This is a genomic window from Chungangia koreensis (assembly GCF_042651785.1).
In the GTDB taxonomy this organism is placed as follows: domain Bacteria; phylum Bacillota; class Bacilli; order Bacillales_A; family Planococcaceae; genus Chungangia; species Chungangia koreensis.
On sequence record NZ_JBHSEC010000019.1, the window covers coordinates 588,459 to 646,129 of the forward strand.

Sequence of the window (57,671 nt, forward strand, 5' to 3'; positions counted from 1 at the left end):
TCGCCGTTGCAACGGATGAAGCACTTTTCGTACCGGTCATCAAACATGCCGACGAAAAGACTGTTAAAGGAATTGCAAGGGATATCAATGACTTAGCTCTCAAAGTACGTTCCGGAAAACTGAAATCAGAAGATATGTCCGGTGGTACGTTTACCGTAAATAACACAGGTTCATTCGGTTCAGTCCAATCGATGGGGATCATTAATCACCCACAAGCTGCAATTCTTCAGATCGAGGCGATTGTGAAACGCCCAGTGATCATTGATGGAATGATTGCAGTCAGAGACATGGTGAACATATGTCTATCTTTAGACCACCGTGTATTGGATGGTTTAGTGGCCGGTCGTTTCTTAGCACGTGTGAAAGAGATATTGGAAAAGACAACGAAAGATAATACATCAGTATATTAATCATTTCGAGACTGGTTTTACACACCAGTCTTTTTCTTTATTTGTGTTCCTCCTGATTTATAGTCTCATAATATTATTATGTTAACTAAAATAGAAAGCGCTTTATTGAATGTACCATCTCGTATAAAATATATGAAGATACCAATTTTTTCAGAGGGGGGTTGGAATAGTGACGATTGAACGATTAAGAGGGACTTCATTTACTCAGAAAACTTATGAGGCATGGAAAGTAGAAGCTGAAAAAGCTTTGAAAGGTAAGCCGTTCGAAACTTTAGTTACTGAAACGCTGGAGGGAATAAAACTCCAACCTTTATATACAAAGGAAATGGTTGAAAATCGTGACAAGATTTCAGCCGCAGTAAGAAAACAAAAAAATACTGGCAGTTGGACAATTGCCCAGGACGTTTTTACTGATACGGCCGAGCAGTATCTGCTCAGTTTAAAAGACTCCCTTTCCAAAGGGAACGAAACTATCGTATATAAGAGTTATGGATTCGAATGGTCTGAGAACCAATTACATGAATTGGCACAACTTATGACCGAATATCCCATTCATTTTTACATATACGATCAACATGATCCGATCATCCAAGTGTTCGATATGATTGGTCAAAAGGATTCAGTGAAAGGATTTATATCAGACCCTAAATACCTTACTGCATTCACCAACTTGAAACTAATTGTTGATACGACGGAAATTCACTACATGGGAGCAAATACAGTCCAAGAGTTAGCAGTTGCTTTGTATATGGTGACAAAATCGGATAAATATTTAAATCGTATAGCTGTTCGCTTTCAAGTGGATACGAATTTCTTCATGGAAATGGCTAAGTTACGAGCATTCCGAGTGCTTTGGAAAGCATTGATCGAAGCGTATGACACGGAATCGGTTCCGGTTGGTTTAATTGCCGAAACATCCTTACGATCGTTCTCTAAATTAGATCCGGATGTGAACCTGTTAAGAACAGGAAACATGGCTTTTTCAGCTGCACTTGGTGGGGCTGAACTGATTACGGTGCACCCTCATACCATCTTGACTGGTACAACGGAAAAATCCGTCCGCTTAGCACGCAATGTCCAACTGATTATTAGAGAAGAGGCGCATATCGGTAAAGTTGTGGATCCCGCAGGAGGATCTTATTATATTGAATCGTTAACTGCTCAATTGGCAGAATTAGCTTGGACTCAATTCTTAAACATACAGGAAAATGGATTGGACCAGTTATACGCAGAAGTGGAATCGGTCAGAAAGAAGAAAGAAGATCTTTTGGCTGTCCGAAAGGTCTCGCTAATCGGAACGAACAAATACGCTGACCCTTCAAACGAAGTCAATACAACAATTGCCATACCGGTTAAACGATTGGCAGAAACTTATGAACACTTAAGGGCAGATGGGCAACCTCCAAAAACTGCACTTCTCCTATTTGGTCCTTTAAAAGATGTTAAACCTCGTGCGGATTTTGTCAGTGGATTCTTGAATGTAGGAGGGATTTCACCAGTATGGAGCCCTTCTTTCAATGATCCTGTAGAATCGTTGAAATGGCTGCGGGATGAGAAAATTGAATATGCAGTGGTCTGTGCAAAAGACGATGAGTGCCCGAATATAGTGGGATCACTTCTTAAATTGAAGCCTGAGTCGATCATCGATATTGCCGGTCGGTTCGATCAAAAAGTAATGGATGCTTGGAAAAAAGAAGGCCTGAACGGGTGCATATATAACGGACAACATATAGTTGAAAAATTGGCGTCCATTCTTTCATTACGAAAGGAGGCAGAGAACCGATGAGTAAGCCAAACTTTAAAGATGTTGATATTAATATGGTGATTCAATCCTCAACAAAGACGAAAGTTGACGGGGTAGGATTTAAAACATACGAGGGAATAGAAATAAAACCTCAATATGATTATGACCAGGACTTTGATCATTCCAATGATTTACCGGGAGTTGCACCGTTTACTCGTGGTCCATATCCGACGATGTATGTGACGAGACCTTGGACCGTCCGTCAATATGCAGGGTTCTCTACCGCAGAAGAAAGTAATGCTTTTTACAGAAGGAATTTAGCAATGGGTCAAAAAGGACTGTCGGTGGCTTTTGACTTGGCGACACATCGTGGATATGATTCCGATCATCCACGTGTTACAGGCGATGTTGGAAAGGCTGGAGTTGCGATCGATTCTGTAGAAGACATGAAAATACTATTCGATGGAATTCCGCTTGATCAAATGTCGGTTTCGATGACGATGAATGGGGCAGTCTTGCCAATAATGGCATTTTATATAGTTGCTGCGGAGGAACAGGGCGTTACGCCTGGACAACTTGCCGGTACGATTCAGAATGACATTTTAAAGGAATATATGGTGCGGAATACGTACATTTATCCACCAGAAATGTCGATGAAAATCATTGCTGATATATTTGACTACACAGCAAAGAATATGCCAAAATTCAATTCCATTTCTATTTCCGGCTATCATATGCAGGAAGCCGGAGCTACAGCAGATATAGAATTGGCGTATACATTAGCAGACGGTCTTGAGTATGTGCGGACGGGAATAAAAGCGGGGATTGATATAGACTCTTTTGCTCCTCGGCTATCGTTCTTCTGGGCGATCGGTATGAACTATTTCATGGAAGTAGCAAAAATGCGGGCTGCTCGCCGGATTTGGGCGCAGCTGATCAAAGGCTTCAATCCGAAAAATCCGAAATCGTTATCTTTACGGACCCATTCACAAACGTCCGGTTGGAGCTTGACCGAACAGGATCCGTACAATAACATCACTCGTACATTGATAGAAGCGAATGCAGCTGCAATGGGTCACACACAGTCTCTCCATACGAACGCACTCGATGAAGCGATTGCATTGCCTACAGATTTCTCAGCTCGCATTGCACGAAATACACAGCTATTCCTACAAGAAGAGACGATGATGACCAATGTTATAGATCCATGGGGAGGTTCCTACTACGTAGAGTCGTTAACCGAAGAGCTCATGGGTAAGGCTTGGGAACTCATTGAGGAAATTGAGGAATTAGGTGGAATGGCAAAGGCGATTGAAACAGGTTTACCGAAAATGAAAATAGAAGAAGCGGCAGCAACAAGACAGGCTAAAATTGATTCCGGCAGGGAAGTCATTATCGGTGTGAACCGTTACCGCCCGGAACAGGAAGAGCCGATCGAAATCTTATCAATTGATAATACAACCGTCCGTCTAAAACAAATTGAACGTATTCAGAAGATGAAGGCTGAGCGTAATGAAGAAGAAGTTAAACAATTGCTGGCTCGCTTGACCATAGCTGCGGAAACGGGAAGTGAAAACCTTCTTTCTTGTGCAGTGGATGCAGCAAGAGCCCGTGCAACATTAGGTGAAATATCAGACGCGATCGAAAAAGTATCAGGCAGGCATAAGGCGGTGATTCGTTCGGTGAGCGGAATCTATAGTTCAAATTATTCCAACGAAGAAGAAATCGCATCAGTGAAACAAATGTCAGAAGAGTTTTTGGAAAACGAAGGTCGCAGACCACGAATCCTGATTGCAAAGATGGGGCAGGATGGACATGACCGTGGGGCTAAGGTCGTGGCAACTGCCTATGCTGATTTAGGATTTGATGTTGATATTGGTCCGTTATTCCAAACCCCTGCAGAAACAGCACTTCAAGCAGTCGAAAATGATGTTCATGCTGTCGGAGTCAGCTCGCTTGCTGCTGGTCACCGGACATTAGTTCCTGAATTACGACAGGAACTAAATCGCCTTGGCCGGGAAGATATCCTGATTTTTGTTGGTGGCGTTATTCCTGCACAGGATTATGAATTCCTGAAAGAAAACGGCGCTGTTGCCATTTTCGGGCCGGGTACGGTCATACCGGTTGCAGCGGAGATTATTTTGGAAGAAATCTATAAGCGTCTTGGTTATGAGGAAGTGGCGGATTGATGCACCAGCCTAAACGTTTCAAAAAGATTAGTGGAATTGAAATACCGATCCATGAATATGCAGAAGAAATACGAAGCGGGTCCAGATTGCATTTATCGAAAGCTATCACACTTATTGAAAGTATGAACCGTGATCGGCAGGAAGTAGGTCAGGAATTACTTCAACTGCTATTACCTGTTACAGGACGTAGTATTCGAATCGGCATTACAGGGGTGCCTGGAGCTGGTAAAAGTACATTCATCGAAACTTTCGGAATGATGCTATGTGAAAAAGGGCATCGGGTCGCGGTTCTTGCCGTCGATCCGAGTTCTTCCATTTCCGGTGGCAGTATTTTGGGCGATAAAACAAGGATGCAGGACTTGTCCAGACATCCTAATGCCTTTATCCGGCCATCCCCTTCAGCTGGTACACTTGGCGGAGTTCATCGTAAAACGAGGGAAACGATGCTGTTATGCGAAGCAGCTGGATATGACGTAATCCTCATCGAAACTGTCGGTGTAGGTCAAAGCGAAACCATCGTACGTGGCATGGTGGACTATTTTCTTCTACTTGTCCTGACAGGTGCAGGTGACGAATTGCAAAGTATGAAGAAGGGCATTATGGAATTGACGGATGCCATTGTGGTGAATAAGGCTGATGGGGACAATGAAAAACTGGCAAAGAAAACAGTCCGAGAATATAAACAAATCCTTCACTTCCTACAACCGGCTACGCCAAAATGGACAACTTCAGCCTTTGCGGTATCCTCTTTGAAAAATATTGGATTGGACCATGTTTGGAAAGACATAAGTGAATTCCAGAATCAGATGAAAGAATCAGGTTATTTCGACGAAAGGCGTAAATTGCAGACGAAAGATTGGTTCAGGGCTATGATCACTGATCGATTGATCGATGAATTTTTTTCTCAAAAGAGGAAAAACGCTTATGATCTGGAAAGTCAGTTAGTACAAGGGGAACTAACTGTTTCCCAGGCAGTGGACAAACTGTTCAAATCTTGAAACAAGGTCTTTGCAGCTATCTTTTATTCCTGCTATTATAGGGGTAGAAATGAGAAGGAGATGCAGTATACCATGAATTTTAATATGGATTATGACTTACTATATCAAGAAACAGTCAATCGTTCCCGCAGCGAAATCGAAGCGAGCGGATATGAACAATTAAAGACTCCTGAAGAAGTGGAAGAAGCATTTGCAAGTAAAGGTACAACACTCGTAATGATCAATTCGGTTTGTGGTTGTGCCGGCGGTATTGCTCGTCCAGCTGCAGCGCATGCTGTACATTATGACAAACGCCCAGATCGTTTGGTAACTGTTTTTGCCGGACAAGATAAGGAAGCGACGGCACAAGCAAGAGCATTATTTGGCGAAGATCATCTTCCTTCATCCCCATCGTTCGTTCTTTTAAAGGATGGCCAAGTAGTAGCTGAACTTGGCAGACACGAAATTGAGGGACATGATCCAATGTCAGTTGTAACAAACCTCCAAGCACAATTCGAGGAATTTTGTGAAGAAGTATAATGATAGAGACAAAAGGGTGCGTTCAATCGTATCCTTTTTTTCATGAAAGGGGTTCCATCTTCCGTGAAGCTTAGACGCTATTCAATCGGATATCGTACATTAAAAACGGCAATCGGCGCGGCTGCAGCCATCTGGATTGCTCAATCCATCGGGTTGAATTCGTACGCCTCAGCTGCAATTCTGACCGTTCTTTGTATTCAACCAACAAAGAGAAAATCTGTGAGAGCAATTCTTTCCAGGATTGTCGCCACATTGATTGGTTTAGTATTTGCTGTTGTCTTTTTTGAAGGGATTTCATACAATCCAGGTATTTTTGCCATTATGATTCTCTTATTTCTCCCAACATTGGTTTCACTTCGATTCCAAGACGGCTTTGTCTCTAGTGTCGTTATTCTGCTTCATATTTATTCGCAGAAAAATTTCACGTTTGAATTATTAATAAATGAGTTATTGTTGATGTTAATCGGTTTTGGTACGGCTTTCATCGTTAACTTTTACATGCCTGACATTAGTCGGAAACTAAAAAGATACCAAGTCGAATTGGAGACCCTTTACTCGAAAATATTCAAGGAAATCGCCAACTATTTACGGAATGGGGATTTGGAGTGGGGTGGGAAGGAATTAACAGAAGCGGCTGCCATATTAGGAAAAGGGAAAGCACTTGCTTATCAAGACGTTGAGAACCATTTAACAAGACATGAAAACGAATATTATTCGTATTTTGATATGAGGGAAGAGCAATTTGAAATTATCGAACGTGTACTTCCAAAGATTACAGCCATTCCAATGGTACTTTCACATTCCCATATAATCGCTGATTTCATGGACGAACTTGCAGAAAATGTACATCCAGGTAATACGGCTAAAAGGTATATTTCCAAGTTGGAAGGTGTAAAGGAAGAGTTTGCAGATCTCCCTTTGCCTCATTCCCATGAAATGTTCAAAGCTATGGCTTCGCTCTTTCAATTCATCGAAGAAATGGAACATTATTTGGAGATAAAATCGAAGTTTAAAGGGATGAAATAATGGAATAACAAAAAATCAGCCGGTTATTACCGGCTGATGCTGTTTATATTAGAAGAACATGCTGAGGCCCATCATTACAGAAGATAAGACCATTGCACCAATCATCGCATAGACGACGAACTTTCTGAATTTAGGATTACTCATTTTCCGACTCTCCTTTAATCTATGTATTCATTATTATAACAAGTAGAGATTTATAGGACAAATAGGTAAAATGGATATAGACGAAGCAAAGGGGATGTTGCATTTGGAAAAAGTCGACCATATCGGAATCGCGGTAAAAGACTTGGACAAGTCGATACCTTATTATACGGACATATTAGGTCTTCCATTACTGAAAATTGAAGAGGTAGAATCGGAAAAAGTTCGGGTTGCGTTTATCGATGCAGGAAATATAAAAATTGAACTTCTGACGTCTATGGATGAAACGAGTGCCATACATGGATTCCTCTTAAAACGGGGAGAGGGAATCCACCATATCGCCTTTGGTGTCAAAGGAATAGAGGAAAGGCTGGCGGAGCTGAAAGAAAAAGGAGTTCAACTCATAAATGAACAACCGAAAATCGGTGCTGGAGGGGCGGAAGTAGCATTTCTTCACCCGAAGTCATCTTATGGCGTACTGATGGAACTATGCGATAAAAGCAAAACTGAGGGGTGAATGTAGTGGATATTTACGATAAAATCAATGAACTTTACGATAAGAAGAGACAGATTGAATTAGGTGGCGGGGACGATAAAATCGCCAAACAACATGAAAAAGGTAAACTGACTGCGAGGGAACGTATTGAGTTGTTATTAGATGAAGGAACTTTTGTTGAACTCAATCCGTTTGTCCAGCACCGAACACGTGACTTTGGAATGGATCAACAGGCCGGACCCGGCGATGGTGTAGTGACTGGATACGGAAAGGTAAACGGCCGACCTGTCTATTTATTCTCACAAGACTTTACGGTCTTTGGCGGTGCTCTTGGAGAGATGCATGCGATGAAAATTGCAAATGTCATGGATTTGGCTGCGAAAAATGGGGCACCGTTCATCGGGTTGAATGATTCGGGTGGCGCCAGAATCCAAGAAGGCGTAGTATCGCTTGACGGCTATGGACATATCTTCTATCGGAATGCAATTTACTCCGGCGTAATCCCACAAATATCAGTCATTATGGGACCTTCAGCGGGGGGCGCAGTTTATTCGCCTGCCATTACGGATTTCGTATTCATGGTGGATAATACGAGTCAAATGTTCATCACAGGTCCGAAAGTGATTGAAACGGTAACAGGAGAGAAAATCTCTTCCGAAGATCTTGGTGGTTCTAAAGTACATAATACAATTAGCGGAAATGCTCATTTCCGAGGTGCGACAGAGAAAGAAGTGCTGGAGGAAGTACGTAAGCTTCTAAGCTATCTACCGCAAAATAATGAGGAAAAACCACCGCTTGCTGAAGTGGGGCAAAGTGATGATTTGCGGCCAGACCTAACGGATATCGTACCTTCCGATGCAGTCCGGCCTTATGATGTACGTAAAGTGGTGGAGCAAGTAGTAGATAGCGGGTCATTCATGGAAGTGCATTCAGAGTTTGCCCGGAATATCGTCATAGGTCTTGCGAGGATCAAAGGTGAAGTGGTCGGTCTTGTTTGCAATCAGCCCAAGGTGATGGCAGGAGGTTTGGACATCGATTCTTCTGACAAAGCTGCAAGATTCATTCGTTTCTGTGATTCCTTCAATATCCCGCTGATTACCTTCGAGGATGTCACAGGTTTCTTCCCGGGCATTAAGCAAGAACACGGTGGAATTATTCGCCACGGTGCGAAAATACTTTATGCTTATTCCGAAGCTACAGTTCCGAAAATGACAGTGATCCTTCGAAAAGCATATGGCGGGGCATATGTGGCACTTAACTCTAAATCGATTGGTGCCGATATTGTATTTGCATGGCCAAATGCTGAAATAGCTGTAATGGGCCCTCAAGGAGCCGCAAATATCATCTTTGCAAGAGAGATTTCGAATAGCAGTGATCCGGAGGCAGTCCGAGCGGCTAAAATAGATGAATATCGTAACAAATTTGCGAATCCGTATGTTGCTGCGGCTCATGGTATGGTCGATGATGTCATTGATCCAAGAGAGACTCGCATTAAGCTCATTCAGGCATTGGAAATGATGCGCAATAAGAAAGAAACAAGACCTTCAAAAAAGCACGGCAATATACCACTATAAAGGAGTTTTTCAACATGGCAAACGAACGCTTAATCAATGAATTTATGGAGTTAGTAAAAATCGATTCCGAAACAAAGAATGAGCAAGAGATTGCTCCTATTTTAAAACAGAAGATGGAAGAGCTTGGTTTTGATGTGGTTGAAGATGACTCCGCGGTAAGAAGCGGCCACGGGGCAGGCAATTTGATCGCTACGTTGAAAGGTAGTCTGGATGTTGAGCCTGTTTATTTCACATGCCATATGGATACAGTCGTTCCCGGATTGGGCATTAAACCTGAACTGCGCGAGGATGGGTACATTTATTCTGATGGTACAACAATCTTAGGGGCGGACGATAAAGCAGGAATCGCTGCATTGTTTGAAATGGTCCGTGTTCTGAAGGAAGAAAACATTGCACATGGGGATATCCAATTCGTTATTACTGCAGGTGAAGAAAGTGGACTGGCAGGAGCGAAAGAAATAGATCAAAGCTTGTTAAAGGCTAAATTCGGTTATGCAGTGGATAGTGATGGGAAAGTCGGCGGAATCGTTACAGCCGCTCCGTACCAAGCGAAATTGACAACCATTATACGTGGAAAGACGGCTCATGCCGGGGTAGCACCCGAAAAAGGCATTTCAGCTATTACACTTGCTGCAAAATCCATTTCAAGGATGAAATTAGGCCGAATCGATTCTGAAACGACAGCGAATATCGGACGCTTCGAAGGCGGACGCGCAACGAACATCGTATGTGATGAAGTTTATATCCTTTCTGAGGCACGCTCCATTCATCCTGATAAATTGAATGAGCAAACAAAGCATATGGTTGAAACTTTTGCACAGACCGCGAAGGAACTGGGCGGAAGCGCTGAGACGGATGTCAAAATCATGTATCCAGGGTTTAGTTTCGATGGGGAAGACAAAGTCGTCAAGATTGCCCAAGCCGCTGCAGAAAAGATTGGACGCGAACCAAAGCTTATGACAAGTGGCGGCGGCAGTGATGCGAACATTATTAACGGGTTAGGCATTCCTACCGTCACTCTATCAGTCGGTTATGAAGAAATCCATACAACGAATGAGCGTATGCCAGTGGAAGAGTTAGAGAAGCTAGCTGAGTGGCTCGTGGAAATCGTGAAGGAATCAGCGAAATAAGATCCGGGGGAAAACAGAATGTCAAATGTTAAAGCAGTCATTGTCCGTTCTGGCAATGAAGAATACGCATTACCAGTAGAAAACGTGATATCAATCGAGAAACTTGAATCTATTAATCCGATTCCTCATTTACCGGACTATATGCTTGGATTGATGAAAATCCGAGGTGAATTGGTACCTGTCTTGGATTTAGAACAAATCTTGTACAACAGAAAAGCCCCACAAAACGATGTTGTGCGGGTTGTCGTTGTCCAAACGGATTCCTTGAATATTGGACTATTGGTTTTAGATGCAAAAGAAATACTTGATTTACCTGAAGATACATTGAAGCAAATTGGCCTTTCCAATTATTCACGGACAAAATTCGTATCATCCGTCGCTAACTTGGAAAACCGGATGATTACCTTAATTGACCCAACCGTATTAGTCACAACATTAGAAGGTGTTAAAGAAATAAAAGAATATATGGATTCAGTAGAATCTTGATTGAATGAGGGCAGTCTATCACAGGCTGTCCTTTTTGGGGGAGGTAATATATATGAGAACCATCACGTTATCTAATGGACAAACTGTTGAAGTTGAATGCTTAAGTTGCGCACTTACAGGTGGGTTAATCGAACCTGAGGGAGGAGTCATTGTTGAAACAGAGTACTTCCATGCACATCAGGATGTTGCTTATCCCATTAAGGGGCTGGTCATTTTAGCATCCAAGAGGCATTTTACTTGTCTGGATGAGATGACAGAATCAGAACGGATCGATTATATGGACATTCTTACGAAAATCCGGAAAGCACAACGTGAAGCATTGGGGATTGACTATGTGTACTATTTCTATAACGAGGACACTACCCATCATTTTCACACTTGGATGGTGCCGCGATATAAGTGGATGAGCGAATTTGGACGTTCCGTTGAGTCGGTAAGACCTGTATTACTTCATGCGAGGAATAATATGAATCATGAACGAAATAAAAATGAAGTCCGTAGTGCAATAAAGGTATTAGCAGAAGCCTTAAGGAACTAAGACGTGAAGAGTAATAATAACAAAAAGCAATTGATCGAATGAATCGGCCAATTGCTTTTCTTATTTATTATATCGTTGTTCCACAAATCACGTTTCGGGGACCTCTGTTTCATGTACCACTAACCTTATTCCACTTCTGAAAAGGAAATAGAAACACAGGTTTGGTATAATGTTAATAACTAATTGTGCGGAGCGATGTCCATGGAAGAACAACAGAAAAATAAGGCGCGTGTCATATTTCACTTGGATATGAACAGCTTTTTTGCTTCGGTGGAACAGGCATACAACCCATCACTCAAAGGTAAACCGATAGCCGTGGCTGGTAATCCGAAGGAACGGAAAGGAATTTTAGTCACATGCTCATATGAAGCACGGGCAAAGGGAGTTTATACAACGATGCCTGTGTGGGAGGCTAAAAGGAAGTGCCCGGATATCATTTTACTTCCACCAAATTTTGAACGTTACCGGATAGCTTCTCGGGCGATGTTCGATATTTTGAGGACATATACCCCTTTAGTCGAGCCAGTGTCGATTGATGAGGGATATGTAGATGTCACGGAACTGCATGAGGAAAAAACCGCAGTGGAACTGGCAGTTGAAATACAGCAACGTGTTTTAACGGAATTGGATCTACCTTGCTCGATAGGAATTGCACCGAATAAATTCTTAGCTAAAACTGCTTCAGATATGAAAAAACCAATGGGCATTACGATTTTACGAAAACGAGATATACAAGAGAAGCTTTGGCCGAGAGAAATCATTGAAATGCATGGAATTGGGGAAAGTACTGCCGCTAAACTGAATAATTTAGGCATTACCACGATAGGCGATTTAGCAAAACAAACAGAATCGTTCATGAAAACAAATGTAGGGAAGTATGGGATTCGATTATGGCAGCGGGCCAATGGGATAGATACGCGAGCAGTAGATCCACAATCCGTTTATGATACGAAGAGCGTCGGAAATTCCATGACTTTGCCTGCGGATGAGACTGAGATGACCGAATTAGTGAGAAGCTTAAACAAGCTATCTGCGAAAGTTTCGGAGCGGCTTCATACGAAGCAACTTGCAGGTCCGACAGTGTCCATCCAAATTAGAGATTCAGATAGGAATAATTACTCACGGAGCAGAACATTGAGAAATGATGTTACAACTAAGGAAGAAATCTTTGAAGTAGCAGCAGAGCTTTTCCGAAAACATTGGAATGGAAACCCGGTACGTTTATTAGGTGTAACAGTCAGTAATGTTGTTGATCGTTCTGAGACCGTGGAACAGTTATCGATCTTTAATTTTGAAGAGCATATAAAAGATGAACCCATAATGGATTTAATGGGAAATCTAACTAAAAAATTCGGAAAAGAAGTAATCACTAGAGGTGTAAAGTTGAAAGGGAAACCGTCTAAAGGTTCCGAATCGAGCTTCAGTAAAGACTTCCTTGATGATACACGCGAATAGAGAAAGTAGGGACAGTATGCAGCTGCAATTTTTAGGGACAGGGGCGGGAATGCCTTCTAAACAACGGAATACAAGTTCACTTGCACTAAAGCTATTAGAGGAACGACGGAAGATTTGGCTATTCGACTGTGGAGAAGCGACTCAGCATCAAATACTTCATACAACATTAAAGCCTCGAAAAATCGAGAAAATCTTCATCACTCACTTACATGGTGACCATATTTTTGGACTTCCCGGTTTATTGGGTTCACGTTCGTTCTTAGGTGGAGATGAAAAATTGACCATCTACGGGCCGAAAGGCTTGAAGGAATGGATTCAGCTTACGCTCAAAATTAGCCAAACACATCTTAACTATGTAATGGAAATAATAGAAATTGAAGAGGGAATAATTTTTGAGGATGATTCCTTTATCGTGACTGCGAAAGAACTTGAGCATGTTATTCCTTGTTATGGATACCGGGTGGAGCAAAAACCGTTGCCAGGAAAGCTTTTAGTAGAGAAAACGAGTGAAATAGGTGTTCCGAAAGGTCCACTGTTGAAACGACTAAAAGATGGACAAGATGTCACACTTGAAGATGGTCGGCTTATCAGAAGTGCAGACGTGACAACACCGCCAATTTCAGGGTTTACAGTATCTATATTAGGAGATACACGGTATTGCCATAAATCGATTGAACTGAGTCGTGATGCACATATCGTTGTCCACGAAGCAACGTTTGATGCCGGAACCGAGGAATTGGCCAAACCATACGGTCATTCAACGATCTTGGAAGCAGCTACGGTTGCCAAGGAAGCAGGTGCTAAAGCCTTGATTGCGAACCATATTAGTGCCAGATTTCTCCCTGAGGCGGCAAAAGCTTTAGAAACACAAGGCAAGTCAATTTTCCCTGATATTTGGATTGCCTCCGATTTTGCAGAGTTTGAAATTAAAAACGGAACGGTATTAGAACGGACTTCTTGACCGATGCTGATGGCATCGGTCTTTTGTTTTCTGAAAAATGAAGACTATTAAAATGTTTCCACTATCTTCCTAGCTATTTTCAGCCGGTCTTTTTTCCTGTAAATTTAAAGTCTATTTATATTTCCGAGAGGGGCAAGTATATGAAATATTTCGTTGTCATCATCGGCTCCTTGATTGTAGCCATCGCATTCAATCTTTTCTTAATTCCTTTTGGGATCTTAAGCAGTGGAATAAGCGGCATTGCCATCTTAATTGGAATACTTACCCCTTTCAGTATTGGAGCCTTGAACTTTCTGTTAAATCTGCCGTTACTGATTCTGGGGTATTTTACTCTTGGAAAACGGATAACCTATGCCACTCTTCTATGTGTTGTCTCGCTCAGTATTTTCCTGTATGTATTACCTGAACGGGCTGTCGCGGATGATATTCTGTTATCAACCATCTTTGGTGGATTCATCGGTGGGGTTGGTATTGCTCTCATCTTGAAATTTTCCGGAACATCCGGCGGATTGGATATTGTAGCCATGATACTTTCAAGAAAGAGTAATGCACCGGTCGGTCTATTGTTGACGGCTATGAATGGAGTAATCGTACTCGTCTCTGGAACTGTTTTCGGTTGGAATATTGCGCTTTACACACTCCTATCCATTTATATCACTGGAAAAGTCATCGACTCCATCTATACGGATCAGATAAAAGTGACGTTGCAAATTATCACGACTAAAGGAGATGCGATCCGTCAAGATCTCTTAGATAATATTTACCGTGGATTTACGATGAGTGATGGGTTTGGTGGTTATTCCAAAGAAGGGAAACAAATGATCTGGATGGTTGTCACTCGATATGAAACACTTGAAATAAAGAAAATCGTTCGTTCACATGATGAACATGCTTTTATTAACATTTTCAACACAATTGAAGTCGATGGACAATTTGCAAAAAATATGAAATGAACTAAAGTGCTGCTCCTTTGCAGTGCTTTTTTTATTGTTTTACAGGGAGATTCTATCGAGATTAAAGTTATTTATTAAAAAATAGTAGTAGACCTCCAACAGTAAGTCGGAGGTCTATTTTAGGCACTTAGAAACGCCAGCCCCGTTCATATGGTACAGGGGCTTTTAGTTCTGCATTCAGTTCTTTTGCCGCGCGGTATGGCCAGTATGGGTCACGGAGAAGTTCACGGGCTAAGAATATCAATTCTGCTCGATTATTCTTTAAAATTTCCTCCGCTTGCATCGGATGGGTAATCAGTCCGACAGCCCCAGTAGGAATCGGTGTTTCATGTTTGATTGTTTCTGAAAATGGCACTTGGTAACCGGGATAAGCATCGATATTTGCCATGACCACCGCTCCAGAGCTGACATCAATCAGATCCACACCTTGCTCCTTCATCCATTTAGTCATCTTCACATAGGACTCAGGGGTCATGCCGCCTTCTGTATAATCGTATGCTGAGATTCTAACGAATAATGGAGCTTCCCAAACTGAACGGATTTCGTCAATAATTTCCCTTAAGATACGGTAACGGTTTTCATCCGTTCCTCCGTATTCGTCCGTTCTCTTGTTTGTAAGAGGGGAAAGGAATTCATTAATTAAATATCCATGTGCTCCGTGCAATTCGATTACGTCAAATCCTGCGGTCTTTACGCGCACTGCCGCTTTTTTGAACGCTTCTATGGTTTTCGCAATATCATCTTTTGTCATCTCGACTGGTGTTTTATAGTTTTCACTAAATGCAATAGGTGAGGGAGCATAAATATTTTCTTTTACTGTCGACTTACGGCCAGCATGAGCGAGTTGGATTCCCGCTTTGGAACCATGCTGTTTAATCAATTTGACAAGCTCGGTCAATCCTTCAACATGAACATCGTCCCATACTCCAAGGTCTTGAGGAGAAATTCTCCCCTCAGGTTGGACAGCTGTCGCTTCAAGGATAATAAGTCCCACTTGTCCTACTGCCCGGGAAGGATAGTGGACCCTATGCCAATCCTGAACAATTCCATCTTCGTTATGGCACTCATACATGCACATAGGAGACATGACTATTCGATTCTTCAACTCAACGCCACGTATTACAAATGGTTCGAATAACTTTGCTTTCATCACAATACCTCCTGACAATAAACTTACATATTTACACTATCGTAAGATTAGAGAGAAGGAAAGTAATTGAGATTTCATGTTGTATAATAATATTATGTAAACTTAAAGAAGGAAAACTTCAAATAGTGTCAAATATACTGGTTATAAGGAGGGGAAGTTATGAGGTATTTAATTATCTTAACGCGGGGAGAAAACTGGAAGGATGGCATTCGTTTACCTGATCAGCCCTGGATGCCGGAACACGCGGTCTATGTTCAGAATAAGTTTGATTCTGGGGATGTATTGGTAGCAGGCCCATTTGACGATCATACTGGAGGTGCAATCTTAATCGATGTTGAAAAAAAGGAAGATCTCCTCAAGTTTGCACAAAATGATCCAGCTGTTGTAAATGGAATTTTTAAATTTGAACTTAAGCCATGGGCAGGTCTAATGAACAAATATGAAAACCGCAGTCCGAATTTCGGTCAAGAGTATATCGACTATAAACATTCAGTGCAAAAAGAATTGAATATTTTATAAGAAGTTAGCTTGGAAGGCTGCGAGCTTTTTTCTGACTTGCCGCCTTCCTATGAAGTGATATTTTGGAGGAACGAATGGAGAAAAACATTAATTATAAGTTCTGGACTGTTTGTCTTATTCAAGACGGGGAGCATGTCTTATTATTGAATAGACAGCATGACCACTTTAAAGGCTTCATACCGCCAGGCGGTAAGGTGGACTTTCTTGAAAGCTTTACGGAAGCCGCTATTCGTGAGGTAAAAGAAGAAACAGGATTGGACGTACGGAATCTGATTTATAAAGGGATTTACGAGTATGTAAATCCGGTCAAACGGGATCGATACATAATATTCAATTACATTTGTAAAGATTTTAGTGGGGAGCTAATAGAGGATTCCCTTGAAGGTAAGCCGGTGTGGGTTCATTTGAATGAAGTCGAATCGCTTCCGATGCAAGAATCGATCCGAAGACGCTTTCCTTTGTTTTTTGAAGATGGGACATTTGAAATATTCGTTGAGTGGGATGAGCAGAATAATCGGGAAGGGAATGTCACCATCAAGAAAATATGAAAGGAGCAGAAAGTCTGCTCCTTTTTCAATACATTTCCCCAAGCTCACGAGATCTTGCTTCCGCCTGTTGGATGCATGTTGCTATTAGATCTGGAAATCCTTGATCGCTAAGAGCACGAAGACCCGCTTCGGTCGTACCTCCTGGACTGGTAACTTTGCGTCTCAAATCTGCCGGTTCATTATCAGGGTTTTTCATCATTTCCGCCGCTCCAACCAGAGTTTGAACAATTAGGTTGCGAGCGACCTCTTTTGAAAGACCTTTTTCAATAGCCGCTTGTTCTAAAGCTTCGGCAAAATAATAAATATAGGCTGGCCCGCTTCCTGATAAGGCTGTCACAATGTGCAGTGAATCTTCCTCAACTTCTTTCACAGTTCCAATTGCGGCGAGTAAATCAGTAATGCGATCACGCTGCCTCGCTGTAACCAACTCATTGAATGCTACTGCACTGGCTGATAATCCGATGGCTGCTGACGTATTCGGCATGGCCCTCGCTATTGGCCTTTTACCTAATCCTTCTTCGATGGAACGGATTGGAACGCCTGCAGCAACTGAGAGAATTACCGCTTCAGAGTGAAGCCTTGATGCAATTGAGTCCATTGCGGCTCGGATATCTTTCGGTTTCATTGCCAAAATCACAAGTTCTGCTTTTTCCACAATCCGATTTTTCATCGTAACAGGCACAATTCCATAGATGTCGTGGAGGGACTCTAATTTTGCCTGATCCGACTTATTCATCACATATATGTCTTCAGGGCGGGCTACACCTTCTTTTATCCATCCATGAATCAATGCTTCTGCCATCGAACCGGCTCCTGCAAAAAGAATCTTTTGCATGTCATCTCCTCCTTTTTAATAAAAATAAAAAAGCGCAATCATCCTTCGTTGAAGGACGAAAACGCTTGTTTCCGCGGTACCACCTGCATTTGCCATAAGGCACATCTCAAGCCCATTAACGTTGGGATCCGTCCATGTTTTTCATGGAAGCTCGGAAGCAGGTTCTAAGCGGGAGCGGAAGGCGGGGCTTTCAGCCAGCGGCCACACTCTCTAAACTCCTTCACCGCAAATACTATTCTTCGTCATAGCCATTTCCTATTAGTTATATGCGATTATATTCAGTTTACGCACCACATGTCAATGAAAGAAGGGTAAATATTATAAATTTTCTGTTCCATCGCTGTCTTTTAAGAAAAAACGAATGATTCCAAGCATCATTCCAATGATTGAAAGAACAAGACCCAAATTAGCCAGGGTTTCTTTTTCCGCATAAATGATTATTGTTAGACCTGCTATTACGATCAAGATGGAAAATAGCAATACATCTGTTAACTTCCTATTTCTTAACGAATTTACCGACAGTAAAACAAAACCGATCAAGATGATGAACCCAACAATGAACAATCCCATTACTCTTACCCCTTTCTTTTTTTAATGCACTCTTTCACTGTTCCACTTTATTATATAGTACGATACAATTAATGAATATTCATTCACTTTTTTTGGAGGAGATCAGCTTTGACTATACATAAAATCGTTATACCAACCCCTTTCGCGGTGGGCGACGTGAACGCATTTTTGGTGAAAGGGGATACTTTGTCACTTTTTGATGTAGGACCGAATACGGCTGAAGGATTTGAGGCATTGAAAAAAGGGCTGAAAGAGGCGGGATATGACTTCAAGGACGTAGAACAAATAATCCTCACCCATCATCACCCCGATCATGCCGGTTGCTTAGCCCCATTCGAAAATGCCCGGATCATCGGTCATCCCTATAATGATTTATGGTTGAAACGTGACGCTTCTTTCTTTGAATACCACGACCGCTTTTATATGGACTGCCTTAAGGAGGAAGGGGTACCTGAATCCTATTTATCATGGGTTGAAAAAATGAAGAGGCCGCTCGATTTGATGGGGGACCGTCCGCTTGACGACGTATTGAATGAAGGAGACGAACTTCCGGGGCATCCAGGCTGGAACGTGTTGGAGACATTAGGACATGCTCAAAGTCATCTTTCCTTTTATCATGAAACGACAGGTTCTATGATTGGCGGTGACTTGGTTTTAGAGAAGATATCATCCAATCCGCTTATAGAGCCACCATTGTATTCTACGATGGGACGACCGAAGTCACTACTTCAATATAATGATTCTCTACGAAGACTTTTAGAGATCCCGGTATCTATCATCTATGCCGGCCATATGGGAGAAGTACGAAATGTCCATGAGTTGATTGACACTCGCTTGGAAAAACAGAGAAAGCGTGCGATGAAAGTTCGGGAAATGCTGAATGCTGGACCGAAAACAATTTTTCAATTGAATGCGGAGTTATTCCCGACAAAGTATGAGAAAGAATTAGGCTTGACCCTTTCAGAAACAATCGGGCAAGTAGATTATTTAGTGTTGGAGGGGTTAGCGACCGAAAGCCGGGATAAACTAGGAGTTTTGCTCTATGAACGCACGTAAAATCTTCATTACAGGAGGCACGAGTGGGGTAGGGCTGATCGTAGCAAAGAAGCTTCTACAAAAAGGACATGAAGTCACGGTGACTGGTCGAAATCCGGCAGTTCTGGCAGAGTTAGAAAGTTTGGGTGCACGCACCATTCAAGCTGACCTGTCAAATGTAGTTGATCTGGAATCAGCTATTTCCTTCGCTGGATTACCTGAAATAGTCATCTTTTCTGCAGGAATTGGTACATTTGCCTACGCGGATGAATTGACTGATGAGCAAATGGAAGCCATGTTCCATGTAAATGTAATGGCTCCCATGCAAATGACCAAAAGGTTATTACCCGGGATGAAGGGCCGCGGTTCCGGCCATTTTATATTTTTAGCCTCACAAGCGGGCAAAGTGGCCACACCAAAAGCTTCTGCATACGCGGCGACAAAGCATGCAATTATCGGATATACAAATGCACTGCGTATGGAAATTGAAGCAACTGGAATTCATGTAACTGCAATCAATCCAGGACCAATCGACACACCGTTTCTTGACATTGCTGATACAACCGGCAGTTACCGTAATTCAATGAGGAAATTCTTACTTCCAGCTGAAAAAGTGGCGGATGCTGTCATTCATTCCATTAATTATCCTAAAAGAGAAGTGAATCTGCCCTCTTATATGTCTCTCTCAAGTAAATTGTATGCTTTAGCTCCTACTTTTTCTGAAAGACTTGGAAAGCGTTTTTTTACGAAAAAGTGATATGTAAACAGGTAGTCTAAAAAAAGTTTTTTAACCTATCTTGGAAAACATGCTAAAACTGTTTTATCAGTATATGGAGATAAGCGTAGGCAATCACCGATCAGCTTGAAACGTTCCAAGCATTCTCCCATAATAGGCCAAGAAACTTCGGAAAAGCATTCTGGATTGAATAGCAAGACTTGCTATAAAACAATTACATGCAATTACAAACAAAAAAGTCAGTGAATGCATAATTCCAATCCTTAAAAGTCCAATTTCTTTCATTAAAAAGAAGTTGGTCTTTTTCATGTCTTGTAACGCTTTATTCCCCCATCCGTCAAATAGAGTGAGGAGGAGAATACATGGTCAAAAGGTTTTGGTTACTCCCTTTAATGGTATTACTGCTGGCAGCATGCGGTACATCAACTTCAACAAATGGAGGGGCAAGTGGAGTGTCCGATCAATTATCAATCTCAACAGAGGGCAAAACAAAAGGAGAAGGGTTTATCATAAAAACGGAAGATCACAAAGTTTTAGTCAATGACACGTTTTTTACGATAGACGATAAAACCCATTTAGTAAGTATAGGTGATGGGGGAGAGAAACAACTTGAATTTGAGGATTTAGAAATAGGCATGAAAGTGGATGTTTACAACTCAGGAATCATACTTACATCCTTTCCGGCTCAAGGGTATGCGGATATTTTCGTAGTGAAGAAGGACGAAGAATCTTTGAACTATGCAAAGGCATTCGAAGCTTTTCTTACGTCAGAAAATCGTAAAAACATCGTCTTGATGGGGGAAATCGAATTCGATGAGGACTTCATCGAGTTTAACTTTACTGATATGGATACAAATGATTCCTTTCATGCGAGTATTAATGTTTCAGAACAAACATACTCATTAAACGTATTGGAGCAATAACAGATCGTCAACAGAATCACATATTCTTATGACACTGATAACTTATGTAAAAAAAATAACCCTTACACAGGATTACTCGAGTTCATTGAGTACGTGCTGAGTAAGGGTTTTTAAGTCGATTACCGTATCTTCCGTAATAGCATCCTTGAGCATGACATCCTTGAAGTAGTTCACACTGACAGGGAGGGGAAGCGATAAGAGCTTCCGAAGTGCTGTTTGATACATCACGATGAATTCTGGTTCCGTATTACCGCGTTTCAGCTCCGTAAAGGACTCGTAAAACTGATCAAGCTTATCAGCGAGCTCCAACAGTAAACCTTCCGTCGTGTTATCCTTTCCTTCCTTCATGCGGTGGAAAAACACATCTTGGAACTCTTCTGGTATTTGCTCCATTATGAACCTTTCCATCATTTTCTCTTCTACGTGCGATAGCATTTGCTTCAATTCAGGGGAAGCATGTTTGACCGGTGTTTTAATATCGCCGATAAAAACTTCCGCGAAATCGTGGTTGATCGTCTTTTCATATAATGATTTCCAATCAATTGTAGCCCCATTATTTTCTTCTAATGTGGCAAAGAACATCGCATACATTGAAACCTTCCAGCTATGTGCTGCCACGTTATGCTCCTCATACTTGAATTTCCCCGGAGCTCGAATAATCCGTTCTAAGTCATTAAACCTAGTGAAAAAATTATGAATGCCCACTTACATCAACTCCTTTCAATATTACTTTCCATTTAAGTATTGAATCAAACTTCGATTCATTGTTGATCGTAGCATAGAACACATTTCGGGAGACATTAACATCCAAAAGTTAACCTATTCTTTACAAGGAGGGAGGGTAGGTCGTTGTAATAATTTTATGTCAACTAAATATAACAATCAGAAATCCAATTGGCCTAAATGAATTAAAATACACTTGAATACATTTTTATGACATGTTATGATTCGTGTATAAATATTAATTAGTTATATTGCATAAAGATACAACATTTAATATCTTATGCATAAACATTCATGGAGGTATAACGATGAATAAAAATAAAAAAGTGGTTTTAGCCTATTCTGGCGGTTTGGATACATCTGTAGCGATTCCTTGGTTAAAAGAGCGTGGATACGACGTAGTGGCTGTATGCTTGGATGTCGGTGAAGGAAAAGATTTGGAGTTTATAAAAAACAAAGCAATTCAAGTGGGTGCTGTCGAAAGTTATATGGTGGATGCAAAAGATGAATTTGCCGATGAATATGCGCTAATTGCCTTGCAAGGTCATACATTGTATGAAGGGAAATATCCATTGGTCTCGGCTCTTTCCCGTCCATTAATCTCTAAAAAGCTTGTTGAAATCGCCGAAAAGACAGGTGCAGATGCTGTAGCACACGGCTGTACAGGTAAAGGTAATGACCAAGTTCGTTTCGAGGTATCCATTCATGCCTTGAATCCGTCACTTGAAGTCATCGCACCAGTCCGTGAATGGAGCTGGTCACGTGAAGAAGAGATCGATTATGCAAAGAAGAACAATATTCCGATTCCGGTCAACTTAAACAGCCCCTTCTCGATTGACCAGAATTTATGGGGACGTTCCAATGAATGTGGGATCTTAGAGGACCCTTGGGCTGCGCCTCCTGCCGATGCGTATGATCTGACGGCGGCATTGGAAAATACACCTGAGACACCTGACGTTATTGAGATTACGTTTAATTCAGGCGTACCAGTAGCACTTGACGGAGAGGAATATAAGCTTTCTGAACTCATTCTGAAGTTAAATGAAGTAGCTGGAAAACATGGAGTCGGCCGTATCGATCACGTTGAAAACAGGCTTGTCGGCATTAAATCTCGCGAAGTTTATGAGTGCCCTGGTGCTATCACGTTGTTAACTGCACATAAGGAGCTCGAAGACATAACATTAGTTAAGGAATTAGCACACTTCAAGCCGGTTGTTGAAAAGAAAATGACGGAACTCATTTATGAAGGACTTTGGTTCTCACCACTTAAGCCTGCATTAGAAGCCTTCCTAAAAGAAACACAGAAATATGTGAATGGTGTAGTTCGTGTCAAACTCTTTAAAGGCCACGCTATTGTAGAAGGACGTAAATCCCCAAATAGCTTATATGATGAAAAATTGGCGACGTATACGACTGCAGATGAGTTCAATCATGCGTCAGCTGTCGGCTTCATCGAATTGTGGGGATTGCCAACTAAGGTTCACGCAGAGGTAAACTCTTCCAAGAAGGTGAAATCATGAGCAAGCTTTGGGGAGGGCGTTTCCAAAAATCAGCTGAGGAGTGGGTCGATGAGTTCGGTGCCTCTATCGGCTTTGATCAGGAATTGGTCATGGAAGATTTACAAGGGAGCATTGCACACGTTACGATGTTAGGCAATTGCGGTATTTTGCCTTCTGAAGATGTGGAAACAATCATTGATGGATTACAGCAGCTGAAGTTAAAAGCGGAAAGTGGAAAACTCGAATATTTGATTGAAAATGAAGATATCCATTTGAACTTGGAGAAAATGCTAATTGACCTGATCGGACCGGTAGGAGGTAAACTTCATACCGGTCGAAGCCGGAACGACCAAGTAGCGACAGATATGCACCTCTATCTAAAAGAGCAAGTGAACGAAATCTCTTTGCTGATTGCAGCATTTCAAAAAACTATTATTGAACAGGCTGAGCAGCATATCATGACAGTTGCACCTGGCTATACACATTTGCAACGTGCTCAACCGATTTCTTTCGGACATCATCTTATGACGTATTTTTGGATGCTTCAACGTGATAAAGAGCGTTTAGCCGATTCGATGAAACGAATCGATATTTCCCCATTAGGGGCGGGTGCCCTTGCAGGAACAACTTTCCCTATTGATCGGGAATCCTCTGCCGAACTTTTAGGGTTTACATCTGTCTATCAAAATAGTATGGATGCGGTAAGCGATCGTGATTTCATCGTCGAGTTCCTAAGTAATTCCTCTATGCTGATGATGCACTTATCCCGTTTTGCTGAGGAAATCATCCTTTGGTCCAGTCAGGAATTTCAATTCATCGAATTGGACGATTCTTTCTCTACAGGGTCAAGCATCATGCCACAAAAAAAGAATCCGGACATGGCAGAATTGATCCGTGGCAAGACTGGCAGAGTATACGGAAATCTATTTAGTCTATTGACCACATTAAAAGGCTTGCCTCTGGCGTATAACAAAGATATGCAAGAGGATAAAGAAGGCATGTTTGATACCGTTCACACATTGAAAGGATCGTTAAAGATCTTTGAAGGGTTGATCCGTACGATGACGGTTAAAACCGAACAACTAACAAAAGCGGTAAATCAAGACTTTTCAAACGCAACTGAGTTGGCTGATTATTTGGCTGCCAAAGGAATGCCGTTCCGAGAAGCGCATGAAGTGACAGGGAAACTTGTTTTCCTCTGTATTCAACGTGGACATTATCTGGTGGATTTGCCTCTTGAGGAATTCCAAAAAAAATCGAGATTAATCGAAGAAGACGTCTTCGAAATCCTTTCTCCGGTCAAAGCGGTGGAACGTAGAAATTCCTTCGGCGGAACAGGTTTTGAACAAGTGAAAAAGCAAATTGAGCAGGGGAAAGTTCTGTTATAAAAAAGTAGCGTGTGGTTGCACACGCTCTTTTTTGGTCTTGTAATAGGAAATTTACACTATCTTCATATGCCCTTCATATAGGTCCTATATACTACCTTCATAGACAGAAAAATAGAAAGGTTCTACTTATGAGACCTACTACCTTCAAACATGTACAAAACATGTTCAAGCATTTCATTAGAGAACAAAAGAGAAGTATTCAAAATACAACAAAACATATTGCATTAGATTGGATGATTGAAAAGGAAGCCCTCGATACATTTTTCCAACCGATCATCTCCCTTTCGAGTGGGATGAATTTAGGATATGAAATCTTGAATCGCCCTCCTCAGGACAGTGTATTTCAATCTACAGAAGCATTCTATGATTTCGTAGGTCAAACAGAAATGCACGGACGATTTGAACAGTATTGCATCCATCTCTCAACGAAGAGGTTCAGTCAGTTTTCGCAAGAACTGCCAAATGGCTTTGATACGCTTTTATTTTTGAATATCGCTCCTCAAGCCCTCGTACAATTGGAGAACAACCTGAAAGATTTTGAACAATTGCTTTCCTACCATGGACTTCTTCCGAGTCAAGTGATCTTTGAAATGACCGAAAAGCAGGAGTGTCCAGATTACTCTGTTATGGAAAAACCGTTGATTACATATCGAAAAGCGGGTTTCCGATTCGCAGTAGATGATGTTGGTTCTGGTTACAACAGCTTGAAGACCATCACGGTGATCAAACCGGATTTCATCAAACTCGACAAGTCTCTGATTCGATATATTGACCAGAATTTAGATCAACAGAATATGATTCGTCTATTAGTTAACTTTTCACAGGCATCGGGCTCCAAACTTGTGGCAGAAGGGATTGAACGTCCAGAAGAGATTGAATACCTAACCGCTGCAGGTATACATTATGGACAAGGTTATTTAATCGGCAGACCCGCTCCCTTATTGAGCGAGGGGGCTCTCCCGATATGTTATTCAATGGGAAATCAGACATAAAACGATGAATAAAAGTATAGAACAAAAGGGGTGTTTTAAGTGATTGCTTATATAGGGGATATCGCAAAGAAAATACCGGAAATCCCACTTGGAACAGCATGTGAATTAGCGGAAGAATTATTTACTGCTGAGCCGGGAATCCAAGGCATCGCTATCATGGACGACTCCGTTCCGGTTGCACTCATGACCCGTATGAATTTCTATCAAAAGATGGGGACCCGCTATGGCTATAACTTATACATGAAACGGCCCATTGAACTCCTTGCGAATAATAAACCCTTGATTGTAGATTTTTTTATGTCAGTTACTGAAGTTAGTAAACTTGCAATGGAGAGGCCAGAAGAAGAACTATACGATTATATATTAGTGAACAAAGACCATCGCTTATTTGGAGCTGTCAGTATTAAGGATCTCTTAATGAAAGTCGCGGATATTCAAGCTGAATTAGCAAGTTATTTAAATCCTTTAACAAGACTGCCTGGCAATAATATTATCCAGGAACAATTATACAGCGCCTTTGAATCCAAAGAGCCATTTAGTGTACTCTATATCGATTTGGATCGCTTTAAAGCTTACAATGATACATACGGTTTTAAAAAAGGGGACGAGTTATTACAGGCTACTGCATCAATTCTAAACGACCATATGGATCAAAACGAAACCTTCTTGGGCCATATCGGTGGAGATGATTATATTGTCATCCTCAAAAGTTATGACTACGAAGAATATTGCCGCAAAGTGATTTCATCTTTCGAGGAGAGGGTTAAAAGTTTTTATACCGAGGAGCATTTACAACAAAAATTTGTATCCACAGAAAACCGATCTGGATCGTTGGAAGAATTCCCCCTCGTCTCAATTTCCATTGCTGTCGTTACTAACAGAGAATCCCGTTTTGAGGATGTAGAAGAAATTATCGTTGAGGCTGCAAGAGTGAAGAAACTTTGTAAGTCAATAGTAAAAAGCTGTTACCATTCCAACGAACCACAGCTGCAATTATAATCTGAATATCTTTTTACGACCGCTATCACGTTTTTTAAGAGCTGCATACACTAAAAAATGTTCATAGCCAACGGAAAGGGATGATCAGCAATGTGCGGTATTACCGGCTGGGTTAATTTCCGGCGCAATCTGCGTCCGGAAAGAAAAATGGTGGAGAAAATGATGGCTACACTGTCGAAGCGGGGACCAGACGAAGGGAATGTGTGGCTCGATTCTCACATCGCATTTGGTCATCGGAGGCTGGCAGTTGTCGATCTCGAGGGTGGAAAACAGCCGATGACCAGAGAGAAAGAAGGAACTGGTTATACGATTTGTTATAATGGCGAGCTCTACAATACAGAAGATATTCGTAAAACACTTTTGCAAAGGGGTTATATATTTTCTGGACATTCTGATACTGAAGTGCTCTTAACTGCCTATATCGAATGGGGAGAGAGTTGCCTCGAACATCTGAATGGTATATTTGCCTTCGCAGTTTGGGATGAACAAAAAGAAAAATTGTTCATCGGCCGCGACCGCCTTGGAGTGAAGCCGCTATTTTTTGCGGAACCGAATGGAGGGCTATTATTTGCCTCGGAACAAAAAGCGATTCTGGTCCATCCTGACATGAAGGCGGAAATCGATCGTGAAGGATTGTCAGAACTCTTTGGACTTGGTCCATCGAGAACACCGGGAAATGGTGTTTTTAAAGGAATAAAGGAGTTAAGACCTGCACATGCTCTTACCTTTACCAAAGATGGTCTGAAAGTTTGGCGTTATTGGAATGTAACGAGTAAGCAACATACTGATTCATTTGAGGAAACAGCTGATCATGTCCGTTTTCTTTTTACAGATGCAGTAAAAAGACAACTCGTCTCTGATGTACCCCTTTCGACGTTTTTGTCAGGTGGCCTTGATTCCAGTGCCATTACCGCAATTGCCGCAGCTAGTTATGCTGGGGAAGGAAAACGGCTTCATACGTATTCAATAGACTATGAAGGAAATGAACAACACTTTAAAAAAAGTTTCTTTCAGCCAGATTCGGATGAGATGTTCATTCAAAAGATGACCGATACGTACAGTACTATTCATCATAAATGCGTAATTCCACAAAAGTCACTGGTTGATCGGTTAACGGATGCTGTACATTTTAGGGATCTTCCGGGAATGGCAGATATTGATTCGTCATTATTATGGTTTTGTGAAGAGATCAAAAATGATTTTACAGTCAGTTTGTCCGGTGAATGTGCAGATGAGATCTTTGGGGGCTACCCTTGGTTTCACAGAAAAGAGGACTTGGAACGAGAAGGATTCCCGTGGATGCGTTCAACCGGTCTTAGACAAGAGCTACTAAAAGAGCAATGGCAGAAGAAACTTTCTTTAGAATCATACGTAAATGACCGTTACAGAGAAACGATTGCCGAAGTACCGATTTTAGAAGGGGAAAGTTCGATTGAGGCCAGGCGGAGAGAACTATTCTACTTAAATATGCTGTGGTTTATGAGTACTTTATTAGAGCGTAAAGACCGCATGAGTATGGGAGCAAGCCTTGAAGTAAGGGTTCCATTTGCAGATCATCGTCTCGTTGAATATGCCTGGAATATTCCATGGGATATGAAAATGCATGAAGGAAGAGAAAAGGGCTTACTTCGGAAATCTTTAGAGGGGCTACTTCCTAATGAGGTCTTATATCGTAAAAAGAGTCCTTATCCAAAAACCCATCACCCTGTTTATCTTGAAGAAGTCAGTACATTGCTGAAGAGCTTCACAGCTGACAAGAACAGCGCGCTGCACGAGTTTTTTGATTGCGATCAATTGAATGGCTTGATTGAATCAGGTGGAGCTTCTTTCCAGACCCCTTGGTTCGGCCAATTGATGACGGGTCCACAGTTATTAGCGCACATCGCCCAAATTCATATATGGTTCCATGATTATAATATACAGTTAACTGACTAAGCTTCGGCCAATGCCGAAGTCTTTTTAATTATATGCTTCCTTCCCATCTTAGTTTTTCACTGGATATAAATTTTCTTCAAACCATGTTAAACTATTGTCAGAAAGTTCAATCGTAGAGTCATAGGGGGAAGTTGAATGGAGAAATTGGCAAATGAAATCGAGGAAATCCTTTCGTTATCCGATGGAACATGGGGTGTTGTAGTAGCGGATCTCGATCGGAATGAGCGGTGGGAATGGAATGGGGACGAACTATTCTACGCAGCCAGTGTGATTAAAGTGCCAATTATGGCTGCGGTATTTCAAGCTGAATGGGAAGGAAAACTATCGCTTGATGAATTCATATCGTTGAATGAAGAGGATTACGTCGGTGGTTCCGGCGTCATTCAACACCTCACGCCAGGCACTAATCTGAGTATTCGTGACATCGTCCTTTTAATGATCATCCAAAGTGATAACACTGCGACGAATATGATGATCGACCAGGTAGGTGTCGAGAAAATACAAGATATGATGAAAACGGTAGGGATGGAAAGAAGTACATTCTACAACAAACTAATGATCAGCGCAGAAGGCAGAAGGCACTTCAATATGCTGAACGCGAACGATGTAGCGAATTTACTTATTGGAATTGCGAACAGTGAGGTAGTTTCTCGTGAAGCTTCCAGGGAAATGATTGAAATCTTGAAGAAGCAGCAAATTCGTGACTGCTTGCCGGAAAAATTCCCATCTCCTTATTCAGATACTTATGATGATCACGTTTCGTGGGAATTTGCGAATAAAACCGGTTGGGTTCCTGGACTTCGTCATGATGCAGGAGTTCTTTACACAAATGGTCGGAGAGTCGTCGTTTCCGCGTTTTCAAAAGATGAAGATGATCTCAAATCGAAGCGCATGTTAGCGGAAATTGGGGAAGCTGTATACCGGTGGATGCATGATGTCGAAAGTTAAATGGGCCATTCTAATCGGTTTCACAGTAGCATTATTGCTTTTCGGTTCAACACTATATAGTCAATATAAGCCGGATCCATCACTGTATGGCTTTCCTGTTCCAAATCTTGCCGTACTGACGAAGGAGCATAACACTGGGAAAAACTTTGAATGGTCGCGTGCTTCTGAAGAAAATGGCATTCCTTTCGATTATGAAATGTCTCTTAAACTGCGAGGCTGGAAAAAAGGAGAAAGGGAAGGTGCTGCAGTCGTTTACACGAAAGACCAGCAAGTCATAACATTGATATCCCAAACAGATATACTGAATGTATTAAAAACACCGCTTCGTTAAATCCGGAGCGGTGTTTATCTGTTCACTATTGTAAATTTATCCGCCACTTCTTTAGCGAAACGATAATAAGAGGAGTGAGGGCGATCTTTCAGTTTGCCCAACGTTTCCTTAGCTAAGGTACTTGCTTCCACCTGTTTGCCTAATCCCGCTAAACAAAGAGCTTGATAACTTGTAGAAATCCACTTTATAGACCTCACCAACGGAAAGTTGTTACATCTTATTTCTGCATTTTTAGGAACTTGCTGAAATAGTTCCCAAGCTTCGTTATACTCATCCATCTTCACTAACGCCCGTGCTTTCAGATCGTAAGCCAATTCTATATAACTTCTCTTCTGTTCAGGCGATAGGGGACTATCCAACAGTATATATTTAACATACTCATCAGCCAACTCAACGGCAATCTCGTCATTACTCTCGTAATACTCCTCCAGATGGATAAAAAAGATGCCATGTTTCGCAAGAAGTGATTCATTTTGAAGCGTTTGTACAAATGTATTTGCTGTATTAACGATTGATCTGGCTGACTCATGATCACCGATTTCATAGTGAAGAAGAGCTTTCATTTGTAGCAACTCATAGTATTCCCCAAGTTCCAAAGACTGACGTGCCATTTGGATGGTCCTATCAAGCATATCCACCGCTTTTACTACATCCCCGACTGCTTCTTGCGCAATCGCCCACAGCATAAAACAGCGAATTATTGTGCTTGCTTGTTGACAGTTTGAGCAATCCTCAAGAATTTTCAGTGCCTCTTCAGCTGTACCGTTTTCTAATTGGTTTACCGCTATTTTTAACTTGACAGATACTGCTTGGTCAACCATCCCATTCTTTTCATATATCTTAATCGCCCGAATCAATGCCCACTCTTCGTATTGGTCACTCGCTTCCGTGAAGAGTTCATGTAGAATGGCCGCTTCCACGGTATCGTCCAATTGTTTAAGAATAGGGGATATCAGTAGAAGAACTTCATCACGCGAGTGATTTTCTATAAATGATTTTGCTTCAATAATGATTTGTTGAAGCTCGCTCTTCGTATAATTTCCAAGGAGGTCTGACACTGTCACGTTTAGTTTATCGGCTAAATATTGGAGGCGTTCTATTGAAGGCTGCGTTTTTCCGTTCTCTATTAAACTAATCATGCCGCGAGAAATCTGTTCTCCAGCTAAATCGGAAATGGTCATTTTTTTCGCTTTCCGTATACGTTTGATGTTCTCTCCGACATGTCTCATTTTTTCACCTCTTAACTAAGAATCCTTTTATATCAGTCTATCAGCTTTTTGAGAGAAAATTAAGAAATTTAATAAGTTAAATTTCGACAGCATTCGTGTTTAATATATTAAACTTTCGACAAAGTTATTGTAAAGAAAAAAACCGTCATCAGTAGACGGTTTTACTGTAAAAATAAGATAGTTGAGAGATAAATGACAAACGCAACTGTTAAACTGCTAAGTAAAGTAGTAAACAATACAGTTTGAGCTGCACGATCGGGTTCGACATCGTATTCCAATGCAAGAGAAGAACTGTTTCTTGAAGAAGGAAAAGAGCTGGCGATAAATAATGATTGAGCAACAATGCCTTCAATTCCCATTATATAAATAAACGCTAACGCAACTGCCGGACCTATAATAAGTCGTCCGATTGAGCCCGCGATGATCACTTTATCCAAGAATTTGAACTTGATCTGAATCAGCTGGGCACCGAGGGTAATCAAAGCTACTGCAATAATGGCATCTGACAAGTGCTCAATCGGCAGCCAGAGAAACTGAGGAATTGGTATATTCAATGCATTTAAAATGCCACCCGCAATCAATGCATGGATAATCGGCATCTTAAATAGGGAGCGTACTATTTCAAGTCCTGATTTCGTAGCCGATATCAAATTATACAATCCATAGGTGAACGTCAAAACGTTTTGGAAAACTAACACGATAATTTGTACCGCCATCCCAAGCGGATGTGTTTGAAACACAAGCTGACTCACCGGCAACCCATAGTTTCCAGAGTTAATGAGGGACACACTGTTCTTGAAAACAGCTGATTGCCCTTTGTTCAGCTTTAGCAATTTGCTGAATATTGAACCTAAGATGATCAATGTTCCTCCAAACAATAATAGATAGACCATGATTTCAACCAATAACTGTGGATCAATTTCAGTCAAGTATATATTGACGAATACCGTTGCCGGCATTAAACAATACGTAATCAAATTCGATAAAGCTCTTAAATTAAAGTTAAATTTCTTCTGCAGAGCACCACCGATTGCCAGCAGTATTAGCATCGGAAAAATAACATTTAAAAAAATCACTCCAATATATGACATAATCCTCACCCCAACTTTAGTTTAAAACTTTTGGGTGATAAGTTAAATTACATAGTTTTTATGCCTCAACATAAGGAAAAGTTATTGATTGACTATTTTGTATTAAACTTTCGTTGCTTTGTTGTTACCCCCGAAGGTTCCACTTACAATCACCTCTATAAATTAGTACAGGAAGAGGATATTTTAACACCTTACTAATATGTTATATTGGGAGAAATAGACATACAGGCAGGGGAATTGGAAATGGGGAAAGAAAAACGAGCTATTGGCATTGCCATGGTTTTAATAGGAGCAAGTTTTTGGGGAATAGGGGGAACTGTGTCACAACGGTTATTCCAGGAATCGGGAATTCCAGTCAACTGGCTCGTGACCGTCCGTCTTCTGATTGCAGGAATGCTGTTGATTGGGCTTGCCTGGATGAAAGACCGGAACAAAGTATTCCAAGTTTGGAAGGAACGCCGTGATGCTATTCAGATTATGATTTTTGGTCTTGTTGGGATGCTATCGGCTCAATATACTTACATGGCGTCCATCAGCCATGGCAACGCTGCAGTCGCAACGCTGTTGCAATACTTAGGACCAGTTGTCATCATCGTGTACTTAGTTTTAAGAGGAATCAATAAATTCTCCGTAAGAGACTTGGTCGGAGTAATCTTTGCGCTGTCCGGGACATTCCTGCTTTTGACGAACGGCTCTGCAGGGGCGTTAGCTGTGCCGGTTCCGGCAGTTGTCTGGGGCTTGCTATCGGCCATTGCTCTTGCGTTCTATACGTTATATCCTGCGGAACTCTTAAAAAAATATGGATCACTTACCATTATCGGCTGGGCGATGTTAATCGGCGGGGTTGGAATGAGCTTCATTCATCCACCATGGAACTTCAATGTAGCAGGATGGGGGATGGACACAGTCTTCTACCTTGCATTCGTCATCGTTTTTGGAACAATGATTGCTTTCTGGTTCTACTTAGGCAGCCTCAGTTACTTGAAACCGCAAGAAACGAGCCTGCTCAGCAGTGTCGAACCACTTGCAGCAATTGTGACATCGGTAGTTTGGCTGCACGTGTCATTCGGCTTCTATCAAGTAATCGGAATGGGACTGATCTTCTGTATGATCATCTATTTGGCGGTCTTTAAGGAAAAGGTGGAAGTGCCGGATATCGAGTCCACGATTATGAACTAATATCATAGATTTGCCGTTAGTGAGTTATGCTTACTTGAAAAGGGGGTAGTTATCGTATGCATATTCTTAAAATGGATGAGATGAATCGGTTACAGCAGGAAAGGCGTGAGCTTTTTCGTAAAGATGTGCTCCATATTTTGAATGGTCAGGCCATGTACGAGGAATTTGAAGATGGAAAACTGTTGGGTGACTCTGATTACGTTCCATTTAATGAAGCGATGTGTGTACACACTACGACTAACTTCGTGTTTGATCAAAAGTTTATCGAAACCCGGGCTTTTGGACATCATGATTCTGTAGAAAATTATCGCAAAAAGGTGATTGAACCATTAGACAATCTGATCAATAAACAGTATGAAGGGATTGTTTTATGGTTTGGTGAAGACATGTTTTGCCAGATGAATGTACTTACACTGCTTGCCTACTTGGAACAGTCGGGATATGATCGCAACGTCTACTTAAATAGCTTTCAAGAGGACGTGTTTAAGGTGAGTCAAACAGAATTGACATTAGGCAACTACTCATCTGTTTATGAAGATGTATTGATCAACCACCATAAGCCATCAATTGTCCTGCTTCCTATAATGGATCGAGCAATCGATCTCTATTTAGACATGCTAAAAGAAGAGAATGCAGTTGTGCAGTACATATCCGACCATAAAGAGTTACCGGAATCTGTATTAATCAATCGTTTATTTATCCGTTTTCCGGATCTCGGATATGGCGATGTCCAATATCGGGAGCTTATAAATAAAATTAAATGATTATCTGCGCATAGATTATTCGTTGTTGTATTGTTGCATGTTGCTGCATGAGTGAGGCTACACAATAGCAGGTTCCCAGAAGGGATCGGCACCAGCAGACTAACCTCCCGGATTGGCAAATCTCTCAAGGGCGGTTAGTCTTTTTTATAGAAATCAACCGTAAAAAAGCACAAAACGAAACACCAGCAAGCAATATTCTCGCTGACGTTTCGTTTTTATTTATCTTTAATTCCTCATTCCTTTATGATCCATTCTTTTTTCCATTCTCAAAAATTTTTACGCCTCAATTTCAATTTCACGCCCTTTTTCTCCTGTAACTTTCCGCCACTTACATTTAATACATTTGAATACGAACATTCGTTTCGGGTATACTCTTTATAGAACGAACAGAACAAATGTTCTTTAATTCAAAGGAGGGTCACAGATGTACGAAAACATGCCGGATCGGAAGATTGTGTGTCTGGATATGCGGAGTTTTTATGCAAGCTGTGCGGCGGCCGATGCCGGGCTCGATGTGATGGAGACTCCAATTGCGGTCGTTGGCAACCTTCAGCAGAAGGGCAGTATCGTCCTTGCTGCGTCACCGAAATTGAAAAAGGAATTTGGCGTAAAACCAGCAAAACACCGATTGTTTGAAATTCCGGATGATCCGTCGATCCGCCTGATTGAGCCGAAGATGGGGCTTTTTGTGAAAGTATCGATGGAAATTGTCCGGCTACTGAACCAGTTTGTGCCGAAAGAAGCGATCCATGTATACAGCGTTGATGAAAGTTTCATCGATTTAGGAGGGACCGAAAAGCTGTGGGGTCCAATCGAGGATACTGTCCACCGCATCATGGATGAGCTGGCACTGCAATTTCAATTGCCGTCTGCCATGGGGATGGGGCCGAACATGCTCATGTCGAAACTGGCCCTCGATCTTGAAGGGAAAAAGACCGGCTTCGCGCGCTGGACATATGAAGATGTACCGGAAAAACTCTGGCCGGTGTCGCCGCTCTCTGAAATGTGGGGCATCGGGTCCCGGCTTGAGCGGACGTTGAATGGCATGGGGATTTTCTCAATCGGAGATTTAGCAAGGACAGATCTCCGGATGTTAGAAAAGAAGTTCGGCGTTATGGGGAACCAGTTGTATCACCATGCGTGGGGAATCGATTTGTCCGAACTCGGGGCACCGCTGATGGATGGCCAGGTAAGTTTCGGAAAAGGGCAAGTCCTGTTCCGCGATTACAATACAGCCGAAGAAGTGCTCGTTGTCATTTTAGAAATGTGTGAGGATGTGGCGAGGCGTGCAAGGGAAGCCGGAAAGGTCGGGCGGACTATACATCTTAGCGTAAGCTATAGCGACAAAGTGTTTGGCGGCGGTTTCAGCCGTTCCCGTTCCATTGAAGAAGGAACAAACGAAACGATGAAAATTTACCGGGTATGCAAGGAGCTGTTAGAGGAGTTCTACGACGGCCGGCCGGTGAGAAGACTGGCAATTTCCCTCTCCAATTTGGAGGATGAACATGTTATGCAATTGAGTTTATTTGAAGAACGCAAATGGCAAAACCGGAAATTGGGCGAGACAATCGACCAACTCCGCAGCCGTTACGGTACTACCGCAGTTCTCCGCGCTGTGTCGTATACCGATGCTGGCACAGCAGTCCAACGAGCACATCTGATTGGCGGGCATAAGGCAAACTGATGAGAGACAGGAGGAATGGCTATGCTACGTGACCGAGGCAGCAAAAAATGGACGGCAATGATGCTGCCGGAGCATCTGCGGCTCCTCCGTGAATGGCAGGACGAGGATGCGATTCCCGACCGGAAGGAACCGGATGAGCAGCAGCTGGAAGAATGGGAGTTTCTATTGTCTGAAGCGATGGAGTGGAATAAAGAGGTTGCCATCCGTTACTGGAAGAATGGAAACCCGCAGGAAGTGAAAGGGTATGTCCACTGTTCACACAACATGACCGGAACACTTCGGATCGTGACACAGGATGGGGAAGCAAAAGTGGTTCCTGTACGGGACATCGAACGGATTTCGGGGATGGAATGATCGGTTGAATAATAGAGAAGGGAATGAATCATCAAACCCGAGAAGGGATTAATGTTCTTTCTATTGAAATAGTAGTGAAGGTTATAAAGGGGGAATGGGACTTGTTAGAAAATCTCGCAATTGATCTAAAGACTGATCCGAACCAGTCTTTAGTCATTTTGATGTGCGGAATCGCTGGATCCGGAAAATCGACCTTATCCAAAAAGATAGAAGCAGAAAAAGGATTTGTCCGCCTTTCCATAGATGAAGAAGTATGGTCCTTCAGAGGTCGTTACGGAATAGATTATCCCGTTGAGAAGTACGAGGACTATTTAGACGAGGCGGAGCTTCGTTTGATAAATAAGCTGATTACATTCATCCAAGAGAAACGCAACATTGTCGTCGATACAAGTTGTTGGAACCGATCCATAAGAGAGAACTATAAAAGGGTTATTGAAAATGCCGGTGGGAATTGGAAGCTGGTCTATTTAAAAGTTCATCCTGATGAATTGAGAAGAAGGCTTGCAATTAGAAACGAACGATTTGACGCAAATGCAGCTTTCCCAATCACACAGGAGATCCTTGATTCTTTCATAAGAGGGTTTGAGGAGCCAAAGGGTGAAGGGGAAATCGTACTTAAGAGTGAAATGCCTTCGTCATAGAATGAGGCATATGGTAAGCCAACTAAAGAAGGAGAAAATCGTTCCTCCTTCTTCTGTGATCGAAATAACTGTCAGCACATGACAATAATTTGGAAGGGTGTCGTCTGGGCAGGAATGCTTCTTGTAGTAGCACCATATACAACGATTAAATTACGGTTAGCGGGACTTCGCGTAAAAGCCTGGCCATTTTCTAAGAGAAGTTGGGTAGTAGGAGAGAAATTCAATTTCAATTGGCCGTCGCCGCTCACATAGTCCTCATTGAAGAAGGACACTTTTACATTTCGATAGGGCGAATCTTTTGCCATGACCAAGCTCCGGTATTGCGGAGGATAAATGAGTGGTACAGGCGCATCCGCATCATAAAAACCGGTCACCCTGTCACCGGCCACCACCATGGCATGGTCAACGAAATAAGTGGTAGGTTCCACAATGAAATTCACGGTAGAACCATGTCCATCGTTAACCGCCATCAATTTAAAGCAACCCGCATGTTCCGCGGCCACATTAAAATCACTGATTGAAGTTACGACTCCGCTGAAAGATAAAAAATTCATTCATTTGCCTCCACGATTAACTTATACAATTAACTTATTCATCACAGAAATGAAAAGTGAGCAGGTCGTTTTAGCGAAATCTCGTGGTACGACCAGTGTTAACAAACTAGTTAACACTGGTCGTTTTTTAATGAAAAAGTATGCTTGGATTGAATTCACTTATCCGAATTCTTCAACTCCCGGTCTTATTGCCTCTAAGCTCTCACAAGCCCCCACGAATCTCCTTTTATATTCAACTTAGAGAGCTCTAAAACTTCCTATAAACTAAGCATTCCTATAAAACTCAAAACATATAGTTAGGTATTACTGATAGACGGAAGTTTATAAAAGAAAGAAGGCTGATAGATAGGAATGAAAAAAACTGAATAAGTGAGCTTAAAATTAGTGCTTCTCAAAAAATGAAAAGCTATAAAAGCAGGGATAATTGTCGCCAAAAACATAGTTGAAATTCTAACACGGAGGTTTGCTTATGAACGTAACAGAATACTACCAAGAATCTGTCCAAAGAGTCATGAAAAAACTTGACGTAACCATGGAAGGGTTATCGGATTATGAAGTACAAGCCCGGCAAAAAGAATACGGGTACAATGAGTTGCAAGAAGGGGAAAAACAGCACGTCGGTCAAATCTTTCTTCAGCAATTCAAGGATTTTTTAGTCATCATACTAAATATTGCAGCTATCATTTCGGCCTTTTTGGGTGAAGTGGTCAGCTCAATTGTCATTTTAGTCGTAGTGATCCTGAATGCAGTTCTCGGAACCGTCCAGCACATGAAGGCGGAAAAGTCTTTAAACAGTTTAAAAGCAATGGCCGTTCCCACAGCAAAAGTATTACGCAACGGACAGATTGTTGAAATCCTCTCCAGAGAAGTAGTAGTAGGTGATATTCTCCTATTAAATGCTGGGGATTATATTTGCGCAGATGGCAGAATCATTGAAAGTCACAGCCTGCAGGTAAATGAAAGCTCACTCACAGGTGAATCCATCGCCATCGAAAAAATGGTGAATTCTATTAACAGAAAAGATGTAGCACTTGGCGATAAACAGAATATGGTCTTTTCAGGGAGTTTTGTAACAGCCGGAAGAGGACAAGCCATTGTGACGTCAATCGGGTCACAAACAGAAATCGGCAAAATTGCGAACTTGATCGAGAGCGCGAAGGAAAAGGATACACCTCTTCAAGTCAGTCTGGAGCAATTCGGAAAACGCCTTGCTTTTGGAATCATTATCATTTGCCTAATCGTTTTCGGTTTAGATCTTATCCGTGGGAATGAAATCGTCGGATCATTTATGTTCGCTGTATCATTGGCTGTTGCTGCTATCCCGGAAGCATTAAGTTCAATTGTCACCATCGTCCTTGCATTCGGGACACAGAAAATGGCGAAAGAAAATGCCATTGTACGCAAATTGCATGCTGTCGAAAGCCTCGGCAACATTTCAGTTATCTGTTCGGATAAAACAGGGACATTAACTCAAAACAAAATGACTGTTCAGCAAGTTTATGTGAATGAAGAAGTGATTTCCACTGAACAATTTCAAAGAAGCGGAGAGATTCAAAGGAAATTCATCAACATGACATTGTTATGTAATGACTCTGTGGCAGTGGATGGGAAAGAAATCGGCGATCCGACAGAAGTGGCTCTAACAAATTTCGGAAAGAACTATCAAAATGCTTCCACTGTTCGGGAAATGTATCAGCGGTTAGGGGAAATCCCATTCGACTCGGAACGGAAATTGATGAGTACCGTCCATCGGATAGGAAACCGATATGTCATGATCACGAAAGGAGCAATTGATGTACTGCTTCCAAAAATCGTGAAGATGGAGACGTCCAGAGGAGTAGCAAGCATTTCAAAGCATCAGCAAGAAGCGATCAAACAGGCAAATTATCTCTTCTCCAATTTAGGGCTGCGTGTCATCGCTTTTGCATATAAAGAAGTTCTTTCACCCATGGTGAGCCTTGAAGCAGAAAAAGATTTGACCTTTGTGGGGTTAGCCGCAATGATGGATCCGCCGCGGAACGAATCAAAACAGGCAGTCGCTGATTGTATCGAAGCAGGGATTAAACCGGTGATGATAACAGGAGACCACAAAATCACGGCCATTGCCATCGCTTCACAAATCGGAATTTTAAAAGATCCAACTGAAGCGATCGAAGGAAAAGATATTGAAAAGTTATCAGATGAGGAACTGAAAGAAAAAATTGAAGACATTTCAGTATTTGCCCGTGTTTCACCGGAACATAAAATCCGGATTGTGAAAGCTTGGCAGGAGAAAGGGAACGTCGTGGCGATGACTGGCGATGGCGTAAATGATGCTCCGGCATTAAAACAGGCAGATATCGGAGTGGCGATGGGAATAACAGGAACAGAAGTCGCTAAGGATGCTTCCTCGATGGTTTTGACAGATGATAACTTCGCAACCATCGTTAAAGCGGTTTCCAATGGACGAAGCATGTATTCAAATATTAAAAACGCAATCCAATTTTTATTATCCGGTAATACTGGAGCCATCTTAGTCGTGCTTTATGCATCCCTTTTGTCATTGCCTACACCATTCGCTCCGGTTCACCTTCTATTCATTAACCTATTAACGGATAGTTTACCGGCGATTGCCATTGGGTTGGAACCCCATAACAAACAAGTTTTGAAAGAAAAACCCCGTAACAGACATGAATCTTTATTGAATAAGGAGTTTGCATCTAAAGTAAGTCTGGAAGGTTTGCTCATTGCAGCAGTGACCATCATTGCATTCCAAAATGGATTATCTACAGGAAATACGATGGTCGCAAGCACAATGGCTTTCGCTACCTTATGTTTATCAAGATTGTTCCATGGATTTAACTGCCGTTCAAACGAATCAATATTTAAAATTGGAATTTTTTCAAACCTTGTATGCTGGGCTGCATTTCTGATTGGTGTTTTGTTGTTAAATACCGTATTACTCTCAGGAATATTTGAAGTGGCTACATTAACCAACCAGCAATTAGGCATCGTATATGGCTTGTCATTTGTCCCATTGGTGATCATTCAGTTTTATAAGCTATTTTTGAGAAAAAAATGAAGAAAGATATTTCAGAATCCGAAAAATCTTTCATTCCCTCTCTTCTCTAAATTTAGAACATTTGCTAAACTGAGATAGTCTGCAAAAAGAGAGAGCAGAGGGGGGTCATACATATGAGAGTATTTTTAGATTTAAGTTGGTATTTCAAAGAACGCTGGAAGCAATACACCGCTGGGATTTTAGTGCTCGCAATCGTAGCGTTTTTACAGCTCATTCCACCGCGAATTATCGGAACGGTGGTCGATGAAATCCGTTTAGGGGATTTAACATCCGAATCCTTGTTTAAATGGCTCGTCATCTTGGCTGGAGCTGCAATCCTGATGTACGTATTGCGTTACTACTGGCGGGTGATGATTTTCGGTTCCTCTGTCACACTTGCGCGGAAAATGCGGGAACAGCTTTTTAAGCATTTTACAAGTATGTCCCCATCGTTTTACCAAAAACGCCGTGTCGGTGACATGATGGCACATGCGACGAACGATTTGTCTGCAGTTCAGCAAACAGCCGGTTCGGGAGTATTGACGCTTGTCGACTCACTAATGACAGGCGGATTCGTGATTGCAGCGATGGCCATCACAATTGATTGGCGGTTAACATTGATTGCACTAATCCCAATGCCGCTTATGGTCATTTTGACGAGTTATTACGGAAAGCTTTTGCACAACAGATTCCATTTTGCACAGGAAGCCTTTTCGGACTTGAATGACAAAACACAGGAAAGCATTTCAGGGATTAAAGTCATTAAGACGTTCGGTCAAGAGAAAGAAGACATCGATGAGTTCGTCCAATTGTCTGAAGATGTAGTACAAAAGAATATTCATGTAGCGAAGGTCGACTCCATGTTTGACCCGACAATCTCGCTCATGGTCGGGATTTCATTTTTCCTTTCCATTATTTTCGGTGCGAGGTTCATAATCGCAGGAGATATGACGATCGGTCAGCTCATCTCATTCAACGCTTATCTTGGCCTACTGGTTTGGCCGATGCTTGCATTCGGTTGGCTATTCAACATCGTGGAACGCGGTCGTGCTTCCTACGACCGGATTCGTAACTTGTTAAATGAAAAACCGGAAATCGAGGACATGGACGGTGCGATTGACCGGAAACCTGAAGGGGATATCGAATTCAAAGTAAAAGAATTTAAATTCCCAGAAGACGACCGTCCCGCACTTCATGACGTCAACTTTACGCTTAAACGCGGTGAAACGCTCGGAATCGTCGGGAAAACCGGTTCCGGAAAGACGGCCATATTGAAACTATTGCTTCGTGAATTTGAAGGATACAACGGTTCAATTCTTTACGGTGGAACACGCATCGATGCATATAAGAAGAGAGGACTTCGGGAAGCTATCGGCTACGTACCCCAGGATCACTTTTTATTCTCGACAAGCGTAGCGCAAAATATCGCGTTCACGAACATTGATGCACCAGAGGAGAAGATTCATGAGGCGGCAAGGCTTGCACATATTCATGAGGATATCCTGAACTTTACAAACGGTTATAAAACAATCGTTGGTGAACGTGGCGTATCGTTATCCGGAGGACAAAAGCAGCGGATCTCCATCGCTCGTGCCTTACTCATGGAGCCGGAACTGCTAATTTTGGACGATTCGTTATCAGCTGTTGACGCGAAAACGGAAGAAGCGATTTTAGAATCTCTTAAGGAAACGCGTACAGACGAAACGACCATCATTACAGCCCACCGGCTAAGCGCAATCCAACACGCACATCAAATCATCGTCATGCACGAAGGAACGATTGTTGAAAAGGGCACACATGAAGAATTGATGGCCATGCAAGGCCGTTACTTCGAAATGTATGAAATGCAGCAACTGGAAGCACTTGTCGAAAAAGGAGGCGAGGCGTAATGGAACAACAACAGCCAAAACTCACCGGCAAGGAACAATGGAACATTCTGAAGCGTTTGCTGGCCTATTTGAAGCCGCATAAGGGAATGATTCTCTTTGCAATGACTTTACTCGCCTTGACAGTAGCTGGAGATATTGCCGGTCCGTATTTGATCAAGATTTTTATCGACGATTATTTGACGCCACGAAATTTCCCTACGAACGCAATGCTCGGCTTAGCGTTAGGTTATGGATTCATCCAAATAGCTAACATGTTCATCAGCTACTTCCAATTGCTGAAATTCCAGGAGCTTGCATTGAAAATCATCCAGCAGCTAAGGATTGATGTATTCACTAAAGTGCAAGGGCTTGGAATGAGATATTTTGATCGAACACCTGCAGGAAGTATTGTATCTCGAGTCACGAATGACACGGAAGCAATCAAAGACATGTTCGTAAGTGTACTATTGTCATTTCTTCAAGCTGCATTTTTAATTGTCGGTGTGTATATCGCAATGTTCAGCTTGAATGTAAAACTGGCACTCTTTACTTTGGTCTTGCTTCCGCTCCTGTTCCTGATTGTGAAAACGTACCGGAAATACAGTTCGGTCTTCTATCAAGACTTGAGAGAACGGCTTAGTCAGTTAAATGCCAAGCTTGCAGAGTCTTTACAAGGAATGGCCATGATCCAGGCATTCCGCCAAGAGGATCGTCTGCAAGATGAATTCAATGACATCAATGATAAGCACTGGAGAGCAGGAATGCGGAACCTCAAACTGGACGGTATCCTACTTCGTCCAGCAGTTGACCTTGTCTACGCGTTAGCGTTAATCTTGCTGCTAAGTTTCTTCGGGATTACGTCCTTTGATAATGTCGTGGAAGTCGGGGTCATTTATGCATTCGTGTCATATATAGACCGATTCTTTGAACCGATCAACAACGTCATGCAGCGGATGTCCATTTTCCAATTGGCGATCGTCGCCGCATCCCGTGTATTTGCACTGTTGGATGAACCGGATATGGCGCCAAACCAGAAGGAAGAAGAATCTACCCGGATTACGGACGGCCGAATTGAATTCAAAGACGTCACCTTCTCATACGATGGAAAACAAGATGTACTTAAGAATATTTCATTCACAGCCGAACCTGGGCAAACAGTTGCGCTCGTCGGACATACAGGAAGCGGGAAAAGCTCGATTATCAACTTGCTCATGCGCTTCTATGAATTCGAGAACGGGGATATCGTGATTGACGGGAAATCAGTGAAGGATTTCAAGAAAGACGAACTCCGTAAAAAGATCGGATTGGTCCTTCAAGATCCATTCCTTTTCTACGGAACAATCGAAAGCAATATCCGACTCCACAACACCAACATGACGGCTGAAGAAGTCATCGCTGCTGCAGAATTCGTTCAAGCAGATTCGTTCATCAATAAGCTGCCTGACAAATACAAGCAGAAAGTAACCGAACGCGGCTCCACATTCTCGAGCGGTCAACGCCAGCTTGTAGCATTTGCCCGGACGATTGCAACGGATCCGAAAATCTTAGTGCTCGACGAAGCAACAGCTAATATCGACACGGAAACCGAAGTCGCAATTCAATCAAGTTTAGAGAAGATGCGTAGAGGCCGTACTACAATTGCAATCGCACACCGATTGAGTACAATCCAGGATGCGGAGCTGATCTTAGTATTGCATCGCGGTGAAATTGTAGAACGTGGATCCCATCAAGAGTTGCTTTCACAAAAAGGTTTATATCATAAGATGTATCTTCTTCAAAACGGTATTGTAGATGAGGATGTTATTGTATAAAGAATAATCGCAAAAGGGGAGATCTGATATGGCGAACCAGTCATTAATCGAGATCATCAATTCAGTGGAGGAAGCGTTCAATCAAAATCCCGAACCAATTGCTGGGGCAAATGTCATTTATCAATTCAACATAAGAAGGGGTATTCCAGCTTCACCTGCAAGACGGAACAGCAAAAGTGCTACTCGACACGAGCAGTACAGCCAATTGCACGCTAAAGATGTCCATGGATAGCTTCAAGAAATTCCTGTCAGGTTCCTTAAGCGGGACGATGGCATTCATGACAGGAAAATTGAAAGTCGACGGTGATTTGGGGAAAGCACTTAAGTTAGAAGCAATTTTGAAACAATATGATTTCAGTTAAATACAAAAGTATCGCCATCCTATCAATTTAGGATGGCGATTTCTATTCCTTGCCTTTAGAGATTACCCAAAAGGTTTGGATACGAATTTTCACCGGTACACCGGGCATTGGGCGGGGCTTTTTTCTATAACTTCTGATGCTAACATATAGTATTAGAAGATAAACTCAATCTTAGTAATAAGGCAGACATAAAAAATTCACAATCATAACTAGAGAATAGAAGCCCGAAATCTGATACGATGGGGACAGCTAAAGGAGGGTGCTATGCTCATGGCAACCGATATTAATCTATTGTTGGCATTCGGTGCTGGGTTCCTCAGTTTCATATCCCCATGTACTTTGCCGTTATATCCTGCTTTTTTATCGTATATTACTGGAATGACGCTGGATGAACTGAAGTCGGATAAGGGAATTCTACAAAAACGCGGAATGCTACATACATTGTTTTTCTTGATTGGTTTTTCGATCATTTTTATCGCGATCGGTTTCAGTACATCTCTATTCAATGAGTTCTTCGTTAACTACAAGGATCTGATCCGACAAATTGGAGCAATTTTAATCGTCATCTTCGGATTGGTAATCGTTGGATTATTGACACCAGAATTCATGATGAAAGAGCGCAAGTTCCACTTAAAGAACCGGCCATCCGGATTTTTCGGTACAACCTTAATCGGAATGGCATTTGCAGCGGGGTGGACACCTTGTACAGGTCCGATCCTTATGTCAATCATTGCACTTGCTGGTATGAATCCTGGATCGGGTATTTGGTATATGCTCGCATATGTCCTCGGATTTGCGATTCCATTCTTCATACTTTCGTTCTTTATTACACGTCTTAACTGGATTCGTAAACACAGTGCAAAAATCACAAAAATCGGCGGTTGGATAATGATCGTCGTGGGTGTCTTGCTGTTCTTTGACGGCATGACATATATCATTCGTATTTTGACACCAATCTTTGGTGGTTTCCAAGGATTTTAAGAACAGAATGGAAGTGTAAGTATGTTTGACCGTTTTCCACCAGAGGTCTATTTAATCGTCTCAACAATACTTGCCATTGGAATGGGGACATTAACTTTAGTTGTCCGGACAAAAGCGGCCAAAAGACCTGTCAGTATGAAAAAGATTATTCTTCCGCCGATTTTCATGTCCACTGGGGCATTGATGTTCATCTTCCCTGAATTCCGTGTTCACCCAATGCAGATTTTAGAAGCTTTATTAGTCGGTTTTCTTTTTTCACTAATCCTTATACGGACAACAAAATTTGAAGTGCGTGAAGGGGATGTCTATATGACTCGTTCAAAAGCCTTCCTCTTCATCCTGATCGGTTTGTTGATCGTAAGGATAGTGGGTAAGCTTATTTTAAGCTCTACAATAGATATTGGAGAACTTGGGGGCATGTTCTGGATACTTGCATTCGGAATGATTGTTCCTTGGCGGATTGCCATGTTAATGCAGTACAAGAAAATTGTGAAAGTCCCTTTAAAAGTAAACTAAAAAAGCTGTCCAGCACTGGGGAAATCGCGGTTTTGGACAGCTTTTTTAGTTATAAAACGCAGGTTTCGTAGCCCTGGTGTTTATTCAAATAAATGCTCGTACGGTGAAATATCCACATTCATCTCATCTAATTTTTTCCGCAGGAATTTATGGTCCCGCTTCGGTGTCGCTTGGATATACCCTCTAATAATAAGATCAAAGTTGATTGCCTTCGCTTTTTCTTCAAGAGCCAGTTTCCCGATTTTTCCTGCAATTTTCTGTTTTGCTACTGGACGGAACAAATCCGGTACAGGGGTCACCAATTCATTCAACAGTTCTTTTTGTTCGTTTCCCCAAAGGTGAATGGTTTTAGACACATAATATTCTTCCCAATCCATATCGGATTTTCCATCTTCTTTCGGAAGACGTTTTAAAAACTTTCGGAACATGAAATACCCGCCAATTGCAAATGAACCTACCAGTACAACCACCCAAAATAATATAAACCAAAGGAACCAACCTTCTAATTCAACTTGCAACAAACTCACCTCTACTATCTTCTGAGGCTATTATAAAGCAAAATCAATCATTTTCGCTACAGATGTATCCCTTTCTATTTTCACCTTCTATTTAATGAGTGAAAGGAGGTGGATGGAAATGGCAAGTATCGAGTACAAGAACGCAGTCATTCGCTTATCTTTTGAAGCGGGTCAAGATCATGACGGAAAAGTCATCAAGAAGTCTAAGACGTATCGCAACATCAAAGCTGGGGTAGATGCACAGTCCCTGGTAGACGCAACAACCGTGCTGGCAGGATTCTCCGAATGGCCTTATATGGGTGCGGAGAAGATTGAGACAGCGAACATTATGGAATTCTAATTAGTAGAATTTTAATTCCTTAAAAGGAGGGGAGAACATGGCACAATCTTTGGAACTCCGTTTTGAAACGGAAGCTGGAAAGGCATTGACTTTAACAGTGGACCAGCCACGGGTAGATTTGACAGAAGGTGAAGTTGAATCAGGTATGGCAGCCATTATCGCAAGCGATGTGTTTTACGTGGAAAGCTTGCCGCTTAGTGTAGCGAAAAGTGCTCGTCTTGTAGAACGTAATATCACAAATTTGTATGAAGCATAAGGAAGTATAAACAAACAGGTAACATGATTAGAAAACAGTCTGTTCACTACGCGGGATAGGAGGAGGGCAAGACCTCTACAGGGATACGCCAAGGAGGCTTTCCTTCTTCCCGCGTAAGTTGGACGGATTTTTTGATTGAGGAGGGAATACGTTGGAAATCATTATGCAGTTCATTCAAGAAGTGGGTTTTCCGATTTTCGTGTCATTTTACTTGATGCACAGAGTGGAAACGAAGCTGACGATGATCCATGAAGCACTGATTTCGCTTCGGACCTGAAGTCACAGAAATGTCGGATAGAAGTAGGTAACATTCCTTGAAACATAAATAATCGTCCGATAAGATGAGAAAGGAGTATTAAAGGAGGCCCGTACCATTGAAAAACAAAATAAAATTCTTCACGATATTAGTTATCGGAGCCCTATTGATCAGCGCATGCTCAAGCGGTGGGTTTGAGGCGGAAACCGATTGGGAAGTGCAGGATTTCTCATATGAGAATCAGCGTGGCGAAACAGTTTCTCTCGATGATTTAAAAGGTAAGGTATGGCTTGCCGATTTCATTTTTACGAATTGTACATCGGTTTGTCCACCTATGACGTTTAATCTGGTAGGTATTCAGGAGAAACTGATTGAAGAAGGCGTGGAGGATTACCAAATCGTCGGTTTCAGTGTTGACCCTGAAGTAGACAAGCCCGAAGTACTAACGGATTATTTGACGAAGTTTAATCCACCAGATGAGACGAAGTGGCAGCTATTGACTGGATACACAATGGATGAAATCAGCAAGTTCGCGAAAGATTCCTTCCAGGCAATTGTCATCGATGACCCGAATACAGACCAAGTGATTCATCATAGCGCGTTCTTCCTTGTCGATAAGAATGGAATTGTCGTGAAATACTACCCTGGTGTAGAGGACGTACCGGTGGATGAAATTGTATCCGATATGAAAGCATTATCGAAACAATAATTGACAGAAAAAAAGTAAAGGTCCGGTATATGACCGGTCCTTTTTATTAGAGGGCGGTTAGGATGCCGAAAAAAAAGAAGAAAAAACCTACGTTATCTCCAACTATTAAGGCTTTAATGATTATCCTTCTCCTACCAGTGACGGTTACGGTGTACACAATCACCATTATTACTTGGCAGGGAATACGGGAATTACCCATTGTAAACCAACTTACGGTATCAGCAAAGCAATTCCCTGCTAAGGGAGACGATTTACCGGAAGAGTATATTCCGATCTATCAACAGGCAGCGGAGGCTTATGGAATCCCTTGGACTCTCCTTGCGGCCCACCACAGAATAGAAACACGCTTCTCTACAATGGAAACGTTAGTATCTCCAGTAGGAGCAGAAGGGCATATGCAATTCATGCCTTGTACGTTTGTCGGATGGAGTTATCCTGGCTGCGGAGGGTTAGGGAAAGGAAATATTCCTGATGAAGATAAGACGGATCCCGCTGTAATTGAAAAATATGGTGGTTACGGAGTAGACGCAAACGGGGACGGCAAAGCTGATCCTTACGATTTGGAGGATGCCGTTTTTAGTGCAGCTAATTATCTATCAAAAAACGGAGCTGCCGAAGGTGAATTGGAGCAAGCCATTTTCATGTATAATCGCAGTGATGATTATGTACAAGATATCCTTTATTACTATCGGTTATATGAGGAACGTTGGAAGGAAAAGAAAAAAGAAGAACAGTAAAAAGGATGGACCCTTATAAAGAGGCCCATCCTTTTTATCACTTTAAATTAGTCATTACGACGTAGCATACGGAGAATCAGGCTGACAATGGCTACCAAGATAATCGCACCGATCAAGGCAGGGATAATATAGATGTCCCCAACTTCAGGTCCAAAGTCGCCGAATAGCGAACCACCGACCCAAGCCCCGATAATACCAGCAATAATGTTACCAATGATGCCTCCTGGTAGGTCTTTCCCTAAGATGAGTCCGGCAAGCCAGCCTACAATACCTCCGATAATTAGATACCAAATGAATCCCATTTCTTTCAGCTCCTTAGTCGATTTAGTTTATTTGACTACACTCTTGATATATCCGATTCAAGAAGACTTTAAACATTGCACACTTAGTATGGACATTTTTTCATTTGAACAAACCTTAGTGTACACTTGAAAAAAAGGGGACAGTATAATGAAGTTAAATTGGGATAGACAAGCATTAATCACATATTTCTCTGATCATAAAAATATAGAAAAATCACCTAAAATGGCGTCCTATATGAAGAACCGCTTTCCGTTTTTAGGCATTGATAGTCCACTCCGGACGGATTTATTAAAACGATATTTTTCTCAATATGAGCTCCCTCCGGCATCACAAGCATGGGATGAAGTATTCGCTTTATACGAATTGCCGGAAAGGGAATATCATTACGCTGCAATTGCACTAATAGGTAAAATACAGCCTTCTATCGAAGATATAGGGTTAATTAGACAAATAATCGAGACAAAATCATGGTGGGATAGCGTCGATTCGATTGCACCTTCAATTTTAGGGAATATCGTGAGACGTAATAGGGAAAAGGGAGAAGAGGTGATGAGAAATTGGTCACTCTCTGATAATTTTTGGGTAGTCCGAGCTGCATTGCTTCATCAGCTGAAATATAAAGCAGAAACAAATGAATGTTTACTTTTCAGCATGATTGAGAGACATGCAGATTCCGAAGAATTCTTTGTTCAAAAAGCGATTGGCTGGGTATTAAGGGAATATGCGAAGACAAATCCGGAAAACGTCAGAAAGTTTGTGAAGTCAATAGAATTAAAGCCGTTAAGCAGGCGAGAAGCACTTAAACACATTCAGTAAATTTTAGTATAAACAGAAAAGGTCATTCGTTTTACTTATAACAAACTATAATTTTAATGTAATTTACTTATGTATAGAGTTAGGCTATTATAAGTATTGGAGAAAAGACGCTAGTTTAAGCCTTTTCAAATATAAAGGAGGAACAGACATGGCAAAAAGTAATTTGCACAACAGCCGCACTTCTTTTGAGCTGAATGGCAAAACGTACAACTATTACCGTTTAGCCGCTTTGGAAGAAGCAGGAATCGCGAATGTTTCCCGTCTTCCATATTCTATTAAAGTGTTGCTCGAATCTGTTTTACGCCAATATGATGGTTATGTCATTAAAGACGATCACGTTGAAAACTTAGCGAAATGGGGTAAGGATGCAGATCCTGAAGCTGAAGTGCCATTTAAGCCTTCACGCGTTATCCTGCAAGACTTCACTGGTGTACCAGTAGTTGTTGACCTTGCTGCACTTCGCTCCGCAATGGCGAAATTGGGCGGCGACCCAGACAAGATCAACCCTGAAATTCCAGTTGACCTTGTCATCGACCACTCCGTTCAAGTTGACCAATATGGTACTCAACAAGCATTGAACGTGAACATGGACCTTGAGTTCGAACGTAACGCTGAACGTTACCAATTCTTGAACTGGGCTCAAAAAGCTTATGATAACTATCGTGCTGTACCACCTGCAACAGGTATCGTTCACCAAGTAAACTTGGAATACCTTGCAAATGTTGTACACGCAATCGAAAACGAAGACGGTACATTTGAGACATACCCAGACACTTTGGTCGGTACGGACTCCCATACAACAATGATTAATGGTATTGGTGTACTTGGATGGGGTGTAGGCGGTATTGAAGCTGAAGCTGGTATGCTTGGTCAACCATCTTACTTCCCAATTCCTGAAGTAATCGGTGTTAAATTAACAGGTGCAATGCCTGAAGGTTCTACAGCTACAGACTTAGCGCTTAAAGTAACGCAAGAATTGCGTAAAAAAGGCGTAGTTGGTAAATTCGTCGAATTCTTCGGACCTGGCGTAACAACACTTCCACTCGCTGACCGTGCAACAATCGCAAACATGGCTCCTGAATATGGTGCAACTTGCGGTTTCTTCCCGGTAGACAGTGAAGCACTTGACTACATGAGACTGACTGCACGTGACGAAGAACACATCGCAGTAGTGGAACAATACTTAAAAGAAAACAGCATGTTCTTTACTGCAGACAGCGAAGATCCATTCTACACAGATGTAGTTGAACTTGACCTTTCTAAAATCGAAGCAAACCTTTCCGGTCCTAAGCGTCCACAAGATTTGATTCCTCTATCAGCTATGAAAGAAGAATTCAACAAAGCGATCGTGGCACCACAAGGAAACCAAGGCTTCGGCTTAAAAGAAAAAGAACTCGAAAAAACAGCAACTGTTCAATTCGAAGATGGAAGCTCTGTTCAAATGCCTACAGGTGCACTTGCGATTGCTGCTATTACATCTTGTACGAACACTTCCAACCCATACGTAATGCTTGGTGCAGGACTTGTTGCAAAGAAAGCAGTTGAGCACGGCTTAACACCACCTGCATACGTGAAAACATCTTTGGCACCTGGTTCTAAGGTTGTTACTGGATACCTTCGTGATGCTGGCTTGCTTCCGTACATGGAACAAATCGGCTTCAACTTGGTAGGTTACGGATGTACAACATGTATCGGTAACTCCGGTCCGCTTCTTCCTGAAATCGAAAAGGCAATCGTAGATAGCGATCTATTAGTATCTTCTGTACTTTCTGGTAACCGTAACTTTGAAGGACGGATCCACCCGCTTGTAAAAGCGAACTATTTGGCATCACCTCCATTGGTTGTTGCCTACGCTCTTGCTGGAACAGTCGATATCGATCTTCAAAAAGAACCAATCGGTCGCAGTAAAGATGGAAAAGACGTTTACTTCAAAGACATCTGGCCAACTACTCAAGAAGTTGCTGATGCAGTGAAGCAAACAGTTACACCTGAATTGTTCCGCAAAGAATACGAACGCGTATTCACTGAAAACGAACGTTGGAATGCAATCGAAACGACTGACGATTCCTTGTATGCATTCGATCCTGAATCGACATACATCCAAAACCCTCCATTCTTTGAAGGGCTTTCGAAGGAACCTGCTGATATCCAACCGCTTTCCGACTTGCGTGTTGTTGGTAAATTCGGTGATTCCATCACAACGGACCACATTTCACCAGCTGGTGCAATCGGTAAAGATACACCTGCAGGTAAATACTTGCGTGAACATGGCGTAGAACCTCGTTACTTCAACTCTTACGGTTCCCGCCGTGGTAACCACGAAGTAATGATGCGTGGTACGTTTGCTAACATCCGCATCCGTAACCAGATCGCTAAAGGAACTGAAGGCGGCTACACAACTTTCTGGCCAACAAACGAAATCATGCCAATCTATGATGCAGCAATGAAGTATCAAGAAGAAGGCACTGGTTTAGCTATCTTGGCTGGTAAGGACTACGGTATGGGATCTTCCCGTGACTGGGCTGCAAAAGGTACTTCCTTGCTTGGTATTAAGACGGTTATCGCTGAAAGCTATGAGCGTATCCACCGTTCAAACCTTGTAATGATGGGTGTTCTACCACTTCAATTCCTTCCAGGTCAAAGTGCAGAAACTCTTGGTTTGACTGGGGAAGAAGCAATCAGCGTCAAGATCGCTGAAGGCGTAAAACCACGTGATATCCTAAAAGTGACAGCAACAGCTAAGGACGGCAAAGTAACAGAATTCGAAGCTCTTGCTCGTTTCGACTCCGAAGTTGAAGTTGACTACTACCGTCACGGCGGAATCCTTCAAATGGTTCTTCGCGACAAATTGAAAAACAACTAATTTTTAACATTGAACCCGGTGCAATTTTGCATCGGGTTTAATTAATTTTTACTGCAACTTTTCGTATACTGCGACATAACGTTGTGAACGGAATCTCCATTCGCATACCCACAATCAATATATCCTACCTTTCAGGAAAGCCCTTCCAAAAAACGTTCTATTCAGAAGATTCCTATGATAGAATCTAACTAACGGAACTTGGAGGTGTGTATGCATGGAACAGACAACAATCCTTCTTTCAAAACTGATCCCGCCGGTGCCTTCCTCAAGCTTTATGAGAAGACCTTCATTGAACAAACTCCTAAAAAAATCATCTGATGCTAAATTGACATTGCTTCATAGCGGGGCGGGTTATGGAAAGAGTTCTTCGCTTGCACAATATTTTCTTGATTCCCGACTGCTTTACTCTTGGTACACAGTGACTGCAGAGGATGATGATGTATTGCCATTTCTGCGTCATCTCCAGTTAAGTATACAGCGGGTATTGCCGGATTTCGGAGAGCGATTATTTACACATGAGCTTCCTTCCGCTTTTCCAAAAGAAGAGGAATTACGGCAATGGCATACACGTTTTACCAATTCCTTATTCGACATTAAACAGCCATTGTATATCATTCTGGATGACTATCATTTAGTTGACCATGTGTTCCAAATCAATTACATCATGGAAAAACTGATTGAATTTTTGCCTCCTCATGTACATATCATCGTCGCTACCCGACATCGACCAAAATGGGCAAGCTTATCGAAGCTGAAATTGAATAACGCACTTAATGAAATTACTGAAACCCATTTTTCATTTTCCGAAGAAGAAATTAGTGTTTACTTTGAAGATTTCTTCGGAAAAGTCATTTCAAAAGAAGAAGCACAGGCAATTATAGAATTGACAGAAGGATGGGCGATTGCAATCAACCTTCTCGCAAGACAAACTGAAACCCTCCAATCCGGTTTGCCGGATAAGCCGGCATTGCAAGATCTTTTTGCCTATTTGACTGAAGAAGTGTTTAACAACATGTCCAAAGAGGAACAAACATCGCTTCTATCATTTTCAATCTTCCCAACTTTCACGGAGAGTTTGATTGGCGATTTTTATGGCTACCAGGAAGCAGAAAAGTTAAAGGCGTTGGCAGATCGGCATGTATTCATTCAACCTCTCCGTGAGGATGGAACTTATCGTTTCCATGCATTATTCCAACAATTTTTGAAGAATAAATGGATTCAACAAGACAAGGAAGGGTGGTTGGCTGCCCATAGACGAGCGACCGAATATCATATTAAAAAGGGAAATTCGACTTTCGCTATCGACCATGCATTAAAAACAGATGATGTTGCAAATGTAGCGGCTACATTATTGGCTACTGCTCCTTCATTCATAAGATCGGGCCAATTCGATTTAGTGATTGACATTATGAAAGAATTGCCGGAAACGCTGAAATCTAAATCTTATTCTTTGTATTACTATGAAGGTGAAAGCCATCGATACCGTGCGTATTATGAAAAGGCACGACAGTCATACATGAAGTGCCTGGATTTGGCACAACGAGAGAATGATTTAGTGTACATTAGCAGAGCAAATGCCGGACTTGCACATATTTACTTAGACACCATTCAGCCTGGCTTAGCAGAACCTTATTTAATTGATGCACTTTCTTCTGCTGTTCAAACAGATGCCTTCAGCAAGAAGGAAATGGATCAACTGAAACGTCAATTCGCTGAAAACCTCGTTAACTTAGGAAGGGCATCTGAAGCAGCGGAGTTTGTTAAGACCGAAAAATTGGACGAAACCATCCTGATTGACGGAAATTTGGATGCCCGGATCTTGCTCCGTACAGGACAATTGGTAGAAGCGGAACAATTGCTAAAAAGCCGGACAACTGAATACAGGTTGCCGGACTCTCATAGAGAAACTGAAATATTGCTCTCATTTGTATCCGCATTAATAGGCAAGGCGGAGCAGGCAAAAGAAAGTGCAGATCATGGGATTGCAATTGGACAGAAAGAGAAATCCGGTTTTGTGGAAGCGGTAGGCAATATACGAAAAGGACATGCTGAATATTTGATAAACCCCTTCGACTTAGGGAAAGCGGAACAACTCTACGAAAAAGCAATCCAGCAGATGGATGAGCTGAATGTCTCAAGAGGAAAAGCGGAACCCCTCCTCGGGTTAGCCATTGTGAAAGCAAGAATGGGACAGAGTGCAGAAGGCATTCAGCTTGCCTTAGAGGGCTTGCGAGAAACGGAAAAGGTGAATGACAGATGGCTATCTGGACTAATTAGAATTGGATTATCTATCATCTACAGCTATGATCATAACTTTGACGATGCCATTGCCGTCGCGAAAGAGGCAGAAAGAATCTTTGTCATATGCGGGGACCATTACAGTGAAATGATTACCTCATTCTGGCTCGCCCGTGCCTATCTCTTAAAAGAGGATCAAGAAGGATTTATCGAACACATCAATCGATGCACGTCGCTCTGCAATGAGTATAAATATGGATTTTTCTTTAATCGCGATACTGTTTTCGGACCTTTTGACCGTGAGATTTTCAAACCCATTCTTTTGAAAGCCTATCAGTTAAATGAAGAGCATAGCGGAATACAATTTGTATATCAAAACTTGGAGTTGGAAGGCTTAACCTCACATCCGGGGTATCGCTTATACGTTAATCTTTTGGGACCATTTGAGCTCCAGATAGGTAAAGAGGTAGTAGGAGACCGGAAGTGGCAGCGGGATAAGGCGAAAGAACTTTTTATATTTTTACTACTGAACCGCGGAAGATTTGCTGCAAAAGAAGAAATCATGAGCGTGTTATGGAAAGATTCCGACCTGGAATCAGCTGACCGCGACTTTAAAGTTGCACTCAATGCATTGCTGAAAGTGTTGGAACCTAATCGAGGGGCACGAGAAGAATCGTTCTTTATACAACGGAAGCAAACGATGTATCGACTAAACCCGGCTGCCAGTATCATTACGGACTTGGATCTTTTTACTACTTACGGTGAGAAGGGAATGGAAGAGAGAGACGCAAAGAAAGCGAAAGAATTCTTAACTAAAGCCGTTGACCGATATAAAGGGAATCTATTCGAAGAAAAGAGTACGTTGGATTGGCTTGAAGACGACAGAAGAAATTTGGAAGAAACGTTTTTAACTATTTTAGAACGTTTAGCTCAGACCTCTACCAGGTTAAAAGAGTTTGGCAATACGATTCACTGGGCTGAAAAACTATTGAAAATAGACCGAACATGGGAAGAAGCATACCGATTGCTTATGTTTGCACACTACCAGCAACATAACCGATCCCTTGCAGTTAAATGGTACGAACGATGTGTGCAGGTTCTCCAGGACGAATTAAACATCGAGCCAATGGAAACGACTGAACAAATGTACGATATGATTGTCTCTGTGGTACCGGAAACTGTATGAAATTGATTGGGCTGTTAATTTCGAAAAGTGTTAATCATTTTAGAGGATTAACACTTTTTATGTAGAAATTATCAATAGTACTAAACTGTGGGAGGTAAAAAGTTATGATTACTCAAGTAGGACAAATTATGGTGTATGTGCAAGACCAGGAACAGGCGGTACGTTTTTGGAAAGAAAAAATGGGCTTCAATGTTGTATCCGAGGAAGATAACGGGCAGGGAATGCGCTGGATTGAAATTGCTCCGCGTGAAAACGCAGAAACGACAATCGTGCTTCACAACAAAGAAATCGTTGCAAAGATGGAACCAGAAATGAATTTAGGAACGCCATCATTAATGTTTTTCACAGACAATGCAGAAGAATTGTACAGCGAATTAATGAATAAAAAAGTAACTGTAGGGGAAATGGTGAACATGCCTTCCGGCAAAGTATTCAACTTTGCAGACGATGAAGAAAATTACTTTGCTGTCATGGAGAGAGGTATGAGGTCGCCAAATTGATGTACAGTTCATTAAAGGATATTCTTTAAAAGAGTTGTGTCATTTAGCCATTTTTCAAGAAATTTTACGACTAAAAATACGCACCGCGATAGCGGTGCGTTGGTGTTCAGATTACTTATACAGGAAGAATACAAACCATTTATAACTGCCGTCCATATCTTGAGTCAAGCCAACTCCGATATCTGTTTGATTTTCTTCAAATATAGAGGGCTCGGTAATTGAATTCTTCATTAGCCTGGAAAAGGCTTTTTCAACTGAACCAGCCGCAATATTTTCTTGTACTTCTTTCGTTAATTCTTCTCCATACAACTCTTTGTAGAAATTAGAATGTTGAGTTAACACATAGTCTTCATGAGGAAATCTCACGAATGCTCTTGTTTTTAGTCTGGCCATTTCGAATAAACGTTCATTTTTCTTTAGGACAGGAAGGCCTTTCTCCGATCTGGCCTCATTAATTAAATCAGCCAGTTGTTCTTCTTTAACTCTTATTTCTTCATCAGAAAGCCAAACCGGCTTTACCCGTTGGTGTGTTACTGGATCATAATTCACGAATTGCAAGCTCATCTTGTTGAAGTCTACACTGACTGTCCGTGCCAAAAGCGCAGCAAATTCCTGACGTGTAATAGAGGAGAAGGGGTGGAAACTGCTATCGTCATACCCAATGGTGATTCCTGCATTCGCTAATGCATTAATGGCTTGTTTTGCCTCTAAACTTGGTGGGACATCCTTGAATTTTACATCTTGTCGATCTAAAGGAATATCATAAGCCCGAGTCAAAATTAACGCCATGTGAGATCTGGTCAGAGAGCCTTCAGGATCAAAATAGAGGGAACCATCTTTACCGGTTTTCCCTTGAATAATGCCTTGTTCTACCGCTTCAGCAACCTCAGTATAAAATCCATCGCCTTTCTTAAAGTCAGTAAATCCCGGGTCAGGTGCGCCGTCAAAACGTAGTCCCATTTCACGTGTTAGCATGACTACTGCCTCTCCTCGTGTCACTGGTTCATTCACACCGAAAGTACCATTATTGTAACCCTTTACTATATTACGACCAGCCAAATACTCTATTTCTTTTGAAAAACGTGTACCAACATCAGAAAACTTTCCAGCCGCTCCTACTTGTA

Annotated in this window: 58 protein-coding genes (2 of these 58 cut by a window edge); 47 read left to right on the forward strand and 11 right to left on the reverse strand. The window is 41.9% G+C overall.

From position 1 onward, the window contains the following. From ACFOZY_RS12165 to ACFOZY_RS12190, 6 genes are all read left to right on the forward strand, one after another. Positions 1–410, forward strand: partial view of a dihydrolipoamide acetyltransferase family protein gene (locus ACFOZY_RS12165; protein ID WP_378155806.1) — the 3' end only. 895 nt of this gene lie to the left of the window's left edge; 410 of the gene's 1,305 nt are visible here — the last part of the coding sequence; its start codon lies off the left edge, out of view; it ends in the stop codon at positions 408–410. A gap of 169 nt (positions 411–579) precedes the next feature. Further along, the gene (locus ACFOZY_RS12170) at positions 580–2,196 is read left to right on the forward strand and encodes a methylmalonyl-CoA mutase family protein (protein ID WP_378155808.1); all 1,617 of its coding nucleotides are present in this window, start codon (positions 580–582) and stop codon (positions 2,194–2,196) included. Further along, a complete protein-coding gene (scpA, locus tag ACFOZY_RS12175; RefSeq protein WP_378155810.1) occupies positions 2,193–4,343 on the forward strand; it encodes a methylmalonyl-CoA mutase in 2,151 nt (716 codons plus the stop codon). Before ACFOZY_RS12170 ends, scpA begins: the two co-directional genes overlap by 4 nt. Continuing rightward, entirely contained in the window at positions 4,343–5,341 is a 999-nt protein-coding gene (meaB, locus tag ACFOZY_RS12180) for a methylmalonyl Co-A mutase-associated GTPase MeaB (RefSeq protein WP_378156157.1), read from the forward strand. Before scpA ends, meaB begins: the two co-directional genes overlap by 1 nt. Positions 5,342–5,413: 72 nt before the next feature. Then, positions 5,414–5,860 (forward strand): BrxA/BrxB family bacilliredoxin, encoded by a 447-nt coding sequence (locus ACFOZY_RS12185; protein WP_378155813.1) that lies wholly within the window; start codon positions 5,414–5,416, stop codon positions 5,858–5,860. Between the two features lie 42 nt (positions 5,861–5,902). Further along, positions 5,903–6,886 carry an aromatic acid exporter family protein gene (locus tag ACFOZY_RS12190; protein WP_378155815.1) on the forward strand — a complete coding sequence of 328 codons (984 nt, stop codon included), beginning with the start codon at positions 5,903–5,905 and terminating at the stop codon, positions 6,884–6,886. A gap of 48 nt (positions 6,887–6,934) precedes the next feature. Here ACFOZY_RS12190 and prli42 read toward each other — a convergent pair whose 3' ends face one another. Continuing rightward, the gene (gene prli42, locus ACFOZY_RS12195; RefSeq protein ID WP_378155817.1) at positions 6,935–7,030 is read right to left on the reverse strand and encodes a stressosome-associated protein Prli42; all 96 of its coding nucleotides are present in this window, start codon (positions 7,028–7,030) and stop codon (positions 6,935–6,937) included. A gap of 103 nt (positions 7,031–7,133) precedes the next feature. Here prli42 and mce point away from each other — a divergent pair, with 103 nt between their 5' ends. The 8 genes from mce (at position 7,134) to ACFOZY_RS12235 (ending at position 14,620) form a co-directional block, all read left to right on the forward strand. Further along, the gene (gene mce, locus ACFOZY_RS12200) at positions 7,134–7,544 is read left to right on the forward strand and encodes a methylmalonyl-CoA epimerase (RefSeq protein WP_378155819.1); all 411 of its coding nucleotides are present in this window, start codon (positions 7,134–7,136) and stop codon (positions 7,542–7,544) included. A 5-nt stretch (positions 7,545–7,549) separates the two neighbouring features. Further along, on the forward strand, positions 7,550–9,097 hold the full coding sequence (locus ACFOZY_RS12205) for an acyl-CoA carboxylase subunit beta (RefSeq protein WP_378155821.1): 1,548 nt from the start codon (positions 7,550–7,552) through the stop codon (positions 9,095–9,097). Between the two features lie 14 nt (positions 9,098–9,111). After that, the gene (locus tag ACFOZY_RS12210) at positions 9,112–10,227 is read left to right on the forward strand and encodes a M20/M25/M40 family metallo-hydrolase (protein WP_378155823.1); all 1,116 of its coding nucleotides are present in this window, start codon (positions 9,112–9,114) and stop codon (positions 10,225–10,227) included. 18 nt (positions 10,228–10,245) lie between these two features. Then, a complete protein-coding gene (locus ACFOZY_RS12215; RefSeq protein WP_378155825.1) occupies positions 10,246–10,713 on the forward strand; it encodes a chemotaxis protein CheW in 468 nt (155 codons plus the stop codon). A gap of 52 nt (positions 10,714–10,765) precedes the next feature. Continuing rightward, complete coding sequence (locus tag ACFOZY_RS12220; protein ID WP_378155827.1) at positions 10,766–11,251, forward strand: HIT family protein; 486 nt, start codon at positions 10,766–10,768, stop codon at positions 11,249–11,251. 201 nt (positions 11,252–11,452) lie between these two features. After that, positions 11,453–12,706, forward strand: coding sequence for a DNA polymerase IV (locus tag ACFOZY_RS12225; protein WP_378155829.1), 1,254 nt, complete (start codon positions 11,453–11,455; stop codon positions 12,704–12,706). A 16-nt stretch (positions 12,707–12,722) separates the two neighbouring features. Beyond that, positions 12,723–13,667 carry a ribonuclease Z gene (gene rnz / locus ACFOZY_RS12230; protein ID WP_378155831.1) on the forward strand — a complete coding sequence of 315 codons (945 nt, stop codon included), beginning with the start codon at positions 12,723–12,725 and terminating at the stop codon, positions 13,665–13,667. Positions 13,668–13,807: 140 nt separating this feature from the next. Continuing rightward, positions 13,808–14,620 (forward strand): YitT family protein, encoded by an 813-nt coding sequence (locus ACFOZY_RS12235; protein ID WP_378155833.1) that lies wholly within the window; start codon positions 13,808–13,810, stop codon positions 14,618–14,620. Between the two features lie 127 nt (positions 14,621–14,747). On the opposite strand, the gene namA is transcribed toward ACFOZY_RS12235, so the two are convergent. Next, positions 14,748–15,770, reverse strand: coding sequence for an NADPH dehydrogenase NamA (namA, locus tag ACFOZY_RS12240; protein WP_378155835.1), 1,023 nt, complete (start codon positions 15,768–15,770; stop codon positions 14,748–14,750). 159 nt (positions 15,771–15,929) lie between these two features. Between namA and ACFOZY_RS12245 the strand changes: the two genes are divergently transcribed. Continuing rightward, positions 15,930–16,289 carry a YciI family protein gene (locus ACFOZY_RS12245; protein WP_378155837.1) on the forward strand — a complete coding sequence of 120 codons (360 nt, stop codon included), beginning with the start codon at positions 15,930–15,932 and terminating at the stop codon, positions 16,287–16,289. A 74-nt stretch (positions 16,290–16,363) separates the two neighbouring features. Further along, positions 16,364–16,837 (forward strand): 8-oxo-dGTP diphosphatase, encoded by a 474-nt coding sequence (locus ACFOZY_RS12250; protein ID WP_378155839.1) that lies wholly within the window; start codon positions 16,364–16,366, stop codon positions 16,835–16,837. 25 nt (positions 16,838–16,862) lie between these two features. On the opposite strand, the gene proC is transcribed toward ACFOZY_RS12250, so the two are convergent. After that, positions 16,863–17,672 carry a pyrroline-5-carboxylate reductase gene (gene proC / locus ACFOZY_RS12255; protein WP_378155841.1) on the reverse strand — a complete coding sequence of 270 codons (810 nt, stop codon included), beginning with the start codon at positions 17,670–17,672 and terminating at the stop codon, positions 16,863–16,865. A gap of 318 nt (positions 17,673–17,990) precedes the next feature. After that, a complete protein-coding gene (locus ACFOZY_RS12260) occupies positions 17,991–18,242 on the reverse strand; it encodes a hypothetical protein (protein ID WP_378155843.1) in 252 nt (83 codons plus the stop codon). Positions 18,243–18,350: 108 nt separating this feature from the next. On the opposite strand from ACFOZY_RS12260, the gene ACFOZY_RS12265 reads away from it, so the two are divergent. From ACFOZY_RS12265 to ACFOZY_RS12275, 3 genes are all read left to right on the forward strand, one after another. Next, positions 18,351–19,298 (forward strand): MBL fold metallo-hydrolase, encoded by a 948-nt coding sequence (locus tag ACFOZY_RS12265; RefSeq protein ID WP_378155845.1) that lies wholly within the window; start codon positions 18,351–18,353, stop codon positions 19,296–19,298. Then, positions 19,285–20,034, forward strand: coding sequence for an SDR family NAD(P)-dependent oxidoreductase (locus ACFOZY_RS12270; RefSeq protein ID WP_378155847.1), 750 nt, complete (start codon positions 19,285–19,287; stop codon positions 20,032–20,034). Before ACFOZY_RS12265 ends, ACFOZY_RS12270 begins: the two co-directional genes overlap by 14 nt. Before the next feature lie 341 nt (positions 20,035–20,375). After that, the gene (locus ACFOZY_RS12275) at positions 20,376–20,936 is read left to right on the forward strand and encodes a DUF3221 domain-containing protein (RefSeq protein ID WP_378155849.1); all 561 of its coding nucleotides are present in this window, start codon (positions 20,376–20,378) and stop codon (positions 20,934–20,936) included. Positions 20,937–21,008: 72 nt separating this feature from the next. Here the strand turns inward: ACFOZY_RS12275 and ACFOZY_RS12280 are convergent, their stop codons facing one another. Next, entirely contained in the window at positions 21,009–21,641 is a 633-nt protein-coding gene (locus ACFOZY_RS12280) for a YfbR-like 5'-deoxynucleotidase (RefSeq protein WP_378155851.1), read from the reverse strand. Positions 21,642–21,967: 326 nt separating this feature from the next. On the opposite strand from ACFOZY_RS12280, the gene ACFOZY_RS12285 reads away from it, so the two are divergent. The 7 genes from ACFOZY_RS12285 (at position 21,968) to ACFOZY_RS12315 (ending at position 29,751) form a co-directional block, all read left to right on the forward strand. Next, entirely contained in the window at positions 21,968–23,179 is a 1,212-nt protein-coding gene (locus ACFOZY_RS12285; protein WP_378155853.1) for an argininosuccinate synthase, read from the forward strand. Beyond that, positions 23,176–24,546: an argininosuccinate lyase gene (argH, locus tag ACFOZY_RS12290; RefSeq protein ID WP_378155855.1), complete on the forward strand. Its 1,371-nt coding sequence runs from the start codon at positions 23,176–23,178 to the stop codon at positions 24,544–24,546. The genes ACFOZY_RS12285 and argH overlap by 4 nt, the downstream gene beginning before the upstream one ends. 128 nt (positions 24,547–24,674) lie before the next feature. Further along, the gene (locus ACFOZY_RS12295) at positions 24,675–25,538 is read left to right on the forward strand and encodes an EAL domain-containing protein (protein WP_378155857.1); all 864 of its coding nucleotides are present in this window, start codon (positions 24,675–24,677) and stop codon (positions 25,536–25,538) included. 39 nt (positions 25,539–25,577) lie between these two features. Next, the gene (locus ACFOZY_RS12300; RefSeq protein ID WP_378155859.1) at positions 25,578–26,537 is read left to right on the forward strand and encodes a GGDEF domain-containing protein; all 960 of its coding nucleotides are present in this window, start codon (positions 25,578–25,580) and stop codon (positions 26,535–26,537) included. Positions 26,538–26,627: 90 nt separating this feature from the next. Continuing rightward, positions 26,628–28,472, forward strand: a complete 1,845-nt coding sequence (gene asnB, locus ACFOZY_RS12305; protein WP_378155861.1) for an asparagine synthase (glutamine-hydrolyzing) — start codon at positions 26,628–26,630, stop codon at positions 28,470–28,472. A 135-nt stretch (positions 28,473–28,607) separates the two neighbouring features. After that, positions 28,608–29,420, forward strand: coding sequence for a serine hydrolase (locus ACFOZY_RS12310; RefSeq protein ID WP_378155863.1), 813 nt, complete (start codon positions 28,608–28,610; stop codon positions 29,418–29,420). Continuing rightward, entirely contained in the window at positions 29,404–29,751 is a 348-nt protein-coding gene (locus ACFOZY_RS12315) for a hypothetical protein (RefSeq protein WP_378155865.1), read from the forward strand. Before ACFOZY_RS12310 ends, ACFOZY_RS12315 begins: the two co-directional genes overlap by 17 nt. Positions 29,752–29,765: 14 nt before the next feature. On the opposite strand, the gene ACFOZY_RS12320 is transcribed toward ACFOZY_RS12315, so the two are convergent. Both ACFOZY_RS12320 and ACFOZY_RS12325 read right to left on the reverse strand, forming a co-directional pair. After that, positions 29,766–30,980 (reverse strand): helix-turn-helix domain-containing protein, encoded by a 1,215-nt coding sequence (locus ACFOZY_RS12320; protein ID WP_378155867.1) that lies wholly within the window; start codon positions 30,978–30,980, stop codon positions 29,766–29,768. Between the two features lie 161 nt (positions 30,981–31,141). Then, complete coding sequence (locus tag ACFOZY_RS12325; RefSeq protein ID WP_378155869.1) at positions 31,142–32,029, reverse strand: AEC family transporter; 888 nt, start codon at positions 32,027–32,029, stop codon at positions 31,142–31,144. Between the two features lie 285 nt (positions 32,030–32,314). Here ACFOZY_RS12325 and ACFOZY_RS12330 point away from each other — a divergent pair, with 285 nt between their 5' ends. From ACFOZY_RS12330 to ACFOZY_RS12350, 5 genes are all read left to right on the forward strand, one after another. Continuing rightward, positions 32,315–33,250, forward strand: coding sequence for a DMT family transporter (locus ACFOZY_RS12330; RefSeq protein ID WP_378155872.1), 936 nt, complete (start codon positions 32,315–32,317; stop codon positions 33,248–33,250). Between the two features lie 56 nt (positions 33,251–33,306). Further along, a complete protein-coding gene (locus ACFOZY_RS12335; RefSeq protein ID WP_378155874.1) occupies positions 33,307–34,014 on the forward strand; it encodes an AraC family transcriptional regulator in 708 nt (235 codons plus the stop codon). Between the two features lie 424 nt (positions 34,015–34,438). Next, complete coding sequence (locus ACFOZY_RS12340) at positions 34,439–35,698, forward strand: DinB/UmuC family translesion DNA polymerase (RefSeq protein WP_378155876.1); 1,260 nt, start codon at positions 34,439–34,441, stop codon at positions 35,696–35,698. A 21-nt stretch (positions 35,699–35,719) separates the two neighbouring features. Further along, the gene (locus ACFOZY_RS12345) at positions 35,720–36,052 is read left to right on the forward strand and encodes a YolD-like family protein (RefSeq protein WP_378155878.1); all 333 of its coding nucleotides are present in this window, start codon (positions 35,720–35,722) and stop codon (positions 36,050–36,052) included. 101 nt (positions 36,053–36,153) lie between these two features. After that, positions 36,154–36,693, forward strand: a complete 540-nt coding sequence (locus ACFOZY_RS12350; RefSeq protein WP_378155880.1) for a P-loop nucleotide/nucleoside kinase family protein — start codon at positions 36,154–36,156, stop codon at positions 36,691–36,693. Between the two features lie 71 nt (positions 36,694–36,764). On the opposite strand, the gene ACFOZY_RS12355 is transcribed toward ACFOZY_RS12350, so the two are convergent. Next, on the reverse strand, positions 36,765–37,247 hold the full coding sequence (locus ACFOZY_RS12355) for a hypothetical protein (protein ID WP_378155882.1): 483 nt from the start codon (positions 37,245–37,247) through the stop codon (positions 36,765–36,767). 469 nt (positions 37,248–37,716) lie between these two features. Here ACFOZY_RS12355 and ACFOZY_RS12360 point away from each other — a divergent pair, with 469 nt between their 5' ends. From ACFOZY_RS12360 to ACFOZY_RS12390, 7 genes are all read left to right on the forward strand, one after another. Further along, a complete protein-coding gene (locus ACFOZY_RS12360) occupies positions 37,717–40,308 on the forward strand; it encodes a cation-translocating P-type ATPase (RefSeq protein WP_378155884.1) in 2,592 nt (863 codons plus the stop codon). 113 nt (positions 40,309–40,421) lie between these two features. Continuing rightward, positions 40,422–42,176 (forward strand): ABC transporter transmembrane domain-containing protein, encoded by a 1,755-nt coding sequence (locus tag ACFOZY_RS12365; protein ID WP_378155886.1) that lies wholly within the window; start codon positions 40,422–40,424, stop codon positions 42,174–42,176. Then, positions 42,176–43,966 (forward strand): ABC transporter ATP-binding protein, encoded by a 1,791-nt coding sequence (locus ACFOZY_RS12370; RefSeq protein ID WP_378155888.1) that lies wholly within the window; start codon positions 42,176–42,178, stop codon positions 43,964–43,966. Before ACFOZY_RS12365 ends, ACFOZY_RS12370 begins: the two co-directional genes overlap by 1 nt. Before the next feature lie 28 nt (positions 43,967–43,994). Next, entirely contained in the window at positions 43,995–44,198 is a 204-nt protein-coding gene (locus tag ACFOZY_RS12375; protein ID WP_378156167.1) for a hypothetical protein, read from the forward strand. Further along, the gene (locus ACFOZY_RS12380) at positions 44,143–44,328 is read left to right on the forward strand and encodes an SCP2 sterol-binding domain-containing protein (protein WP_378155890.1); all 186 of its coding nucleotides are present in this window, start codon (positions 44,143–44,145) and stop codon (positions 44,326–44,328) included. Before ACFOZY_RS12375 ends, ACFOZY_RS12380 begins: the two co-directional genes overlap by 56 nt. Positions 44,329–44,598: 270 nt before the next feature. Continuing rightward, on the forward strand, positions 44,599–45,309 hold the full coding sequence (locus ACFOZY_RS12385) for a cytochrome c biogenesis CcdA family protein (protein ID WP_378155892.1): 711 nt from the start codon (positions 44,599–44,601) through the stop codon (positions 45,307–45,309). A 21-nt stretch (positions 45,310–45,330) separates the two neighbouring features. Beyond that, a complete protein-coding gene (locus tag ACFOZY_RS12390) occupies positions 45,331–45,825 on the forward strand; it encodes a CcdC family protein (RefSeq protein ID WP_378155894.1) in 495 nt (164 codons plus the stop codon). 80 nt (positions 45,826–45,905) lie between these two features. Here ACFOZY_RS12390 and ACFOZY_RS12395 read toward each other — a convergent pair whose 3' ends face one another. Next, the gene (locus tag ACFOZY_RS12395; protein WP_378155896.1) at positions 45,906–46,352 is read right to left on the reverse strand and encodes a DUF2621 domain-containing protein; all 447 of its coding nucleotides are present in this window, start codon (positions 46,350–46,352) and stop codon (positions 45,906–45,908) included. Positions 46,353–46,461: 109 nt separating this feature from the next. On the opposite strand from ACFOZY_RS12395, the gene ACFOZY_RS12400 reads away from it, so the two are divergent. The 5 genes from ACFOZY_RS12400 (at position 46,462) to ACFOZY_RS12420 (ending at position 48,641) form a co-directional block, all read left to right on the forward strand. Then, on the forward strand, positions 46,462–46,683 hold the full coding sequence (locus ACFOZY_RS12400) for a DUF1659 domain-containing protein (protein WP_378155898.1): 222 nt from the start codon (positions 46,462–46,464) through the stop codon (positions 46,681–46,683). A 37-nt stretch (positions 46,684–46,720) separates the two neighbouring features. Then, positions 46,721–46,939, forward strand: a complete 219-nt coding sequence (locus ACFOZY_RS12405) for a DUF2922 domain-containing protein (RefSeq protein ID WP_378155900.1) — start codon at positions 46,721–46,723, stop codon at positions 46,937–46,939. 151 nt (positions 46,940–47,090) lie between these two features. After that, on the forward strand, positions 47,091–47,216 hold the full coding sequence (locus ACFOZY_RS12410) for a YvrJ family protein (RefSeq protein ID WP_378155902.1): 126 nt from the start codon (positions 47,091–47,093) through the stop codon (positions 47,214–47,216). Positions 47,217–47,313: 97 nt separating this feature from the next. Then, the gene (locus tag ACFOZY_RS12415) at positions 47,314–47,904 is read left to right on the forward strand and encodes an SCO family protein (protein WP_378155904.1); all 591 of its coding nucleotides are present in this window, start codon (positions 47,314–47,316) and stop codon (positions 47,902–47,904) included. Positions 47,905–47,966: 62 nt separating this feature from the next. After that, positions 47,967–48,641 carry a lytic transglycosylase domain-containing protein gene (locus ACFOZY_RS12420; protein ID WP_378155906.1) on the forward strand — a complete coding sequence of 225 codons (675 nt, stop codon included), beginning with the start codon at positions 47,967–47,969 and terminating at the stop codon, positions 48,639–48,641. Between the two features lie 47 nt (positions 48,642–48,688). Here ACFOZY_RS12420 and ACFOZY_RS12425 read toward each other — a convergent pair whose 3' ends face one another. Continuing rightward, positions 48,689–48,943 (reverse strand): GlsB/YeaQ/YmgE family stress response membrane protein, encoded by a 255-nt coding sequence (locus ACFOZY_RS12425; protein ID WP_378155908.1) that lies wholly within the window; start codon positions 48,941–48,943, stop codon positions 48,689–48,691. A 148-nt stretch (positions 48,944–49,091) separates the two neighbouring features. Here ACFOZY_RS12425 and ACFOZY_RS12430 point away from each other — a divergent pair, with 148 nt between their 5' ends. The 4 genes from ACFOZY_RS12430 (at position 49,092) to ACFOZY_RS12445 (ending at position 56,547) form a co-directional block, all read left to right on the forward strand. Then, positions 49,092–49,760, forward strand: coding sequence for a DNA alkylation repair protein (locus tag ACFOZY_RS12430; RefSeq protein ID WP_378155910.1), 669 nt, complete (start codon positions 49,092–49,094; stop codon positions 49,758–49,760). Between the two features lie 163 nt (positions 49,761–49,923). After that, positions 49,924–52,623 (forward strand): aconitate hydratase AcnA, encoded by a 2,700-nt coding sequence (acnA, locus tag ACFOZY_RS12435; protein ID WP_378156159.1) that lies wholly within the window; start codon positions 49,924–49,926, stop codon positions 52,621–52,623. Positions 52,624–52,837: 214 nt separating this feature from the next. Next, the gene (locus ACFOZY_RS12440; protein WP_378155912.1) at positions 52,838–56,047 is read left to right on the forward strand and encodes a BTAD domain-containing putative transcriptional regulator; all 3,210 of its coding nucleotides are present in this window, start codon (positions 52,838–52,840) and stop codon (positions 56,045–56,047) included. Between the two features lie 104 nt (positions 56,048–56,151). Next, positions 56,152–56,547, forward strand: a complete 396-nt coding sequence (locus ACFOZY_RS12445) for a VOC family protein (protein ID WP_378155914.1) — start codon at positions 56,152–56,154, stop codon at positions 56,545–56,547. A gap of 111 nt (positions 56,548–56,658) precedes the next feature. Here ACFOZY_RS12445 and ACFOZY_RS12450 read toward each other — a convergent pair whose 3' ends face one another. Further along, a protein-coding gene (locus tag ACFOZY_RS12450; RefSeq protein ID WP_378155916.1) for a CAP and S-layer homology domain-containing protein crosses the window boundary here: on the reverse strand, positions 56,659–57,671 show its 3' portion. The gene runs 61 nt beyond the window's last position; the window shows 1,013 of its 1,074 coding nt (coding positions 62–1,074); its start codon lies off the right edge, out of view — the gene reads right to left on this strand; its stop codon occupies positions 56,659–56,661.

Coding starts and splice junctions, on each gene's coding strand:
- scpA (WP_378155810.1), top strand. CDS start 2,193: ATGAGTAAGCCAAACTTTAAAGATGTTGATATTAATATGGTGATTCAA.
- meaB (WP_378156157.1), top strand. CDS start 4,343: ATGCACCAGCCTAAACGTTTCAAAAAGATTAGTGGAATTGAAATACCG.
- ACFOZY_RS12185 (WP_378155813.1), top strand. CDS start 5,414: ATGAATTTTAATATGGATTATGACTTACTATATCAAGAAACAGTCAAT.
- ACFOZY_RS12190 (WP_378155815.1), top strand. CDS start 5,903: ATGAAAGGGGTTCCATCTTCCGTGAAGCTTAGACGCTATTCAATCGGA.
- prli42 (WP_378155817.1), bottom strand. CDS start 7,030: ATGAGTAATCCTAAATTCAGAAAGTTCGTCGTCTATGCGATGATTGGT.
- ACFOZY_RS12210 (WP_378155823.1), top strand. CDS start 9,112: ATGGCAAACGAACGCTTAATCAATGAATTTATGGAGTTAGTAAAAATC.
- ACFOZY_RS12215 (WP_378155825.1), top strand. CDS start 10,246: ATGTCAAATGTTAAAGCAGTCATTGTCCGTTCTGGCAATGAAGAATAC.
- ACFOZY_RS12220 (WP_378155827.1), top strand. CDS start 10,766: ATGAGAACCATCACGTTATCTAATGGACAAACTGTTGAAGTTGAATGC.
- ACFOZY_RS12225 (WP_378155829.1), top strand. CDS start 11,453: ATGGAAGAACAACAGAAAAATAAGGCGCGTGTCATATTTCACTTGGAT.
- rnz (WP_378155831.1), top strand. CDS start 12,723: ATGCAGCTGCAATTTTTAGGGACAGGGGCGGGAATGCCTTCTAAACAA.
- ACFOZY_RS12235 (WP_378155833.1), top strand. CDS start 13,808: ATGAAATATTTCGTTGTCATCATCGGCTCCTTGATTGTAGCCATCGCA.
- namA (WP_378155835.1), bottom strand. CDS start 15,770: ATGAAAGCAAAGTTATTCGAACCATTTGTAATACGTGGCGTTGAGTTG.
- ACFOZY_RS12245 (WP_378155837.1), top strand. CDS start 15,930: ATGAGGTATTTAATTATCTTAACGCGGGGAGAAAACTGGAAGGATGGC.
- ACFOZY_RS12250 (WP_378155839.1), top strand. CDS start 16,364: ATGGAGAAAAACATTAATTATAAGTTCTGGACTGTTTGTCTTATTCAA.
- proC (WP_378155841.1), bottom strand. CDS start 17,672: ATGCAAAAGATTCTTTTTGCAGGAGCCGGTTCGATGGCAGAAGCATTG.
- ACFOZY_RS12260 (WP_378155843.1), bottom strand. CDS start 18,242: ATGGGATTGTTCATTGTTGGGTTCATCATCTTGATCGGTTTTGTTTTA.
- ACFOZY_RS12270 (WP_378155847.1), top strand. CDS start 19,285: ATGAACGCACGTAAAATCTTCATTACAGGAGGCACGAGTGGGGTAGGG.
- ACFOZY_RS12275 (WP_378155849.1), top strand. CDS start 20,376: ATGGTCAAAAGGTTTTGGTTACTCCCTTTAATGGTATTACTGCTGGCA.
- ACFOZY_RS12285 (WP_378155853.1), top strand. CDS start 21,968: ATGAATAAAAATAAAAAAGTGGTTTTAGCCTATTCTGGCGGTTTGGAT.
- argH (WP_378155855.1), top strand. CDS start 23,176: ATGAGCAAGCTTTGGGGAGGGCGTTTCCAAAAATCAGCTGAGGAGTGG.
- ACFOZY_RS12295 (WP_378155857.1), top strand. CDS start 24,675: ATGAGACCTACTACCTTCAAACATGTACAAAACATGTTCAAGCATTTC.
- asnB (WP_378155861.1), top strand. CDS start 26,628: ATGTGCGGTATTACCGGCTGGGTTAATTTCCGGCGCAATCTGCGTCCG.
- ACFOZY_RS12310 (WP_378155863.1), top strand. CDS start 28,608: ATGGAGAAATTGGCAAATGAAATCGAGGAAATCCTTTCGTTATCCGAT.
- ACFOZY_RS12315 (WP_378155865.1), top strand. CDS start 29,404: ATGATGTCGAAAGTTAAATGGGCCATTCTAATCGGTTTCACAGTAGCA.
- ACFOZY_RS12320 (WP_378155867.1), bottom strand. CDS start 30,980: ATGAGACATGTCGGAGAGAACATCAAACGTATACGGAAAGCGAAAAAA.
- ACFOZY_RS12325 (WP_378155869.1), bottom strand. CDS start 32,029: ATGCTAATACTGCTGGCAATCGGTGGTGCTCTGCAGAAGAAATTTAAC.
- ACFOZY_RS12330 (WP_378155872.1), top strand. CDS start 32,315: ATGGGGAAAGAAAAACGAGCTATTGGCATTGCCATGGTTTTAATAGGA.
- ACFOZY_RS12335 (WP_378155874.1), top strand. CDS start 33,307: ATGCATATTCTTAAAATGGATGAGATGAATCGGTTACAGCAGGAAAGG.
- ACFOZY_RS12340 (WP_378155876.1), top strand. CDS start 34,439: ATGTACGAAAACATGCCGGATCGGAAGATTGTGTGTCTGGATATGCGG.
- ACFOZY_RS12345 (WP_378155878.1), top strand. CDS start 35,720: ATGCTACGTGACCGAGGCAGCAAAAAATGGACGGCAATGATGCTGCCG.
- ACFOZY_RS12355 (WP_378155882.1), bottom strand. CDS start 37,247: ATGAATTTTTTATCTTTCAGCGGAGTCGTAACTTCAATCAGTGATTTT.
- ACFOZY_RS12360 (WP_378155884.1), top strand. CDS start 37,717: ATGAACGTAACAGAATACTACCAAGAATCTGTCCAAAGAGTCATGAAA.
- ACFOZY_RS12365 (WP_378155886.1), top strand. CDS start 40,422: ATGAGAGTATTTTTAGATTTAAGTTGGTATTTCAAAGAACGCTGGAAG.
- ACFOZY_RS12370 (WP_378155888.1), top strand. CDS start 42,176: ATGGAACAACAACAGCCAAAACTCACCGGCAAGGAACAATGGAACATT.
- ACFOZY_RS12375 (WP_378156167.1), top strand. CDS start 43,995: ATGGCGAACCAGTCATTAATCGAGATCATCAATTCAGTGGAGGAAGCG.
- ACFOZY_RS12385 (WP_378155892.1), top strand. CDS start 44,599: ATGGCAACCGATATTAATCTATTGTTGGCATTCGGTGCTGGGTTCCTC.
- ACFOZY_RS12390 (WP_378155894.1), top strand. CDS start 45,331: ATGTTTGACCGTTTTCCACCAGAGGTCTATTTAATCGTCTCAACAATA.
- ACFOZY_RS12400 (WP_378155898.1), top strand. CDS start 46,462: ATGGCAAGTATCGAGTACAAGAACGCAGTCATTCGCTTATCTTTTGAA.
- ACFOZY_RS12405 (WP_378155900.1), top strand. CDS start 46,721: ATGGCACAATCTTTGGAACTCCGTTTTGAAACGGAAGCTGGAAAGGCA.
- ACFOZY_RS12420 (WP_378155906.1), top strand. CDS start 47,967: ATGCCGAAAAAAAAGAAGAAAAAACCTACGTTATCTCCAACTATTAAG.
- ACFOZY_RS12425 (WP_378155908.1), bottom strand. CDS start 48,943: ATGGGATTCATTTGGTATCTAATTATCGGAGGTATTGTAGGCTGGCTT.
- ACFOZY_RS12430 (WP_378155910.1), top strand. CDS start 49,092: ATGAAGTTAAATTGGGATAGACAAGCATTAATCACATATTTCTCTGAT.
- ACFOZY_RS12440 (WP_378155912.1), top strand. CDS start 52,838: ATGGAACAGACAACAATCCTTCTTTCAAAACTGATCCCGCCGGTGCCT.
- ACFOZY_RS12445 (WP_378155914.1), top strand. CDS start 56,152: ATGATTACTCAAGTAGGACAAATTATGGTGTATGTGCAAGACCAGGAA.